Source organism: Natrialba aegyptia DSM 13077 (assembly GCF_000337535.1).
GTDB lineage: Archaea > Halobacteriota > Halobacteria > Halobacteriales > Natrialbaceae > Natrialba > Natrialba aegyptia.
Genome location: NZ_AOIP01000009.1, coordinates 1 through 57,671, shown reverse-complemented (window position 1 = coordinate 57,671; position 57,671 = coordinate 1). Strand labels below are relative to the sequence as shown.

The window sequence follows — 57,671 nt, the reverse complement described above, 5'->3', positions numbered from 1 at the left end:
CTTTTCTTCTCTCTCACCACAACCTTTCTTTTCCTCTCGCCACACCCGTCGTCGGTCCGGAAAACGGTCCACGGACGGACTGTCGTTCGTCTGCACGACCGGTCCCGTCAGTCGGCGGCACTATCTGTCTCGGTAGACTCCGAATTCGGGACCGACCCGCGTCTCGAAACCGTCGGTCAATCATCCGACCACAAGAACCAGAAGTTCGGGAGTCACTCCGGTAACGGTGGCCACGTCGAGCCGACGGTCGTCTCGATAAGCCGGGTCTGTGCACGTCGAAGGCGCTCGGAGAGCGACGACGCCGTAATCCCGAGTTCAGCGGCGACATCGTCGAGCGATGCCGACTGCGGGATTTCGTAGTGGCCCATCTCGTACGCGGTTCGAAGCGCCTCCCGCTGGGGATCGGTCAGTCCGTCTCCAGGCGCTTCGGGGTCACCGTCACGGGTAAGCCGTCTGAGAGTGAATCCAGCGTTTTGCTGCCAAAATTCGCTGAACTCGGCGAACGCGTTTCGATCGGCAAACCAGCCACGCTGTATCCATCCGGTCGGCGTGACGCGGATGCGCTCGATGATGGCGTCGGTGGTGGCCAGCGCACGGAGTCCCGAGAGGTCCGCCACGTGGTCACCGAGCCGCGCCTCGAGTCCAACGGCCGGGAGTACCTGATATCGAGACGTGTTCCCTGCCCGCCCGATCAGTGCGTATTCGGCGACGAACGAGGACGTGTCGAAGGCGTCTTCGACGGCATCGGCAGGGTCGCGTGTTACGTGAACGATGAACGGCGGCCGGTTCCCGTGATAAAGATACGAGCGCATACCCCCGTCTTTAGGCGGGGGTCAAGCGGACAATAGCCTACACACCCACTGACGACGCCACGGCTGGATTTCTCACCGTTCTATCGGTAGTATTAAGATGCCGACGGACCATAGTGTGCAACACGGATGAGGACCACACGGCACGCGACCTACAACCTCAACTACCACATAGTGTGGTTGCCGAAGTCTCGCAGAACCGACGGTTCTGCGGACATCGCGGAACAGAGTTCCGCTCAGTACCGTCAATCGGTACTCGTCAACGAGGTCGCCAGCCGTGTCCGGTCCATCCTCCACGAAATAGCCGACGACAAAGGCGTCGAAATACTCGACCTCACCGTACAGCCCGACCACGTTCACCTGTTCGTCAGTAGCCCGCCCAAGAACGAACCGGCGCTACTCGCCAACTGGTTCAAGGGTATCTCCTCGCGCAAGTACAACCACCGATACGCCGACCACAAAGGCGAGAAAATAGGATGGGCGCGAGGATACTACGCAGGGACCGCCGGGCACGTTTCGAGTGAAACGGTCGAGAACTACATTCAAGAACACAAGAAGGGCGATTCGTGACCGAACTCACGAAGACGCTCGAACTCAAACTTGTGGACCCGAACGCCCACAAGCGGAGGAAACTCCGAGAGACACGAGAGGCGTACCAGAACGCCCTCCAAGACGCCTTCGACGCCCGATGCACCACGCAGACCGAAGCGAACGACGTGGTGGTCAACTACGACCTGAGCGGGTACGCGAAGAACGCGCTCAAAAAGTACGTCCCGCAACTCACGACGACCTACAACGCGGGCGAACTTCACGACGACCACCCTGTGCGCTTCACCAACGAGGGGCTACGGCTCGACCACAAGCCCGAGAACGCTATCGAGTGGTACGTCAAAATCCCGCACCACGAGGACTACCACCTCTGGCTACCGGCCCAACCGAATCCCGAACAACGGGGTTGGCTGGAAGCGTTGAACGCGGGAGACGCCACGATGGGCGAGAGTCGGCTGTTCGAGCGGGATGGGACGTGGTATCTCCACGTCACCGCCACCCGCGACGTGGAGGAACGCCCCGAGGTGTCCGCCAAAGAACGGACACCCATCGGAGTGGACATAGGGGAAGCGTCACTCGTCACGGTTCTCCGACCGCGCCCGAACTGTGGGCTGACGAGGGCAAGACCGTTCGTCGGCTCCGCAAGACCTACTTCACCGCCAAACGCCGACTCCAGACGCGTGGAAGCAAGCGTATCGCGGAGTCCTTCGGGGATGACGTGTGGAAACAGATAGATGACGTGTTCCACCGCGTCACCCGCGAAGTCGTGGAGTACGCCGAGTCCGTCGAGAATCCCGTTCTTGTTCTGGAAGACCTGACGTACATACGGGAGTCAATGGACTACGGCGACTTCATGAACCGGCGTCTCCACGGATGGGGATTCGCCAAACTCCACGCGCAGATACGTTACAAGGCCGTCGAGAAGGGTATCCCCGTCGAGACGGTGAACCCACGCAACACGTCGAAGGAGTGCCACGCTTGCGGTGAGGTAGGATACCGTCCGCGACAGGCGACGTTCAAGTGTACGAACGACGCTTGCTGGATGGGCGAGTACCAAGCGGACGTGAACGGCGCGATAAATATCGCAGACCGCTACCTCAGTGGAGAGAGCCATTCAAGAGAACACACGGATGGCAATGACTCGGCTGAGGATGGGGGGCGTTTGACCGCCCCACAAGACACCCAAGCCGATGCTACCAAGCAAGAGACGCTTGGGACGTATGCGTCTTGAAACCATAGGGCCACGACCGGCCTGAAATCCCGTGGTGGGATTCCCGCGTCTTTAGGCGCGGGAGGAGGTCAATGAACTGAATGTCGACCTCCATCGTCGCCGCTGGCACGGCTGTTGCAACCTCGACGAGCGGCAGCGCCTCGCAGGTGATTTCGAATTCGGCGACGAGTCCCATGTGAGACCAAGCGGTTCCGCCATCCTTCTGTATGGTGGTGTCGATCCCGTCAGTGATCGGTCGAAGCACTGACGGGTACCGGGTTGACGGAACGCATCGCTTGATGGCTCGCGCTGTGGACTCTGCCATGGTCGTGTCCGTTCGTACTGCCCGCTCGGACCCGGCGGAACGGGGAGACAACGACAAGGCCAGTCCTGAAGTCAAGCCTAGTCACTCAGTCACTCGGGGGCCAGAACCAGGAGAACAGCACCGACTCGGGTCACTCGATATCGACTATCGATACAAAATCGCAGCGGCGTTACTCGACGGTGACACTCTTTGCGAGGTTCCGTGGCTTATCGATCGGTCGACCGAGCATGTCCGCCGCGTGATAAGAGACGAGCTGGAGTTGGACGTTCGCGAGCAGCCCCGCCCAGACGGGGTGGGTGTCCGGAACCGACAGGGTCGCATCGGCCACGTCGACGAGCCCGTGATCGTCCGGCCCGACCGCGACGATCGGCGCACCGCGGGACTGGGCTTCGATCGCGTTCGTCTTCGTCTTCTCGTCACCGTCTCCCGTCACGACGGCGAAGATCGGCGACGCCTCGGTGACGAGCGCGAGCGGCCCGTGCTTGAGCTGTCCCGACGCGAAGCCCTCCGCGTGCTCGTAGGTGATCTCCTTGAACTTCAGCGCCCCCTCGAGCGCGACGGAGCGGCTCAGCCCGTTCCCGATGAAGAAGTACGACTCGCTGTCGAGCAGGTCGTCCGCGAGTTCAGCCGCCTCGGTGAACTCGAGCACTTGCTCGACGTATTCGGGGAGGTGTTCGAGTTCGGCGAGCATCTCCTCGCGATCCGCGGCGGGGGTCGCCTCGGGAACGTCGGCCGCGATGCGCTGGGTGAGCAGCGCGAGGGTGACGGCCTGCGAGGAGTAGGTCTTCGTCGCGGCGACGCCGACCTCGGGGCCGGCGCGGATGTAGACGGCGTCGTCGGCCTCGCGAGCGGCGGTCGAACCGACGACGTTGGTGACGGCGAGCGACCGTGCGCCGCGGTCGGTTGCGGTGCGGACCGCATCGAGCGTGTCCGCGGTCTCGCCGCTCTGGGTGACCGCGACGACGAGGGTGTTCTCGTCGACAGGGCCGGCCGTCGAGTCGTACTCGCTCGCGCGGACGACTTCCGTCCGGAGACCGGCCTCTCGGAGGAGCTGTGCGCCGTACATCGCGGCGTGATAGGAGGTCCCACAGGCGACGAACTGAACCGTTTCAGTTTCTGCAAACGAGCCTGCGGGGAGGGCGTCGAACGCTACGTCACCGTTCTCGACCCGGCCCTCGATCGTGTTCGAGAGCGCGGTCGGCTGGTTGTGGATCTCCTTTAGCATGTAATGGTCGTACTCGCCCTTCCCGGCGTCCTCCGGGTCCCAGTCGACGGTGTCGACCGATCGTTCGACCGGTTGCCCGTCGAGGTCGGTAATACGGTAAGTGTCGGGATCGAGCGTGACCAGATCGCCGTCCTCGAGGTAGATGACCTCGTCCGTGTGATCGAGGAACGCCGGGACGTCGCTCGCGAGGAACCACTCGTCGTTGTCGAGTCCGAGGACGAGCGGCGACCCCTTTCGAGCCGCGTAGACGCGCTCTTCGCCGTCGACGATCGCGGCGATGGCGTAACTGCCTTCGAGCGTCTCGACGGCTCGACGGACTGCGACTTCCGTATCCTCGGCCGAATCCCGGTACTCGTCGATGAGGTGCGGGATGACCTCCGTGTCCGTGTCGCTCTCGAACTCGTGGCCTTTCGCCTGGAGATCAGCCTTGAGCTCGTCGTAGTTGTCGATGACGCCGTTGTGCACGACCGCAATGTCGCCGACGGTGTCGGTGTGGGGATGGGCGTTCTCGTCGGTCGGCGGGCCGTGCGTACTCCAACGGGTATGCCCGATTCCCATGTTTCCGTGGGGCTGGCCGTCGAGTTGCGACTTGAGTTCGGATACCTCCCCCGAACACTTGTGCACCTTGACGCCGGAGCCGTTCTGGACGGCGATCCCTGCGGAGTCGTAGCCGCGGTACTCCAGGTTTTCGAGACCCGTAAGTAGCGTTTCCGCGGCCTCACCGTGTCCAATCCGCGCGATAATTCCACACATCAGCCGCTCACCTCCGTTCGATCGCTCGGGACGTTCCACGTCAACGCCAGCGTTCCCGCCACACCGCACGACTGAACCGGCGTATCGGCTTCAGTTCCGGCACCGATACCGGCATCGACTGCGACAGTCGTATCCTTAGTAACTCGGCTCGAGACAGCTGCCCGGGATTCGGTGCTATTCTGAATCATAGTACGTTGAACTCGATATATGTGCTCGTACCCGCCCCGTCCAATGTCGGACGTCTCGGGTATCTACTCGAATCGAATAGTCCTGCAGGGATTACTATAGAGCGAATAAGACGGTCGCCGTTACATGTACTGCACCACAGTTACGGGACATTCTCCGGATAGAGGCGCTGGCGAGCAGCTATACGAGATAGACGAACTCGAACGGGTAGTATCGAGTCAGGCGTTTCCTGTATCGAGAGGGACCGTCTTCGCAACACGATGGCGACTCTCCGCTCGACTGTTGTGCACAGCACAGGTTCCGTTTAGCAGGCCGCTAAGGGTAGTGTCCGGATGGATCTCTACGAGTTCAGACGCGGCAGGACTATCGAACGCGACGCGTGTCGTTGTGACCGATCAACCTCTGTGGTGACCCGACCAGTCGTCTCGATGGACGCTCGTAGTATCTGTCTGCCGAGACGATTGCACTCACGCTGGTATTCTCGGCTGTACATCGTGGACACGAACGAGCTGGCAAGGGACAGACGACGCGGCATGCGGCATGCAGCGTCCGACCTCGAAAACGAGCGCGTCGTGAACTCGGTTCGCCGGTGGGCTGTCGTGCAGTTGTGTCTCGAGTTCGAAGTGGGGCAGTCGGGAAGAACCAGTCGAAGCGCATTGCTACTAGATCGTCTTGGCGGGTCGACTCGCTGCTTGCGATAACGAACGCGAGCGTGTTTGTGATCGGATCGGTACCGATCGGTTCGAGCCAGTTTTGATGCTGACCGGAATCCGGGTCAGTTTTGATGCCGATCGGGAGTCCGAGCCGATTCGAAAACCGAGCGAGCGACGACAACGGAACCCATCGGGTGTGACCGACCGCTGAGAGAACTGAGACGGCACTACTGACGCGTTGGTTTCGAGAAGGTGGTAGGGGTAGGGGTGGTGGTGTGGCTGTAGGTGTGCCGTGTCTGCTGTAACAGAGGGTTGCTTACGGGACCGGGTTATTGGGATTGTCGGTCGTCGTCCCGGTGTCGGTGCCGGTGCCCGTCGGCTCGCCATCCGATCGCTCCGGGAGCGAGATGACGTTCTCGCGTCCAACGGAAGTTTTCTCGATCGTACCGTCATCGTACATACTCGAGAGAATTCGGCTGACTTTTGACTTCGACCAGCCCGTTTCGTCGGCGATCTGGTGCTGTCGAATCTGGCCGCCGTGTTTCACGAGTAGTCGAACGACGCGCCCTTCGTCGCTGAGCAGCTCCGGGGGCGTCTCTGCCGACACGACATCTTCGTACGAGCGTGGTTGCTCGGCTGATTGTGCTCCCGCCGCTGGGGCTGCACTTGGGTTCGGATTCGCATTGGAGCGTGTCGATCCAACCGCACCGGGAGCGGGTGTGTCAGCGCTCGGCGACTGGGTAGCGCCGGGCTCGCGCGTGGAGAAAGCCTGAAGCATGCGGATGCCGACCAGCGCGGCGATCAGCAGGAACAGGACCACGATCAGTGACACCTCCCAGATCGACGCGCCACGGATCGCCGACGGCCAGTACGACGATCCACCTGCCATTTCGCCCAACCCAGGAAGGGGTATCGTCGCGACAACCGTGTCTACGTCGGGTGTGGCAACCGAGACCGTATCGATGGAGTGATCGCTTCCCTCCATCGGTGCGTGCGGTCCGGTATCGAACCAGATTCTGGGTGTTGGTGCCATGGATTTCGCGGTTCTGATCTACGTTGTGTCTGTGACTGCGATTGCGTTCGTCCGCAACGTCTGCCTCTTTGGTGTGTCGATCCACTGCGGCCGATTCGCGACTGATGGGTGATCGTGAGTGATCTCGGCGACTCACTGCAGTCACGACGACCGCACTGAGAGTCCAACCTAGGGGACCTTCATTATGGGTCGATACAAACACGTTTAGTAGGCTGCTAAGCCGCTCGCTGTCCAGTTACCTCGAAATTGCCCATATCGCCACCGAGCACTGCCGAGCAGTCGGATTCCGAATCAGTGTTCTCGCTGCAACAGTTTATCAGCGCTATAGTAAACCGGTCATCCATGCTTGTCTGAATCGAGAGCGATCCCGCCCCAGCGGGACTCGGGGTACCGGACACAAACTGAACCGAACCGCCGCCGCACGAGTTGTGCGCCGGTCAGCGACGACCCACCCACACGATACACCATGACGCCGACAATAAGCGACACCGAGAACCGAACGGACGAGCGAACGCATGGCCGTCAGGTAGTCGACCAGACTGAGTCTGGAACGACCCTCGAGCACGTCGAAGACGACCAGCGAACGCGCGAAGCGACGATCTGCGTTGTCGGGCTCGGCTACGTCGGCCTGCCACTTGCAGTCGGCTTCGCCCAGTCGAACTATCAGGTTATCGGCTACGATGTCGACGAGACCACCGTCGAGCGATTGCAGGACGGCGAGGATACGACCGGCGACCTCTCGGATGCGGCCGTCCAGAACGACGACATCTCCTACACGACGAACGCGACGGCGATCAGCGACGCCGAATACGTCGTCATCGCCGTCCCGACGCCGATTCAGGACGACGACCGCCCGGACCTGAGCTATGTCGAGAGCGCCGGCACGACGGTCGGCTCGAAGATGAGCGCCGGCACGACCGTCATCCTCGAATCGACGGTCTATCCCGGCTCGACCCGCGAAGTGCTCATTCCGAAACTCGAGGACGCATCCGGCATGACCGCCGGCGAGGATTTCTTCGTCGGCTACTCGCCCGAGCGGGCGACACCGGGTGACGAAGAGCACGGACTCTCGGATGTCGTGAAGGTCGTCAGCGGCCAGACCGAAGCCGTTCTCGACGACATCGCCGAACTCTACGAGTCCGTCGTCGACGTCGGCGTCCACCGCGCTCCGTCGATCGAGGTCGCCGAAGCGTCGAAGGTCGTCGAAAACACGCAGCGCGATCTGAACATCGCCTTCGTCAACGAACTCTCGGTCGCGCTGGAGCACATGGACGTCGACACGCATGATGTACTCGATGCTGCCGGCACGAAGTGGAACTTCCACGACTACCAACCCGGACTGGTCGGCGGCCACTGTATCCCGGTCGACCCGTACTTCCTCTCCTACCGCTCCGAACAGGAAGGATTCGACCCCGAACTGATGCAGACCGGCCGAAAAGTCAACGAAGCGATGCCCGGCCACGTCGCCGACCTGACGATCAAGGCCCTCAACCAGTGTCACAAGACGCTCCGCGACAGCCGCGTGCTCGTCCTCGGTCTCTCGTACAAACCGGGCGTCGGCGACCTCCGCAGTTCGAAGGTATCCAAAGTCGTCGACACGCTCAACGAGTACGACATCCACCTCGAAGGGTTCGACCCGATCGCAAACCCCGACGCCGCAAGCGAAACGTTCGATCTCCAGGTCCAAGAGAACCTCTCGTTCGAGGACTTCGATGCAATCGTCCTCGCGACGCCCCACGACGAGTTCACCACGCTCGACCTGCCAGCAGTCGCGAGCGAACTCGCCGACGATCCGGCGTTGATCGACGTTGCGGGCGCGATCGACGAGGACGAAGCCGTCGACGCCGGATTCACCTACCGACGAGTATGATGGGGCGGGGGGATGGGATCGTGACCGATCTCGAGCGGTCGGTTGCGGCGACGGGTACAGCGGTTGTGACGCGAGTCGCCGCGACGGACGGGAGCCGACACGCGCCACACGCGCCGCACCCGTCTCGCAGTCCGCGCAGGACGAACGCATCACACACGTCACACACGGAGGCACCCCACTGATCACCGATGCGCGTTATCGTCACGATCCAACACCCCGGACACGTCCACTTCTTCCGGAACGCGATCGACGAACTCGAGGCCGACGGCCACGAGGTTCACGTCTTCGCCCGGGAGAGCGGCGTCGCGATCGACTTGCTCGAGGCCGCCGGTATCGACCACGAGGTCCTCGCTGGCGATGCGAACTCGTTACCCTCCCTGGCGGCCGTCCAAGCGACCTACGAGGCGCGACTGTTGCGCCGAGCACGAGCGATCGATCCCGATGTCATCACCGCGATCGGCGGCGTCGCCGCCGCCCACGTCGCGACGGCACTCCGGACCGAGAGCGTCGTCTTCTACGACACCGAACACGCGACGCTCATCACGTCCCTCGGCTACCCCTTCGCGGACGTGATCTGTACCCCGACGTGTTACCGCGACGAGATCGGTTCGAAACAGGTTTCGTACCCGGGCTACCACGAACTGGCGTATCTCCACCCCGACCGGTTCGAACCGGACCCGTCCGTCCTCGAGCTGGCCGGCGTCGAGCGTGACGAGCAGTTCGCCGTCGTCCGCCTCAGCAGTTGGGAGGCCTCGCACGACGTCGGTCACGGCGGCTTCGACGACCCACACGAGGTCGTCGACCGACTGGAGGACGCCGGCGCGACCGTCCTGCTCACGGCGGAGGGCGAGCCGCCCGCCGAGCTCGAATCCTACCAGCTGGAGACGCCCCCCGAGAAGATGCACGACCTGCTCGCCTACGCCGACGTCGTCGTCGGCGAGGGCGCGACGACCGCCGCCGAAGCCGCCGTCCTCGGCACACCGTCGGTCTACGTGAACTCGCTCTCGCTCGGCTACACGGCCGAACTCGACTCGGAATACGGGCTCTTGTTCGAGTTCAGCGACGAGAACCGCCACGTGGAGGCACTCGAGAAAGCGGTGTCGATCGTCGAGCGCGAGGACGACCCGTGGGCAACGCGGCGCGAACGGTTGCTCGCGGAGCGCGTCGACGTGACGGACGTGATCGTCCGGACGCTCGAGACGACCGCCCGCGGTGGGCGTCCGACACAGGCAAAACACGCAGCGAATCTCGGCTAGGTGAGCAAACGATGAAGGTACTTCAGGTAGTGACCACGCCACGGCCGTTTTTCGACCAGCAGGTGTCGGTACTCGAAGATCGCGGCGTCGACTGTACGGTAGTTGGCGTCCCCGGCGAACACCACGGCGATTCGGGACGGACGCCGCTCGACTACGCCCGATTCTATCCGCGGATTCTCGCCGAACTTCGGTCCGACGACTACGACCTGGTCCACGCGAACTACGGGCTCGTCGCTCCGTTCGCGCTCGCTCAGCCGACCCGACCGGTCGTCCTGACGCTGTGGGGAACCGACCTCATGGCCGACCAGGAGTGGCTCCGGGCGATCAGTCGGTTCGGAGCACGCCACGCAAGCGCCGCCGTCGTTCCGAGTCCGGTCATGGCGCGCGAACTCGAGACCGACCACGAACTGATCCCCTTCGGCGTGGACACTGAACTCTTCAGACCGATCCCACGGGAGAGGGCGCGCGAACGGGTCGGCTGGCAGACCGACGGCGAGCGGAAGATTGCGCTCTTTCCCTACGATCAGTCGCGGTCGGTCAAGGACTTCTCACGGGCGAAGCGACTCGTCGAGCGGGCCGATGCGGAGATCGAACTGCGGACGGTAAGCGGCGTCGACCACACGGAGATTCCCTATTACATGAACGCAAGCGACGTACTGCTGGTGACCTCGAAGCGCGAGAGCGGGCCGATGGTGGTCAAGGAGGCCGCCGCCTGCAACCTGCCGATCGTCTCGACGGACGTTGGTTTCGTCGGCGACACGATCGAGCACCTCTCGAACTGCGTCGTCAGCGACGACGACGAGGAACTGGCCGCCGGACTCGCGGCCACGCTCGAGGACGGCAGCCCCTCGGACGGACGCGAGCGAATCGACGGGTTGAGCCTCGACGCGATGGGCGACCGGCTAGTCACCCTCTACGAAGGGTTGCTCGGGACGACGGAGTCGAACGAGACCGCCGTTTCCCAACGAGGTGTTTCTCGTGGGGTATAGCTCGCTGTCGGAGCTGCGCCCGCTCCGACTGGACAGCGTCGCGGCGATCGGCGGACTGCTACTCGCACTGGCAATGCTCCCGCTCCAACTGTTCGTCTCGCAGGTCTACCTCGATACGGTCCCGTTCGTCCTGGCCATCGCGTGCGGGCTCTACCTCGTCGCGCTGTATCAGCAGGACCGCGAAACGACGATGCCGCGGCTGCCGACGAGCGTATCGATGGCGCTTCCGAGCGTCGTTCTGGTCGGACTCGGCGGGCTGATCGTCCTGACCAGTCTTCAGGGCGAACGGACGCCGGTATTCTTCGGACTCGCCGGCGTGCTCGCGACGCTGATCCTCGTCCAGATCCTCTTTACGAGTTCACGAGACTTCAACCAGCGGCTGTTACTGGCACAGATCGTTCTCTTCGCGCTCGTCTTCCGGTTCACGGCGCTGTACGCCACACCCGGTTACATCGGAATCGACATTTGGACCCACATGGGATTCGTCGATTCGATACACGCCCAGGAGTCCCTGAGCGCGATCTCTCACGACAAGCACTACGCCTCGCCGTTCTACCACCTGCTCGTCGTCGCGTCGTCGCTCCTCCTCGACGTGCCGCTTCGACTCGCGCTGTATCTGTCGGTCGGAGTCGTGATGCCGCTGTCGGTGCTGCTCGTCTACGCGACGACGAACTTGCTCGTCTCGGCGCGCTGGGCGGTTCTGGCGACGGCGCTGTTCGCGTTCGCGGGCCACGTCGCCAACTGGGGCATGCACCTCATTCCGACGAGCCTCGGGCTGGTGTTCTTCCTCGGCGTCCTGTACGCCCTCATCCGCGTGATGCGTATCGAGTACACGATACGCGATTTCTCGCTGTTGCTCCTCTCGAGCGTCGCCGTCATTCTCACCCACCAAGTGTCGACGTTCATCATGCTCGTCCTGTTGCTCGCGGCCTTCGTCGCCCAGGTCGTCTTCGTCGTCGGCCCCTTCGGGATCACGCGGCTCGATACGAGCGTCTTCCGCGCGAAGAAGCCGGTCAACCTCATCGGCCTCGTCGTCTTCAACTTCGGCATGACGATCTTCGTCTGGTCGCTTACGCCCTACCGCGATCAATCGTTCCTCGCAACCGTCCTGAGCTACTTCAGGCAAACGCTCGAGGAAAGTGCCGGCTTCCTCAACATCGCAAGCGGCGGCTCGAGCGGCGCTGAAGCCGGTGCCGAAGCCGCCGCACCGACGCTTCTCGAACAGCTCGTCCCCTATATCGACGTGCTCGGCTTCCTGTTCCTGCTCGGTGCGACGTTCGTCGGCTGCCTCTACGTCGTCCACCGCCGCCGGGCCGAACAGTCGGTGTTCACCCTCCTGCTCGCCGCCGCGATCATGCTCGTGTTCGTCCTCGTCCTGCCGATGTTCGGCATCCGGAACTTCATTCCGACGCGCTGGTTCGCGTTCCTCTACGCGCCGATGGCCATCCTCGGTGCGATCGGGCTACGCACGTTCGCTCGGAACCTCTCACCCGGCATCGTCGTCACCTGCCTCGTGCTGTTCGCGCTCATCTACCCCGGCGCGATGTTCCTCGCCGCCGAAAGCAACACCGAGAATCCGGTCTTCTCCGAGCAGCACGAACAACTCGCCTACAGCGAAGCTGAACTCGCCGCCGTCGACAGCATCGGAGAGCTCACGGGGAGCCCTGACGGGGACAATATCAGACCCGATCAACAACTCCACACGGACCATCCGTATCAAACGGTCTTCAGTCGGACGGGAGCCTATCCGTCGACGACGACGGCGACGGTCCCCGACGGCGGGTCCGCCGACCACGACTACGTCGTCTACCGGACCGAGCAATCGACCGATGCGACGTACTTCGGTACCGCCGACGGCCCGGGTCGCATCGAACAGGTCAGTCAGGATCGGCTCTGTAGTCCGGACCAGGCGACGGTCTACACGAACGGCGAGGTAACCATGTGTACGCCCTCGCCGGCGAGTTAGTCGGTCGGTTTCGTCGCCGCGCTATTTTTCCCGTTCACACCCGGCCCCGATCGAGAGTTCACTGCCCCCGATTGTATCCACTGTCACAATTACTGATCGTCCCGGACGACGTGGGTAGCCAGCTCGAGGTCCAATGCTTCGACCCCGTCTAGTACTAGGTCGGCCATCTGGCGGGCTCCGGACTCACTGAAGTGCGTGTTGTCGGCCACCCCGTCGGGATAGTTGGGATGTTCACCCGGCGGCAGATGGTTGTAGAGGGATTTTGATCGCTCCGGCCCCAGTTCTCCCAAGAGTGACTGACTCCGCTCGTCCGCGTCGATGAGCGGCACGTCACGCGCCCGTGCGACGTCTCGTATCAGCTCCGAGTAGACTCGATGGGTGTTTTTCAGTTCCCCATCCTCGTCGAAGTGACGGCGCGCGATGGGCGTGAGAAAGACCGCCGTTGCTCCGCGCTCGCGTGTCTCTTCGGCGAACTTTTCGAGGTTGGTGACGAACTGCTCCTCAGTCGTGTGCTGTTCTTTCGAGGGCACCTCGTCGTTGTGGCCGAACTGGACGAACACGTAGTGGTTCTCACCCAAGCGACGCACCACGGGCTTCCAGCGACCCTCCTCCAAGAACGTACGAGTACTGCGCCCGTTGCAGGCGTGGTTTTCCACCGTCACCGAATCGTCCAGACGGTGGGTGAATGGCGTTCCCCAACCGGTCTCAGGACGTTCGCTCGCCGCTTTCTCAGCCATCGTAGAATCCCCGATCAGGTGAACGGTGATCGACTCGGTCATTTTGGGAGCCGTAGTCAAGGTGAAGGATATATGCATCGGTACCGGTCAGTCTACACGCTCGTTCTCACAGCCGTTTCAGACGAGCAAATCGAGAATATACGAGCGTTCATCGATCGAGATATCCGCTATAGTCAGCACGCTGTTCTTGACAGGCACCGGTGGGATCGATCGTTGCTCCGGTAATCACTCGACCCTCCACGCGGTCAGCCGGAGACCACAGGATATATTTCAAATCGGTGAACAGAACAGAGCAGACGACTTGCCCGAACCGCCGCACTGACGAAACGGTCCTCGCCTCCGCAGCCCGCTCATCGACGACCGTCGGCGGGTGGCGCTCGCAGCCGCCCGCAACGCTTGTAGCAGGACGGCCGCTCGTTCCGGACAACGGTAGACATCGACTGCGGGTCGCACAGCTAGTCCCGCGACCGGATCTGCTCGGGCAGCCGTGTATCGAGACGGGGCTTATCATCGACTTCCCCGAGTAGCCGGCCACCGTGTCTGGTTGATGGTGGCAGCGGAGTTTCCACAGCAAAGAACAGCAAAGAGCAGGGAGAACGCTGCGGTGATGTGAGTTCGACCAACGGTGAATCGATCGCGGACTACGACTCGGGGACAAACCCGTCGAAGCCCGGTCTTCGGAGAACTCGAGAGCGACCAGACCGGAGCGGACGACTGGAACAACTGATAGAACTGACCGGGCCGTAATCCGGCGAGCGACGGTTCTATTCGACGACGATCGGTAGCTGGATCTCCCGGTAGGCGGACTCCGAACTCGGATCTGCCGGCGGCTCACCCTTGTACAGCAAGAGCGTCAGCCGAAGGGACTCACCCTGCATCGACGGCGTGAACTCGAGTGTCGGTTCACTCGTCTCGCCATCGGCGATCGTCGTCGAGGTAGTGGTGAGTTGCGTTTCCTCCGCGACGGTCACGGAATCACCGCCGTCGGTTTCGTTCACCCGCTGTAACAGCATCACCGTCGTATACGTCTGCTCCGTGTCCTCTTCGTTCGTGATCGATACCGTCAGCTCCTGCGTTTCACCAGCCGTGTACGTGTCATTGTACATCGTCTGCATATCGCCGTCGACTTCCTGGGTTTGGACCGCGAACTCGGTGTAGCCGTCGTGCTGTGCGGGATTGGCGACGGCAAACCCCGCGCTCAAGAGCAACACGGCGATACCGAGTGCGATTCCGAGATTGTACGGGCGCGGATTCGTGCCGGAGTACGCTCGATTCTGGACTTGGGTGAAAAACAGCGAGTTCTCGGTCGGAGTCATCGCGAATCGTCGATCCGGCGGACACCGGTAGCGAGAGACGATTCCGAGTAGGGACAGCACGATGGTCACCAGCGTAATCCCGTAAAGCACTGGTTCGAAGGTAATACCCCAAGGGGTTACGCTGGCAAGAAGGGTGATTCCCGGGACGAGCGCAACACTGAAAACAACTGACAAGATTCCCCGCTCAGTGAGTTCGAGACCACGGGTGTGCAATAAGGGATTCCCAAGACCCGTTTTTTCCTCGTCGAACGCCTGATCGTCGTCGGCGGCTTCGTCCGGAAACAGCACGGAGACGAGCGCATACCCGGGAAGGAAGAGTAACAGCGGGAGTGCCAGTCCGATGCGAACAGGACCTGGAAGCGGGAGGAAAAGCCCGAGTGAGAGGGCACCAGTACTCGCGATGACGATCGCCAGGTCGAGAAACCACCAGTCGGTGTCGCTCATGGTGTCGACGACGGGTCCTAGGTGGTTTATTATCGCCCCGGTAAGGGCCGCTCACCCGGTGAAATCACCCCCGAACTCAACCCATTATACCACAAACCAGACATATGTTCTGGACTAATGTCTTTCGCTGGTTCTTGATAGTCATACTGAACAGAACTATCGAAAATTCAGCGATAGTGTTTTGAAGTATTCACTCTTCAATAGCTGTAATTAATAGGGAGTGGTATTTTGAGACCGGCGTTATATAGCCCAAATGAGCGTATTACTGGAGTTATAAAATGGCATAAAATCGAATCCCGGTCGATGAAATATCGTGAAGTCGATTCAATTGGAATGTCCGGTTTCTACACTTTATTACCCACACCTGATTAGGGAAGACTGGTTCGATGACAGCGACACATATCAGCTCGGAAGAACAGAACGGGCACGAAACTGCAGACGACGCAGTTGATGATGCAGCCGACGTTTCAGACGCGGAGTCGTTCACCGAAGACGAAATATTTCACCTGCTGCAAAATGAACGCCGGCGGCTGGTTCTGCGGTACCTCCGCGGTACTGACGAAGCCGTCCGCATGCGTGACGTTGCAGAGCAGGTAGCTGCGTGGGAACACGATACGACGGTTGCAGAGCTCACTTCGACAGAGCGCCAGCGCGTCTACATCCCACTGTATCAGTCCCACCTCTCGAAACTGGACGAAGCCGGCGTCATCGACTATCAGCAAAACCGTGGAATCGTCGAACGCAAGCCGCTCGCGGACGAAGTCGATCAGTACCTGCAGGTCAACGAGCAGACGGACGAATCAACTGAAAGCGACGAGACGACGATCTCCGTCAGCGACGACTACTACATCGGTGCGACCGCCGTCTGTTACGTCGCGCTGCTGGGTGCTGTCCTCGAACTCCCAGTTCTCTCGATCGTTTCAGGAATCGGGCTGAGCGCACTGATCTTGCTGCTGTTCACACTGGTCACTGCCAGTCGGTTCATCAATTGACCCGGACGACCCCGATCAACGAAACTCCTTATACTAGCCCGTAAACCGGGAACATCCACACTGCAAACGTCGTTGCAGCCACTGTAAGCGTTACTGCCGTCAGTACTGATGCCGATGCGAGTGCAACGAATAGAAACAGGAGTCCGACCAGAACCGGACCAAGGAGCGGCGGCGAAAATGACTGTTCGTCTGCAGTCGTCTCGGGAAGTTCCACAAGACCACGTTCCGGATCGAACGTGATCGAACCAGCCTCGTTGAGCGCAGGAAGGCGCTTCTGATGGAGGTGTTCGTGAATAGTCGCCCACGTTTCGATCGGGACGGAAGACGGCGGGGTCGGCGGGGTCGACGAGAATGTTAATGTCGACTGTGATTGCTGTACCGCTGATGGATTTGACGGAGTTCGAGTGCGTGTCGACTGTACCACGGACGCATGTGCTGTCTCCTGCTGGTCAACATTATGTACCAGTCGGTCGACGAGTTCATCGACGGTAACTGGGGTTCGCATGTCTGCAAGGAGCGCGAGGAGTTCTTCATCGGAGTCGGGAACCGCAGCAGGAGTGGAGTCGGCAGTGTGGTTGCCGTTGGTGTCAGTGTCCGTGTCACGGTCTGTCGGTGGTCTCGACCCTGAACCTGAGCTTGAACTCGCGCTTGTGCTTGTACTTGTACTTGTACTCGGGCTTGCGGAGGTCCTAGCGGTGGCAGTATTGGTCCTGGGACGTGGACTGGAACCAGCCACGCCGGCGATATTGCGCAGTGAGGCCCCCGGTGAATCGCCATCTACTGATTGCTCTTCGACCGTGTGGGCTGACGAAGAGCGCAACCAAGACGGCGTCAGACGCATATTCCAGCCTAAATCTTCGTGGTATATAAGTATTCTCACGATTCAAATCCGGTAAACGATCTAAATGATTGTTAGCGGCTGTTTGAGGAACCGTTAGGATTCGTTCCCGATGTCAAGAAACAGGTCGTTCGGGTGCTGTACTAGGACATAATCCGTGGTGGTGATTGCAACCATGGGATTGTGTCACTAGCAACTGCATCCCAGGAGTCGAGCCACGTTTGCAGGTCGGCCACGCGGAGTTTGTGTCTGGGTGCTATCGGGTGGATGTTCTCGTACTCGCCGAGCAGTCGGTCATTGAACCCGTGTTTCTCGAAGAGCGTTCGCCGGTCGGGCCACGGGGGCTCGAACGAGGTTAGAAGCGGCGTCTTGCGCCTGACGAACCCCTCAACTTCGTTTAGCAACATGCCGTCGTGCGGGCGATCCGGCGGCCGGTGACGGAGGATATCGTCATCGAGCTGTTTGCAAGCCTGTAAGAAGGTCTCAGTCGTCCGGAGGCGCGGGGGCGTTCGGAGGTGCCACTCGAGTAGTTCGCGATCGGTTGCCAGAAACGGGGCAAAGAACTGGTCGGCAAGGTGGTTGTGGAACGGAACCGACGGCTGATTGGCGATGCCACAGCAGGTCAGGGCGTTTTGAATGCAATCTGCGCGCGAGCGATTGGCGGCGAATTCGGCGGCGATCGCCTCCTCGACGAACTGTTCCGGATCGTTGTCGATCCCCGTCCGCTCGGTCAGTTCGATGCTCTGCTCGCGGCTGTACCCGTACTTGTCGAGGAAGACCGCAACCGGATCGGGATCGGGATCGAGTCGCTGAAACGGTACCCATGTCCCGAGTACGTCGACCCCGTCTTGTGCGGTAAAGTGCCCGCGGAAGAACGTATCACAGAGCAGGCCGTGGTACATCGTCTCGACTTCGTCCGCGAGTTCGTCGGTATAGCCGGCGTGATGAATATGAAGCGACTCTTTGATCCCCTGTGAGTACTGCACCTTGGACTCGTCGGCGAGCAGATAGCGTTCGTCCGGTTGGAACGCGGTGTGTGTTGCACCGTACTGGTTCGCAACCCGTTTTGCACCCTGCACTTCCTGTGCATCCGGCGAGCCGACGGTATAGCAGTGGTCGATGTCGTCGACCTGTGAGAGCACGATGCGGGAATCGTACCCCGCAGAGAGCAAGAGCCCCTTCGGCCCGGGGTTCGGGGAGCGCCGTCGCAGCGCCCGTTCGAGTCGGGACGCGAGTTCGTCTACGTAGTCGAAGGCGTCGGGGTCGGCCGGTCGGTAGACGAACCGGGAAAGTGAGTCGACGCCGTGCGGTGTCAGCCGGCTATCGATCGGAAGCCGCGAGAGTTCGTCTATCCACGTCTTCTCTCCGAGCGCGAGGCCCATGTGGAGGAACTCGAGGATACCGTTCCGGTCGAGTGAGGGGTCCGGAATTGTCCGTCCGACTTCGGCGGCGTCGGTGCCGAAGACGAGCGGACCGGGGTCGTCGGTGTAGAAACACTCCCGTGAGCGCACGAGATCGGTTGCGACGAACGGCGTTTCACCGTCGATATCGAGGACGGCCAGGTACGAACCGTTGAGCGTGTCCAGTGCATCGAGGCCGTTCGCGTCGTACTGGTCGAGCAGCCAGCGTGCGGCGTTTTGTTCGTCACCGGGAACGTAGGCCTCGCCCCAGATCACACAGCAGCCGGTTTCGTCCGCAGACGTTGCGCTCCAGCCCGGATAGTCGAGACCGGGATCTCTGATCGCAACTGTAAGCGACGGTCCCGAGAGGACCTCGTCGAACTCGTCGCGCGATCGAAACCGCTCGAACGTCTCGCTACCACCGAATACACCAAACAGTTCCTTGTTCATCGTTAATATTAGTACTCTCCGCTGTGGTGGGAGTAGACGGCGTTTCGTCGCGGGGATGCCGGAACGGTCCGGCCGTCCCCGCGGGTCTGTCTCTCCTCTGATCTGGGGTCGAGTTCCCATTAACTATGCCGTTGCTAAGGCCCGAGACGGTCGAAATAGAGGGGTTTAGTCGAGCCGCACGAACACCGCGCAGGTGCCTATCAGAGCCATAATAATGCCGTCACTATCGATACGGTTGAGCACCATGACAGATGGACGCGCGACGCGACGCCGATTCCTCGCCGGATCGGGCGTTGCTGCGGTCGCCGGATTGGCGGGTTGTACCGACCGGCTCAAGTCACTGCGCGGCGGACCGGTCGACGACGGATCGTCGGGAAACGAATCCGCCGAGAACGGGGCGTCGGATGTCGCCGCACTCGCCGACGGCGTTCCGCCCCTCGAAACCGAGTATAATAGCCGTACTGAGTACGGCCAACCGGGCGACTCCCTCGACGACTTCGAGGATATCGACGCCTGGGAGATCACGCGCGGATCGGGTAAGGCCGACCAAGACGTTTCTTTCGACGGCTCTCAAAGCCTCCGTCTGACGAGCGAGAACGGCCAGACTATCGTCGCACAACGCGATATCTCGGAAACGGATCTGACCGGCAACGACTACTCCTTTGCTGTTCGGACCACGACGCCCCAGAACATCACAGTTAACCTGCGCGTCGTCGACTCCTACGGGAGCGACCGGGTCTACTCGCTTCGCGAGATCACGTATCGCACTCCCGATGTCGGCTGGTTCCGCGCGAGTCCCGGCGTCTTCGAAGAGAGCGATATCGCGCCGACGCTGGACGATGCCGACCGACTCGAAATCCGGGTTCTCCACTCCATGGACGAGGCCGAGATTTGGATCGACGACCTTCGGACCCACCAGAAACCAGAGACGGGCTACGTCGTGCTGACCTGGGACGACGGCACGCGCGATTTCTACGACACTGCCGCGCCGCTGCACGACGAGTTCGGCTTCACGGCGGTCCAGGCGGTCGTCCCGCGGTGGGTGGTAGAAGGGCGCAACGGCATCATGTCCGTTTCGGAACTCGAGGATCGACAGGCAGCGGGCGATCAAATCGTCGTCCACGGAACGCACACGTCACTGCACGAGTACGACGACGAAGCTGAACTCGAGAACCGTATCCGGAGCGACAAAAACTGGTTTATCGAGAACGAGTTCGAGGGTGCAGATTATATCGTCTATCCGAACAACAGTTACGACAAGACGAGTCTCGAGTACCTCACGGACTACCACTACTGCGGCGGGTTCAATCAGTCGGGGAACGTCAACACGACGACCGTCTACGGATTCGATCCGATGGCGTTGCCGCGGACGATCGGACACGACCTCAGCACGGCGAAACGGTGTGTCGACCTCGCCGAGGCGCACAACCAGTGTACGATCCTGAACTTCCACGAGTTCGACGCGAACAATACGATGCCCGAGGGCGATTACAAGACGTTCCTCGAGTACGTCGATACTGCGGATGTCGAGGTTATTACTTTCGATGACCTGTGGAAGCTACGAACGGACCCGTTCTGAGCGGGGCACGGGTCGCGGGCAGTACTGAACGCAACTCGGACCGAGAGACGGGCTGTTTCTCGAGTGCTATCGGGCAGCACGTCGATCAGTACGACTGCTGTCGTCGTCGCTCGGTGCTCAGTGAGAGTGAGAGAAGCCGATAGCCATACTCACGCGGTCGGTTGAAGCAGTTGGTCTCCCAGTCGCGTCGGTGGGTATACTGTCGGACAGAAGTCAGTGAGAAGTCGGTCGCGACGGTCCGGCTGTCGCCGTTGGAGACAGCCGAGTTCGAGCGACCGGTCTTCAAGCAGTACTGTCTAACAGTATTAGTTGACGGTGAGCGTCAGTTCGGTCGTATCGTGTGCGCCGGCGTTGTCGGTGACGCGCAAGAGGACGCGGTGTTCGCCGGTGGCACTGACCGTGACGTCGACCGTTTGACCGGATTCGTCGTAGGTGCCGTCGTTCTGGATGCTCCACTCGTAGCTGACGAGTTCACCGTCGGGAGCAGAGGAACAGGTGGCATCGAGGGTGATGGTTTCGTCGGGAGCGAAGGTTCGGTCGGCAGCGTTCGCTGGCTCGGTGCGAATTGTTGCGGTCGGGGCGGTGTGATCCGCTGGGATGTCGCTGTCGCTGTCGTCACTGCCGTCGTTGTCGCCGGAACCCGCACCGTTTTCGCTGTTTTTACCGTTTTCGCCGTTGTCGCCGTTGTCGCCGTCGCCGTCACTACTGTTGTCGTCGTTCTCGCCGTCACCGCCGTTCTCACCGCTACTATCGTCACCATCGTCGGGTTCGGTCTCGTCCGGATCGTTCTCGTTCGCCGGCGGGTCGTCCGGTTCTTCCTCTTCGTCGAGTGGTTCGTCTGGCTCGTGGCCGTTGTCGGGTTCATCCGCCGGGAACAGCGCGTCGGTGGCCAGGTGTTCGACGATCGCCGAGTGCCAAGTGACTCGGGTTTCGAGTTCGTTCTGGGTCGAGACGGTTTCGACGAGGAAGGTATCGGCGTTCAGCTCGCGAGACGCCTTGTGGACGAGGAGCCCGCTCGGATCGTTGCCGGGAGCGGAGTGGTACCCGGTCTGGAACGCGCGGTTCGAATCGTCAATGTAGGTGTCGTTGACCGCGTTGGCGGTGTCCGCTGCCAGTTGGGCGACATCGTCCCGGCGAGAGTGGAAGATCGCCTGTCCGACGCCGTCGACGGGGTCGCCCGCGTAGATCCCGCGCGATTCGTGCAGGTCGATCACGATGTCGGGATCGAACTCGGAGAAGACATCCCAGATCGCGGTGGCGAGTTCAGTTCCGGGGTCGCTTCCCTCGGGGAACTGTCGGTTGAGGTCGACGCCCTCGTCGTCGACGCGAGTCGTGCGTTCGATGGCGACGGGGTTCGCTCGTGGGAGCGTGACCAGCGTCCCGGCGTCGATCGTCCACTCGGTAATCTCTTCGGCGGCGATGTAGCCGGCGGTCTCGTTGCCGTGGATGCCGCCGATGACGAAAACCGTTGGACCGTCGGTTGGAGCCTCCGTGACGTTGACGGTCGTTTCGTCGTCCGTTCCCTCCAGAATCGTAAACGAAGAACGAGAGAGGTCAGCCTCGTCGGTCGATCCCGGATCGGATTGATCTTGGGTCTGTGTCTGCACTTGTGTACCGGTTGCAATACCTGCGCCAGTGACTGCCAGTCCAGAAAGGGACAATACTGTTCGTCGTGATATCGAATCCCGCTGCATACCACTGCCTCCTTTTGAAGGAGGGGGTGATCACTATAGCGCATCTAAGACTATTGTGCGACTATGTTCCGCTCGCGAAATGGTTGGGACGAGTAGAGTTCCGGTATCAGTCGAACTGTTCCAGGCCCACAACTGTCCGATCTGATCGGTATAAGCGGGTGAGTATGCGAATACTGCTCCCGTGTGTAGGTTGTGTTTCGGTGATATATCTATGGCCACAGAGTAAATCTTGTTAGCATACGTCGTGGCGTTCGTAGAACCGCCGTACCCGGTCGTCGGCCAGCAGTGGGCCGTGGACCTGGATCGACTTGAGCCCCGGATAGCTGTTGGCTTCGATAACCGAGAACGATCCGTCGTCGTCGGTGACGATCACGTCCCAGCCGATGTACGGGAGGAACGAGGCCGTCGACGCCATTTCGAGCACCGAATCGCGGATCTGCTGCCAGCCGGGAACCTGCCTGCCCTCGATCTGCGTCCCGGTGTCCGGATGGGTTTCGTGCCACGACACGCGCCTACCGCCGTGTGCCGGCGGCCGCGCACCGGCCCCGAGTTCACCCGTCTCGGGATCGATGGCCGCGGAGAGCCCGCCCTGCGTGAAGTTGTCGAGCGGCTCCGAGTCACTGGTGCCGATTCGATGGATCACCGCCGCGATAAACGGCTCGTGATCGGCCTCGTCGTACATCGTGATGAATCGGAGCGTGTTCGGCGTCTCCGGATACAGCTCGGCCGGGAAATCCCCCTGCTCGACGTACTCACAAACGAGGTACTCGTCCAGGTTCGCGACGAGCGAGCGAAACTCGGTCTCCGTGTGGTGCTCGCCGTTCACCCGGTAGCCGTCCGAGGACCGGGAACACAGCAAGACGTTGTTCCCGCCGCCGCCGTGGACCCACTTGAGCACCAGTTCGCCCTCGGTTTCGAGGCGTTCGACGACCCGTTGAGCGGCGTTATGCGTCCGGTCTCCTGCTCGACTGAACTCGTCGCCCGCGTCACTCTTCCCCGTCACGCCTCCATCACCCGCGGACTCGGCGACGACGCGTCCACCGTCGGTCAGTTCCGACTGCTCGGCCATCGCATCGACAGAGTGGAACGAGCCATCAGTGACCATCCCGTAGACGGTCATCCGCTGCTCGTCGAAGGGCTGCATCACCCGATGAAACAGGAGTTTGTTCGACAGCGCGACCGACCAGGTGCCGTTAATGCGCTTCGTTCGAACGAACCGCTGATAGTCGTTGACGTAGTCCTGCGCTGACTCCTCGTCCAGATCGTAGATCGCATCGGAGCGACTCAGGAAGCCGCGCCGCCAGAGCCACAGCCGACGCCGAAGCGGTGGGGAAACGTCGCTCTCGTACTCGGTCCCCGCGAGTCCCTGCAGCCCTCGAGCCGTATGATACAGCGTTCGGACGTTCATGGCTGCCGCTGGGAGCGCGACGGTATTAGTTACCGAGCGGAAAAGATCGTTTCACGGCCGCGAGTTCAGTTGGTCCAGGTGGAACGTTGGTTACTCGTCTGCCGACTCCGAGTCGGCGAGCGTCGAACCGGCGTCCGTCGAGAACTCGTCGACATCGGGGCTGTTTGCGGTCGCACTACACAGCGGGATTCGAGAGGCGGCGGTGACGAGGCCGACAGTGAGCAGCGCAAAGAGGAACGCGGTCGCGACGACTGTCTTCGGACGCCGTCGAACGCCGGTTCCAGCAGCCCAGCACAGCCCCGGATAGCGGCGTCGGGAGGGAGTTGCGGATCGGAGATGCCACGCGCCGCGCAGGAACCGTCCCTCGGCGAGGTATCGCTTTGCGAGGAGGAGGTTGTGACGCGCACGAATGTCGTATCCGTCATCCTCGAAGCGATCGACCTCGTCTTCGTACCGCGAGAGATACTGCTGATCGGCAGCTTTGATGACGGCTGCTGGCGGATGGCCCGTTTCCTCGCGAACGACGAGTTCGTCGTCGACGTAGGCGAGTTTTCCTTCCTTGAGGATACGCAGACAGAACTCCGGATCCTGAAATCGGTCGAGTTCTTCGTCGAAGCCGCCGATATCGCGGGCAACCTCGGTTTCGACGAGGAGGGTCGAGCCAGCCCCCGGCTGGACGTTGTCCGCCAGGATTTCGCCGATCAGTTCCTCGCCGCCCTCCCGGGTCGGCTCTGCGTCCGACCGGGAGAGGACGGCTGCGGCGAGACCGCGGAGTTTGTCGCTCGTCTCGGGAAGTTCCAGCGCGGTGTCACAGTAGGCGGCGACCCATTCTTCCGAGCGCGTTTCGAGCGTCTCCAGCTGGCGGTCGAGTTTCTCGGGACGCCACTCGTCGTCGGAATCGAGGAATGCGATGTACTCGCCGCGGGCGTGGTCGATACCGGTATTTCGGGCGACGTTTGCCCCCTGATTGTCCGCGTGGACGACCGGCTGTACTCGCGGGTCGTCGTAGCTCGCGAGCACCGCTGGCGTGTCGTCCGTCGATCCGTCGTCGACGACGATGACTTCGATTTCCTCGACCGTCTGCTCGAGCGCGCTATCGATCGCCGTCGGCAGGGTCCTGGCTCTGTTGTACGTCGGAATCACGACGCTGACGCGCGGCTCTGACTGTTCGTGTACCATTTCGGAACGCTACCCGGCCCCAGGCCATTATTATCGAGCGCATAAGCACCGCTGCCAGTGGATTCTGTATCCACCCACAGATTGGGTCCCCGGCAACGATCCGGGTTGCTGTGGGCGCTAAGAGGTGTATAAGAAAGACCCAACCAGTTCTCGATGGAGTCAATGACGAACAGTAATCGACGATCGTTCGTGGCGGCGACCGCGGCGGTCGGCACACTCGGCGTCGCCGGCTGCCTCTCGAGCATCGAAGAGTGGGGTGGCGGGAACGGTGACGACGATTCCGACACCGACTCAAACGGCGACGCGGACGACTCCGGCGACGGGACGACGTTCCACTACGCCGACCCCGCCGACTTGCCGGGCGAAACCATCAACTCCTTCGATACCCTCGACGACTGGGTCACGTTGCTCGACGAGGGCGATTTCGAAGCCAATGAGGAAGACCCATACAGCGGCTCCCAGTCCGCTCGCCTCACCGTGCCCGAGGGGACCGAATACGCCGGCATCTATCGGACCATCTCCGGCGGAACGGACCTGAGCGACTCGAACCTCTCACTGGCGGTCAAATTCGCCGAACAGGACCAACTCACGCTGACGCTCGAACTCTTCGCGCCGAACTCGAACATCGTTCACCGGCTCCGGCGCACCCTCGTCGGGCCAAACGACAGCTGGACCCGCGTCGACTTCGGTACGACGGACGTCGACGGCAACCCCGACCTCTCGTCCGTTCGCGAGATCCGCCTCTCGGCCCGCCGACGCGGTAGCGACTCCGGCCCGATCGAGTGCTCGATCGACGACCTTCGCACCGCCCCCCGCCCCGACACGGGCAAGGTCATGCTCCTGTTCAACGGAACGCTTCAGAGCCATCACGAAATCGCACTCGAGCACCTCTCGACGTACGACTTCGCCGGCGTCGAAGCCGTAATCCCCGAAGCCGTCGGCAACGACAGCAACGGCCGACTCTCGCTCAGTGAACTCGACGAGCTAGCCGAGGCCGGCTGGGATCTCGCCGCCCGTCCGCGAACGGGCTCTCAGAACATCACCGACTTCTCCGCCGACGAGCAGGAACGAATAATCGAGCAGACGGCCGGCTGGCTCGAGACCCGCGGCTTCGAAGACGGTGCGGGGACCTTCATCACCCCACGAAACGTCCTCGGCTCGACGACGCGTGAACTCGTCCAGGAGTATCACGACCGAGCGCTCCGATATGGTGGATCTCCGAACGCACTGCCGATTTCGGACCCCTACAACCTCGGGTTCTTCTCCGGGGAGGCGGGTGCGACGACGAGAACGTACGTCGATCACGCCGAAGCGTACGGGCAACTCGCAGTCTTGCACTTCGAAGAAATCGGTCCCGACGGCATGGCCGAAACCGCGTTCGCGGACCTCCTCGAGTACATCGATGCCGCGGATGTCGATGTCGTCACCGCATCCGAACTCTCCGATGCCTAACACAGTCACAGGAGGCACTACCTAGATGTACCGAGACTCCAGCGTCGGCGTCGTGATCCCCGCCTACAACGAGGAAGGATTCGTCGGCGACGTGATCCGCGAGATGCCGGCGTACGTCGACCGATTGTACCTCATCGACGACCAGTCGACCGATGGCACCTGGGAGGAAATCCACGACGCAGCTCGGGCGGATCGAAACGAACGCACGGCCGAGACCGACTCGAACCGTGCAGCCGCGACCCACCGAGCTGAACTCGCACCCGACGGCGGCACCTCTGCCCTGTCGAACCGAGCCGTCGTCCACGATCCGATCGGGCGCGTCATCCCGATCCAGCACCGTGAAAACCGCGGTGCGGGCGGCGCGATCAAAACCGGCTACCTCGCCGCTCGTGCGGACGGCGTCGACGCGACCGTCACCGTCGACGCGGACGGCCAGATGGACCTCTCCCAGATGTCGCGGTTGCTCGATCCGATCGTCGATGGCACCGCCGACTACACCAAGGGGAATCGACTCCTCGTCGCCGAATATCGGGACGCCATGCCCCGCTTTCGGTTCATCGGCAATACCATGCTTACCTTCCTCACCAAGGTCGCCTCCGGCTACTGGAAGACGATGGACCCCCAGAACGGGTACACGGCCATCTCCCGAGACGCTCTAGAAGCGATTGAACTCGAAGCACTCTACGAGTACTACGGCTACTGCAACGACCTGCTGGTGAAGCTAAACGTCAACAATGTGGCCGTAGCAGACGTGTCGATGCCCGCCGTCTACGGCGACGAGGAGTCGAGCATCACCTACTCGGAGTACATTCCGAAAGTCTCGACGATGCTCCTCACGAACTTCTTCTGGCGGCTCAAGACGAAATACCTCGCCCTCGATTTCCACCCGCTCGCACTCTTTTACCTACTCGGGGCGGGAACCACCGCAGTCGGGGTGGGCGGTGGACTCTGGACGCTGTTCATCGCTCTCTCGCAGTTGACGCTTCCGTTCCTCCAGGGCATGGCGAGTTTCCTGGTCTTCATCTTCGGCGTCGCGCTCTTGCTCTTCGCGATGGTGTTCGATATGGCCCAGAGCGAGCACCTCGAGACGCAAGTGTACTAGCGCTCGCTCACTTGCCTCCGGTCACGGATCGATCCCGAACGCATCTCCCGCACGAGTTCGCTCACGCGCGGATCGATCTCAGCGGCGTCTTCCTTACTGCTCACTCCGCACTCCGCACTCCGCTCTCCGCTCTGGTGTCACTGCCACACTCGTCGCTCCGTCGGACACGGACTCCACAATTAGCCGCCGCGTTGTACGGGCTGAGAACCCAACCCGATCCGGTGAATCCCAAGCGAGAGCCGACTCCCCTCGCTCCTCGTTCTTCGTTCCTCCCGTCACCGGCGAAGCGATTTCGTGAACTCGCCTGCGACCGTTCTCGCGTGCCACGTCTCGTGGCGGGTGAGCGGTGCCGATCGAGTAGTGAAGATTAAATTGTGATTGTAACCCATGCGGGTGCGCGCGAAGCACCTGACGCGCGCTCGTGTACTCGCTTGTTCACCGCACTCCTCGGAAACGAGTTCAGTGACAGTCTGGCTGTCCCCGAAGTGAGAAACTGAACTCGGGGTACCAGTTCATAGTAGGGAATTGAGTGCCGGGCCGAGCAGTCCGAGTGCGAGCCCGGATGCGAGCAGCGAGAGGCCGACGATAAAGAGGATGCGCTGGAACCAGCCGCGTGAGGGGCTATCAGTACTACTGACTCGCCGATCGATTCGGTTGTTCATCGCATCCGCTTTCGAACCGACCGGATCGGGGAGCATCCCGAGGATTTCGAACGGCTCCGTCGGGTCCAGCGCGCCGACGAGGAGCGCGAAGCCGACGAAGATCAGGAAGCCGACCGGCGGGACGACCACGAGCGCGAGCAGCGGGTTCGTAATCGCCATCGAGAGCGAGAGGATGGGTGCACCGGCGAGCAGCGCTGCAACCACACCACGTCCGAGTCGGGCGTCAGCGAGGGGATCGAATCCGATAACGCGGGCGCTCAGGCAGTGAAACGCGAACATCGAACCGTACCCGATGCTCGTCGCGACTGCCGCGCCGTGCATCCCGAAGCGGGGGATCAACAGCGCGTTGAGAACGAGGTTGATGCCGGCTGCAGCCCCGGTCGCTGCGACCGGATACCGGAGTTTGCCGTTCCCCTGCGAGATGGCGAGGATCGGCCTTGCAAGCGCGAATCCGAGCGCGCCGGGGAGCAGGAGGAGGAGGGGCTCGATCGCCGGCTTCGCTTCGGAACCGAAGTAGAGGGGGATGGCGACGTCGGCGAGTGACGCGAGGCCGACGGCCATGATCGCCGTCAGGAGAAACGTGTAGCGGGTCGTCCGAGAGGCGAGTTCAGTAATCTGTCGGTGGCGGTTCTGTGACCAGAGTTCCGACGTCGAGTGGACGTACACGGTCTGGAGGGCGATGCCGACGAACCAGAGGAACTCGGCGATAGCGAGGGCGGCGCGATAGTTCCCGACGTCGGCACTCGCGCGGAACTGCTGGAGCATGATGATGTCGATGTGATAGAGCGACATCAGGAGGAAGACGAGTGCGATGCTCATCGAGTTAAAGGTGAGCATCGTCTTCCGGGGGAAGGTATCGCCGGGTCGGTCGAACACCGACGAAAGCGAAACGCGACGGTGAACGAGGGCGAGGCCGACGGCCGCGACGAGGGTGCTCGCGACGAGGTGGCCGACGAGTGCACCGAAAACACCAGCACCGAAGTAGGCAAGCGGGATGGCGACGATGACGAAGCCGATCTTGTCGAGGACTTTCAGCGGCTCGGAGTACCGTTCGAGGCCGAATCCCATGAGCGTCTTGCGTGCGTAATCGCGAAACTGGGCGGTGATGACGAGCAGTGCGAGCGCGTAGAAGTACTGCGACAACCCGCCGCCGAAGGCGCTTCCGACGAGGTCGAAATAGGCGGCAAGAAGCATGAGCACTGCACCACTGACCGAAAGGACGAGTGCGAGACGAAAGTAGTAGCCGACGACGTGTTTACTCCAGTTTGCTTTCGGTCGATCCTCGGCGAGGAACTTCCTGACGCCGTCGGTGATGCCGGAGCTGACGAAGATCATGTAGATCGCGAACACCGACATCAGGAACGAGTAGTCACCGAATCCCGACGCACCGAGAAACCGATACAAAAGCGGCGTCGAAAGTGCCGTGACGACGAGAACGATGACTTTTGTACTGACGACCGAAAAGATGCCACTAGCGAGGCTTCTATTCATTGCTTGTCCTCCAGCGATCGCCGTCCAGTGATTGCGTTTTGCAATCGAACCCCCAACAACTCGCGAGCGAAAGCCACAGTGGTGAAACGATGCTGCTGTGGCGGCCTTATTATACCGCGATTAAACGAGGCGTGCAACGTGATTGCCCGTCGACGGCGCGATTACCGGACCGATAAGTATAGGACTGTACTCACAACCGTGACACTAACCGATGGAGAGAGATTCGACAGGTCGCCGACTGACGCGACGCCACCTCATCGCCACGGCTGGTGTCAGCTGTCTTGGACTGGGTGCTGGCTGTAGCGCGATTCAACCGGGCGGCGAGAACGGAAACGAATCCGGAAACGGAAACGAAACCGACGGAAACGGCGACGAGACCGATGGAGAAGACGTACCGACGATCGACGGCGGAGCCGTCGTGTTCGTCTACGACGACGGACCGATGTCAGACTACGAGACCGCGTTCCCGGTCCATCAAGAGTTCGACGCGCCCGCGAGCACCGCCGTCGTCACCGAGTGGATGGGCCGTCAAGACTTCGACGGCTCCGACTGGATGACCATCGAGCAGCTCGACGAACTCGAATCTGCCGGCTGGGAGATCATGTCCCACACGACCTCCCATACTGCACTCGGCGAGTTCGAACTCGTCGAGGACGCCGCGGCGGACGACACCCGCATCTATCCCGAAGAGCGCAGCCACGGCTTCAACCACGGGAACGATATCGAGATCACGGACGGCGACACGAGCGTTCGCCGAACGATCGTCAACTCGAACACGGACGACACCGGCGGCTATCTCGAACTCGGCGAGGCCCTGGGCGAGTCCTTCAGTGCAGGAGAAGCCGTCGAGCGATACCCCGACGACGTCATGAACGACTTCCTCGAAACGTCGAAGAACACGCTCGAGGACCACGGCCTGACGATCGACACGCTGCTCGCACCCTACGACGTCGTCGACGAATGGGCGATCGAGCACGCAAAGCAGTACTACGACGGAATCGCGAACGTGAACCCGGGTTCGATGCACAACGACCGCGACGCGTTCGACCCGTTCGATACCCACCGGACCTACTTCATCGAGTTCACCGATCAAGAGACGATCGAGACTGAACTCGACCGAGCGGCGAGACAGGAGAATATCGCGATCCTGGGCGCGCACTCGTTCAAGGAAGAAGTCACGGAAGATCGCATCCGCGAGACCCTCGAATGGGTCGACGAACTCGATCTCGAGGTCGTGACGTTCCGTGACGCGATCCGAGCGACAAGCGAGTAGCAGTCACTCGTTGTCTTCTCGGTTGTGGACAGTCGCCAGTGTGGTTTGAGCCGGACTGCTGTACCGATTTCCCGGCACAACCCCAGTTGATAGATCGCGGGTGCGTCGGAGGTGAGTTCCAGCGGCCCGGCGGAGTGTGACTCGAACTCGGCTCAAACGAGACTGAAACCGAAAACGAGGGTGCACGGTTACGAGTCACACCCGTTCGCGTTGCACTTTCGTTACGCGATGGTATTGTTCCAGGAAACGACGTCGTTCGCACCGAGGTCGTCGATTCCGTTGACGATTTCGTTCACTTTGAACTGGGGGTTATCGATGCCCGGATAGAGCCGGATCCCCTCCTGGCCCTCGTAGGATTCGACCGTCGAGTTCCGGAGCAGGTTCCCGTCGCCGTTGTCGATGTACGGATACTGGTTCGCACGGAAGGTGCACTTGTAGAAGGTCGCATCGTTTCCGTTGAGGAAGACGGCGTTCCGGTCGGCACCGTGGCGACCCGGTTGGTCGACGGAGACATGACTGAACCGACAGTTATCCCGGCTACACCGGATTCCGTCGCGGAAACCGGCCGAGGTAACGCCGGCCTCGCCGTGGATATCGAGCAGTTCGACGAGTACCCGTTCGTCCCGGTCGCTGTCTCGAATCCACAGCGGATAGCCACCCGCGGCGTTGTAATCGATCTCGCCGTCGTAGATGTAGGTGTAGCCCGCTTCCGGCGAGACGACGATCCCGTGGTTCACCCGATCGCCGCTGATCTCGATGGTCGCGTCTTTGATCTTCGATGACTCGCACGTGTTCATCACCGAAAGCGCGTGGTTGGTCGGCTGGGGCGACGTGATCGAGATATCGACATCGTCGATCTGGAGGTTCTTCCCGTTCTCGAGTCGAACGCCCCGCTGTCCACGGTCGTACGACCGCGTCCGATCGATTTCGACGGTCGCGTTCCTGACGACGCTTCCCTCACCGCCGACGCGAACGTTCGCGCCGTTGCTGTTTCTGAACTCGCCGCCGTCGACGACGATCGTCCCCTCATCGTTGATCGCGTACAGCCCGTTATCCGGGAAACCGCCGAGTTCACAATCGCTGAACTCGAGGTGGCCGACGTTCGTGTTCGCTTCGATTCCGATCGGGCCGCGCCAGATATTCCCCGCGTTGGGCGTCTGATCCGCGTGGACGCCGCCGTCGGGCGCACGGAATCGTTCGATGATGCCGTAGCCGTCCGGGTCGGCCATGGCGAACATACCAGGACCCCACGTCCCGCTGTCGTGTTCGCCGTGGATCGTCACGTCCCGTACTTCGAGGTGGTCTTCGGCTGTCGCCTCGATGACCCGAATCCCCGTATCCGGTGCCGTCTGGTCGACATCGAACCCTGCGAACAGCAGGTGGCCACCCGGTCTATAGGAGACGCCGAGACGGAATAACCGAAACTGCGGGCCATCGAACTCGTGATAGTTCGCCGGCACGAGCGTCGCTCCATCCCCGACCATACCGAACTTCTCGAATCCGGTAAACCGGAACTGTTCGTCGATGTAGTATTCGCCCTCGGGGAAGATCAGCAACGTGTTGTCCGCACGGAGATCTTCGAGTACAGGCGTGATCGAGCGTCGCCCGGTGTTGTCCATCCCCGCGTCGACGACGTTCACGACGGTATCGAACTCTTCGCCGTACTCGTGTACGGCTGCGCCGTTCGTCGTTGCCGCTCCGAGGCCAAGTACTGTTGCGCCGGCAACCGAGACACCTTGCAAGAACGTCCGTCGCGATCGGCCGGACCCACCACTCGAGCCCGATTCCCCCGTCGCTGTCGCAGCAGTGTCGTCAGACGCTGTCGCCGAATCGTTCCATCCATCCCCACTTCCCTGAATCGCGTTCCGCATACCACTTCGTTTCGACATTGATAGCCAAGTTACTTGAGTAATCTTTGGACCGAGTATCTATGGATTAGGATAGCAAGTCTTTAAGTTTGATATCTCAATATTCTGAACACACAGCCATCACTGGCGTGAGAATTGCAACGATTGTACGTGTTGCAATTCTACGAGTATCGCCTTTGATAGCCCGTAACAAGCGTGATTGATACCTGGGCCTATGACGCGTATAATACCCAAATAATCCGTCATTGACTTTACGAAACAGCAGATCTTATCGGGAATCAACACCGACGAACTCCCGGTTAAACGCAAGCTGACCTATCGAACGAACGGATAGTCGCCAAATCCTGAACAAACACTACCCGGATACGAGTCGCCCCGAGTGGTCACTACGGTCACCGATTACAGCCATACTCCCTTCCGTTCGTCCGGACCAGTCGATCACACGTGTACTCAAATACGCGCCTGATCGACACCGGAGCCGACAACTACCCAGTATACCACTCCTCAATCGTTACTCGGACTGGACTCGTCCGGCGTCCGATCGTCATCAAGCGTCGCACCGATTAACTCCGCGACAGCCCGCCGCAACCGCTGTGATACCGCCGAATCAGTAATATCAAGCTGCTCCGCCAGATCGTCCTGTGTCGCCTCTCGCGGAATGTCGTAGTAGCCCGCATAGTACGCAAGCGACAGAATCTCGTGTTGCTGCTCGGTCAGAAAGTACGTTTCATCGTCCGAAGCCGACGACTCGTATAACTGGTCCACCCGAAAAGCGATGTCCTGCTCACGACAGTACTCTCGAAACTCCATCAACGCCTCCCGGTCCGGAAAGTGAACGCGGGCGTTCCAGCCGCCCGAACCGCTCGTGATCGTAAAGACGAACAGCCCGCGCTTGGCACAGCGCTCCGGCACGAGTTCACGCTCGGTCTCGAGTTGGACGCGGTAGATCACTCGGTTGTCGAACGTCGCAACACGGATTGGGTTAGAGACGGTCGGATCGGCCTCCATCGAGGCTTCGAGCCGCTCGTACTCGTCGGTGAACAGCGAGACGAAGTACGTTACCGCACCGTCGGTTTCAACCTCATACTCGTATCTGATCATGACGTTCGGATGTCGCTCGATAGTCGGTACCAATACGAGTTCGTCGTGAGCGACATTGATCTCTGCAATAAACCCCATGTAACCGTTTGCCTGACACTCAGTCTGACTAACCCATACTTATCGTGTCACTAAGCGCCGTTGTACTGACTGTAACCGGTGAAACGGTCGTACGGGAGAACTGAGTGAACGGGAATCCCTCATCCGGCCGTGCGTACAACTACGGCACGAGGGTCACGCTGGGACGGCTGTCCCGGTGAGTCAATTGAGGTAGCCGAGATCGGCAAGTCGTTCCGTCACGTCGTCGTCGGCATTGGGTCCGGTCTGGTCTTGGTCCTGATCCTGGTCTTGGCCTCGTACCGTCTCCCGTGTCACACCACCGCTCGCCCGACCCTCGTGCTCCGGATACTCGATCGCGTCGGTTGGTTCGACGACCGAAACGACCTCGCCGTCCATTCGATCACTGTAGGGAATCCCCATCGCAGCCATGACCGTGGGCGCAACGTCGAACAGATGTGCTCGCTCGAGGGAGGCCGTCTCGTCGATTCCCTCTCCCAGAGCGACGAACACCCCATCGAGCTTGTGATTCCACGGCTCGACCGGGCCGAAGTAGGTCGTTGCGTTCTCGCGGAACTGTTCCGAAATCGTGTGCTCGAAGTCCGTCGGAATCGTGACGATATCGACCGTCTCCTCGACGTGCTCGCCGTGGAAGTACTCCTCGCGCGGCTCGACCGTCTCGAAGAACGGTTCACCGTCCGGCGTCTCGACACCGCGAAGCAGTTCGATCAACTCCTCGCGAACGGTCTCGTACTCCGACGGCGGCACGACACCCATCGGCTCACGCCCCGCGAGGTTGATCCGAACGCCGAGTTCGGTGCGAGCGCGAACGTAAGCCTTCGACGAACTGAAATCGACCTGCTCGTTCGCCGTCCGCGACACGCCGCTCGGCGCGTACTTGATGGCCAGATCGGCGAGTCCGACGCGCTCGAGTGCCGTCCGAATCCGACTGGCAGTAATCCCAAACTGCGCGGCGACCGACGCTGCCCGAGCGACCGTCCCCGGCTCCCAGGTATCGTACTCCTCACCCTCGCGGAGCCGCCGCCGCATCGGCGTCCACGACGGCATCCCCTTCCCGCTCGTCGTCGTCTCCAGGAATCCCTCGTCGCGCAAGAACTCGTTCAGCCTGAACTCGTAGCCCTCGTACGGCCCCATGCCGTGATCGCTCACGAGGAAGACCCGGTCCGGATCACAGGCCTCGAGAACGCGCGCAATCTCCTCGTCCGTCGCCTCGTATATCGTCTCGACCTTCTCTTCGTCTCCCGCGAACTCGTGGAAAACCGTATCCGTCTTCTGGAACTGCAAGAACCCGAAATCCGGGTCGTACTCGTCGACCAGATAGCGAAAGGCCGCTCCGCGCATCCGAGCCAGCCGCTGGTACTCCGCCATCTTCACCGACTCCGGAACCGACTCGTCATCACGCGTGTAGTTCGGATAGACCCGATACTCGCCGATCGCCTCCCGAACCTCCGCTAGCAGTCCCGCCGGATGACACTGCGGATCTTCGGGACCGAGGAATCCGGGGATGATCGCACCATCGAACTCGTCCGGCGGATGCGTCACCGGCGCGTTGACGACGACGCTCGACCGATCTTGTTGGTCCAGCAACGTCCACAACGGCTGTGCGGCGACGTCGTCGTTACTCGTTACGTGCCAGTCGTATCCGTCGTAGCCGACGAATCCGATCGCCCCGTGTTTTCCCGGATTGACGCCGGTATACACCGACGGCCAGGCGCTCGGCGTCCACGGCGGGATCTGCGACTCGAGTGGCGCAGTGACGCCGTCGGAACACAACCGTTCGATCGTCGGAATCCGATCGTCTTCGAACAACCGCTCGAACACCGGCAAACAACCCGCATCGATGCCGATCACCAAGGTCTCGAGTGAACTCGACTCGCCGTCCGTACTGTTCTCGTTCGATACCATCTCGTCGCGGTTAGACGTCCGACTCATCGTATCATGCCTCTGGTATGTAGTACTGCTGTGCTAGCTCGACCGGTACTGCGTCCAATCTGCGACGGACCACAGCCACTCGCCGGTCGATACGAGCACGCGTCTTAGCTCAATCCAACGGAGACGGTGCCCTTCATTATCTGTTCGTTAAACCCTTCAAAACCGCGATTTTGTAATGAGCCCCGATTAGCGAACGCTCCGTTCGCCAACTGCAGTATCGGTTCCCGCTCTATCTTACTCGGTCAATTCGTCGTCGTTCTCGCCACTGAACGATGGCGACCGAGGGTGGCCCGTCTGTCGACTGTATAACCATTCCGCCCAGGAGAGTTTGAGCTGACTCGCATCTCGATCCGGGTATTGCCGCTCGGCCGTCTGGCTGTAGTTGAGCAGTGCAACCAGTAGGACCCCGCCGACGATGTTGCCGAGCGTAACCGGGACGAAGAATTCCACAACGGCAGCCCAGAGCGTTTCTTGCCCGCGGAAGGCGAAGTAAAGCACCTCACACATGCCGGTAATACAGTGGAACAGATCGGTCGCCGGGATCAAGAACATGAGAAAAACGATGATCAGAAACCGCGCCGTCGTATCCTGACTCGCGTGCACCAGCCAGACCATCGCTGCAACGATATTCCCCGCGAACACCGCCTTGAAAAAGAGATCCCACCAGCCGGTCGCAAACGCGTGTTCGCCGAAGCCCCGTGCGACCGCGGCGGCTTCGGGCGTGAACACACCCGTGGTCGCAAGGACGAACGCGCCGAGAGCCGCCCCGAGAACGTTCGCAACGATAACAACCGCCCACAGTCGAAGTAGGTTTCGGACGCTCGCGATGCGCGTCAACACGAGCGTGACCGGCGTGAGCGTGTTCTCGGTGAAGAGTTGATACCGCCCCATGACGATGAGCACGAAGCCGACCGGATAGAACAGATTCCCGATCAACTCCCCCGAATCGGTCGGAACCGCCGCAGTAACCGCTGATCGCGCAAGAAACGTCAGCGTCACCGCGAACCCGGCAGCCAACCCGCTCATGAATAACAGCCGATTGCTCCGACTGAACTCCTCGTCGGCGGTGGCGACGATCCGCTGGAAGATCTCGTCCGCCGAGAAGTAATCGCGAATGGCCGCACCCGCGGCCGGGGCCCCACTTTGTGAACGGTCGATCGTATCGCGCAACGCCCTCCCGCGATGCCGGATCGACGCCTGGATAGCGGTGATGTCTCCCGTCCGTACGATCGCCTCGTACAGCGCGTCGAGTTCATACTGCCGGACAAAAGTCAGTGAACACTCGATCGCGTCTCACGGATCGTCGCTTGTGGCGACGACCGTTCGAATGCGACCGACGTGTGAATAGTTTTGTCCGGCAGTATCAGCAGGACCATCGTACCGACGGCCGTTAATGAAGACCGTCGGCGTCCCGTCGACGCCACTCTGGGCACCGCTCGAAACGTCTTCCTCGATGCGTTCCTGGTGAGTGCCGTTCTCTAACTCGCGGACGAACTGATCCGTATCAAGCCCGATTTCGGCGGCGTAGCGGACCAGATCGTCCGTTTCGAGCGCCCCCTGATTCTCGTAGAGAACGTCGTGCATCTCCCAAAACTTTCCCTGGGCGGCGGCCGCCTCGGCCGCTTCCGCAGCGCGCAGCGCATGCGGATGGACCGATGTGAGCGGAAAGTGGCGAAAGACGACTCGAAACTGATCGCCGAGTTGGTTCTGTAGCCGCTCGAGGGCGTCGTAGAGGTTCCCGCAGGACGGACATTCGAAGTCGGCGTACTGTACGAGCGTCAACGGCGCATCGTCCGGCCCGCGACTATGATCGCGCTCCGTGACCGACGTCGTAAGCGTCGAGACTGTCGATCGACTCATTTGGTCTTCTGGATGAGACGACACCGTTGACGGACTTAGCCTTCCCCGGCCCACTCGCTGCCAGGTCGGCCGCCGGTGAACTCGCGCTAGAACGGCCGGCGAATCGACTGGAGGTGCAAGACTGATAGAGAACGTCTCCAAGCACACCCAGCAGATCAACGCATGGATTGCGCTCTGCCAGATTGACCGCACGTTCCCCAACGATCTCCGCGAGCTGGGCTACACCGTCGACATCCACGATCCCAAGTTCGTCCACGACGGGGAGAAGATGAACCCCGACTTGATCCTCACCAGCCGTGGCCACAACCACTCCATCGTCATCGACTGCAAGTCGAAGACCCTCTCGGAACACCAGAACGAGAGATACGAGGCCATCCACGAGTCACCGGGTGTCCTCCTTACTCGCGGTATCGTCTCGTCGGCTGAGGCCACGGCGGACTACGACGCCGAGTTCGCCTACTCGTCATTTGCAGACCTGAGCGTGAACCCCTTCCTCCCCGACAACGGCTTCGCCGTCATCCACTTCGACGAGGACGCAAACCAGTACATCATCGACACACTCGACGACTACGAGTTCAATCTTGACGAACTCGAAGACAAGTACCCCATCTACACCGGAACGCGCCGGCTCCCGACCGACTACTTCCCCTTCGACGTAGGAACGGGAGAGGACGACTACCGGCAATTCACCATCTCTATCCTCCAGTCGACCGTTCACGTCGCGTTGGAAAAGGACGAGTTCGACGCCGACGATCTACTCGAGGACGCCCACCCGCTCTGGGTTGACCTCGATGCGGACATGAAGAAGGAACTCCGCGCTCACACGGAAACCATCCTCTCGGAGTACCAGCGGGAGGGACTCGACGAACATATCGAGAAGCTACAGTCCGGGAGCAAGGATAAGTGGCGGGTGGTCTCCAAGTCGCTGCAGGCACTCCAGCGCAAGGTTGACGAGTTCGTCGACGACGTTCAGATCAAGCTGGAGCAGACGAAGATCACTGACGACTGGGATACGTAACCGCACTACTACCGGTCGCGAAGAACTGAATCTATGGTACACGTCCAACGGGGCCAAAATCCGGATCCGACTTCGGCGGCAGGCGTCATCTTCGGGTTCGTCGAGGGCATCGCACTCGCCTTCATCAACTGGTACGTCGCCCTCCTGTTCAGCACCCTCGCCGACATCCAGCAGCAACTCAACCCCGAGACCGTCGTGTTCGATCTCGACCTCGTCTTCAGCGCGTGGGGCGTCGCCTACTTCTTGATCGCGTACGTTGCGCCCGTCATCGCCGCCTACGCGTGGGCCGACAAGGCCGGACTCGCCGTGTACGCGGTCGGCTGGTTCGGCACCTCGCTGTTCCTCAACGGCGCGTTCACGGTTGGGATGGTTCTCCTCTTCATCGCCATCCTACTCGTCCTCGTCGTCGACGTCATCAAGAACTCGGGCGGGCACAACAGGCGCGCCGGGCGGCGACGGCCGCCGGTGTAGGCTTCACTGCGCTAGCAGCGTGTAGCGGCGCTACCAGACCTCCAAGAACTCCTCCACTACGTCGACGTCGCCGTCGTTGAACCCGTAGACCTCGCGGAGAACCACGTCGTCCAACTCGGCCTGCAACCGCTCGAACTCCTCTTGAAGCTCGTCGATCCGGTCGACGTCCTCTCCGAGCTGATCCATTAGCTCGATCACGTCGTCACGCGACGGCACGTCCATGTTCATCACTTCCGAGCGAGTCAACCGCTTGTCCTGCGCCGTCAGCATCTCGTACACGAAGTCGCGAACGCGCTCGTCGTGGAAGTCGATCTCGTGCCCGCGCTTCATCACCACCTGATACACCTCCTCGACGGCCTCCACGTTCATCTTCGCATCCTTCCGGATCGGCCCCTGCCGGTAGTCGTCATCGTCGAGGCTGATCGACTGGGCGAGATCAAGAACCGTCCACGAGCGGTCGTACTCGGGGAGGTAGTTGCGGACGTCGTCGGTCTTGTACTCCAAGTCCGTGATCTCCTCGCGCGCCTGCTTGATGTCGTTCGCCAACTCCTCAACCGCGTCCTCGGGCGCGTTCTCGGGGAGTACGATGGGATGCGGCTCCAAGTACCGCTTATTGTACGAGTAGTACTTACCCCCGAAAATCGGCGCGATGTGCTTGTGGTAGTACTCCAGCACCGCGGAGTTGAGTAACGCTACGAAGTAGAGGTGATCCTCCGACCGGGGCGCGTACTCGTCCATCAGATCGATGCCGTACCCGCCGGCGTTCCCGCCGCCGATGAAGTAGTACTCGCCCTCGGTGTCGACGGCGAACCGGTTGTAGTCGCTCATGATGTTGAGCATGATCTTGTCCGGCTCCATCTTGGCGAGGTTCTGCGAACGGCCGAACGCCCACCACTGCTCGACGTCCTCCCACTTGCCGCCCTCGCGGCCTTTCAGATCGTCCTCGTGGTTCTTGAAGAAGTCCCACAGGTGCGGGTACTCCTCCTCTAACGTAACCTGCGGCAACAGGCTTGCCTCGCCGTCGCGGACTTCGTACGGCCAGATCAACCAGAACCCCTCCCAGTCGGCGCCCCAGTGGTCAATCTCGCTTCCCTTCAACAGGCGCCGAAGGCGCGACTTCTCCACCGGCTCCGGCTCATCGCCGCCCTCGCGGACGAACTGCACGACACCATCCTCTTCGGCCTCGCCGACAATCTCGCCGACGAACACCTTGTTCCAGCCCGTGATGAGTCCCTGAAACACGGAGTCGGTGATCTCGCCGAGACGGAAGTCGCCGTTCTCGATGATCTTGTCGTACACGCGTCGCTCGTCCGCCGGCATCAGCGGCCAGCTCGACAAGTGGCCGTTCCGGTTGTCGGCGTCCAGCCGGTCGCGGGGGTAGGTGAACAAGTCGTACTCGTCCACCCCCGACGGCGTCTCCCACTCGTCATTTCGGAAGATCTCTTCGAGGATGCCGTCACGGGATTCGGCGAATCTCGCACACCGAACCTCGTCGGGACTCCAGACGTTCTCCCGGTTGACCGTGACGATGCACGGATACGGTGTCGCGGCATCGAACACCTCCACGTCCTTGAAGTCCACAACCACGTCCAGCGGCTCCTCGGCAATCCGTTCCCGGATGTCCTCCGCATACTCGTTCGTGAGCAGCCGATTCGGGCAAATGTACGACAGTCTCCCGTCGTCCGCCAGCCACTCGATACCCCGCTCGATGAACGGGACGTAGATGTCGAACGACTTGCTGTCGACGGACGCGTACCGCTCCGCGTACTCCTCCTTCGGCCCGTTGATGTTCTGTGTACGCACGTACGGCGGGTTCGCCACCACAACGTCGAACTCCACCTCGTCCTTGATGCGGTCAACCTCGTTCCGGTCGTCGAGGAACGCCTGCGCGCGCCCGTTGTAGTTGGCGAACTGCTGAATCTGCGCCTGCTGACTCTCGCTGTCCGTACTCCCTTCCTGCTTCTCGAGGAGGGTCGGCGTCAGAGTGTCGGCGACGTGAATCTGGAACCCGTCCATCGTGTACGACGGGTCTTGCTCCGTCACCTTGTCGTACAAGTCGATGGTGCGGAACAGCAGGTTGATTTGGGTGATGTGAACGGCGAACGGGTTGATGTCGATGCCGTAGAGGTTCTCTTGGGCTCGCTCCAAGATCGTCCGAGCCTCCTCCGAATCAAGTCGATGCACGCTCGTCTTCCCGAACTTCTGTCGGTAGTGCTGGATCAGGCGGTCGCACGCCTCCGTCAGGAAGCCACCACTCCCACACGCCGGGTCAAGGACGTTCTCCCGGCCGATGCCTTCGCCCGGGCGGTAGTCAGCCTCGTCCAGCATGTACCGGATCACCTCTATCGGGGTGTAGTACTCGCCGAGTTCCTTGCGCTCCTCCTTCGGCAGGTAGTCCTCGTAGACGTGGCCGAGGATGTCGCGGTTGACGTACTCGAAGTCAAAGCGGTTCAGCCGCTTGAACACCTCTCCGAGGCGGTAGTCCAAGTCGTCCTCGAGATCCTCCTGCCGACTCTCCTCGTCGGAGTCGAACCGCTGGCGCTTGTCGCGGCTCACCCACCACCAGTCGAAGATTCCCAATTCGTACAGGTCAGCGTAGTGATCGTCGATCCGGTCGTACGTGTCGATCAGCGCGTCAAGGTACGGGCGGTCGTCCCCGCGCTCAACGGCCTCCGCCATCCCGCGCCCCGAGAGACGCGTCTGGCCGACGATCTCCTTGTCCTCGGCAATCCGGGCGAACATCGCCCGGTTCATCAGGATGTACGCCGTCTCCCTGCAAAACGTCTTCTTCGCATCCTCGCTCTTTCCCGTGTACTCGCGCCAGTCCCTCCAGTCCGGAAACGTCGTTTCGAGGAACTCACGGGGGTACGAGTCCTCCGGTCGCTCCTTGTAGTCGTCGAAGAACCGGCTCATCACGTTCGACAGCTCGTCCAGCGACTTCTTCACCGCGTCGAGGAACAGCTCGTACCCCTCGTCTTCCGTTCCGGGCTGGTGCTGGACAGGAACTTCGCGCGCCCGCCGTCGGAAGTACTCCGCGTCGCCGACGTTCGTGAACCGGTCTTGTCGGAGGTACTCGAACTCCTCCAGCACCTCGCGCTGCTCCGCCGTCAACCCGCTCGGTTCCACGCCCACCACCTCGTCGAGCGCGAAACCGTCGATGGAACGGATGGTGCGCTCGTCCGGCTCGTACTCGTATAGGCGGAACTCGTGGCCGTTCGTCAGGATGCCGTACTCCGCGCTCCCGACGCCCACCATGTACGTCTCCAACTGCTCGACGTCGGGTAGTTCGAGTTCGTGGGACGGACGCTTCGTCTCGCACACGACAACGGGGAACGGCGGGTCATCGTCGTCGAAGCAGAGGACGTCCTTGCGGTCGTCCTCGAAGTTGACGTGGCCCTCTCCCTCGGTGCGTGACCAACCGAGCGCGTCCGTGAAGAGGTGGTCAACCAGACTGAATCGGAAGTCGAACTCGCTCCCCTCCTCGCGGATCTCGTCGTGAATCTCGCAGAGGGAAGAATGGAGTTCGGTGACGAACTCGTCAGACATTAACCAACCATTTCATATTCTCATGACTTAAATGCGACTAAGAGATGGAGGACGTCCCCCAACCAGCCGACGAGCCCTACCAACCCGACGACCGGGTGCGGGTGTACCTCGCCGAGGACGATCCCGACGCAGAGCATCATGGACACGTGTGCGTCGTCGAGGAACGCATCAGCGACTCCCTCGGCGACGAGACCGTCGCGCCACCGACGGCCACCCCTACCGACTGAAGGACGCCGACACCGACGAGACCCTCGACGTCGACTTCCGCCACCGAGACCTCGTGCCAGCGGCCTACAACCGCGTGGCTTACTAACGTGGGAGTGAATGTGACGGATATGCGACAATCTGGATCGGCGACCGCGCGCACCGCCGTGGAAGGGTTACTCGGTTGATGTTTCTGCGGGGATTCGTAACAGTTTATGGATAGTCCCGGGCGGATTCGAACCGCCGTCCTGAGCTCCAAAGGCTCAGATGATTGGCCACTACACCACGGGACTGCGGATCCACCTCTGGATTAGCGACAGACTGGCTTATGAGTTATTGTTTCGCTCTCCCAACTCGCCAGCGTTTCGTTCACCGGTTGGCCCACGACTCACCACCGTTCGCGGCCGACCGCATCACCGATTCGCTTCGAACCAGTCGACGGCGAAGTCGACGAGTTCCGGCTGGGACACGAGTCTGGCCGTCGCGACACCGACGGTCCCCGTCGTCACTGCCGATCCCGCCTGCTGTTCGAACGCCGCCCCGACTTCGGGAAAGTCATCGGTCGACTGGTCGATATCCACGTACTCTCGCTGCACTCGGTCGCCGTCCTCGAGCACCGGAACGGCGTTTCTCGTCGTCTCCTGCTCGAGTGCAGCGCGATACTCCGCGAGGTGCAACGACGTGTTGGAGTCGTGACCGACGCCGAGGAGCAAGACCGTTCCGCCGAGTTCATCGACGGTCGCCAGCGGGGAGTCCTCGCCGAGTCCGTAATCGAGCCCGTGCTCGGAGACGACCGCCTCGGCGTCCGCGCCCCACGCGGCGAACGAGTAGACCGGGTGCGAACTCCGGACGACGTCGTCGTAGGTTCGGAAGCACTCCGGAATCGCACCCATTCCTCGCGACGGAGTGGCGGCGGGCCGGAACGGTGGTCGCGACGAACGGATGGTGTCGACCCAGTCGTCCGGGACGGGTGGGTTCGACCAGACCGCAGGGTCGGAGTACTGGGTCGTGTGCGTCGGCATGACGAGCGTCCCACTGGGCGTGACAGCATTTCGAAGGGCCTCCACGACGGCTTGGGCATCGCCTGCCACCCAGCCGAGCGACGACAGCGACGAGTGGACGAGCACCACCTCGCCGGCCTCGACGCCGAGTGCACGAAACTCCTCGGTAAGTGTGGAGACGGTAGCCGGCTCCGCAACGCGATCGACAGCGTCGGCTTCGCTCATAGCCGTTCGTTTCGGCCAGATACTGTAATACCACCGATTAGCGTCGACACCACCACTCTAGAACCACTTTCTGAATATAGAACATATATGAAGACAAGAAATCACCTGGAAATAGCGAGAGCGTTCACAACGACACGTCACTCACCGTCCGTCGATTCGTGGTCCGCCGTCAATTTGAATTTCTGGATCTTTCCCGAGACCGTCCGCGGGAGTTCGTCGATGAACTCGACCTCTCGGGGATGCTTGTAGGCCGCGACGGTGTCGAGAAAATACTCCGTGATGTCCGCCTCGGTGATATCGACACCGGGCTCGGCGTTCGGTGTCGGGACGACGAATGCTTTGGGGACTTCGTTGCGCCGTTCGTCCGGAATGCCGACGACGGCCCCCTCCGCAATAGCGTCGTGTTCGGCGAGGAGTTCTTCGAGTTCACTCGGGTAGACATTGTAGCCGGCGGTGACGATGACGTGCTTTTTCCGGTCGACGATCTCGTAGTAGTTGTCGTCGTCCCGGCGGGCGATATCGCCGGTCCGGAAGTAGCCGTCGTCGGTGAACGCGGCCGCGGTTGCGTCCGGCCGATCGTGATAGCCCGACATCACGTGCGGGCCGCGGACGAGGAGTTCGCCCGCCTCACCCGGCGGGACTTCTGCACCGCTGTCGTCGACGATCTTGCAGTCGGTCATCCGTAACGGTTGTCCGATCGTCCCGTGGCGCGGCCCGAACGTCGAGTTCGACTGACTGTGGGTCGCGCCGTGCGTTTCCGTGAGGCCGTACCCCTCTTGAATGTCGACGCCAGCCGTCTCCTCGAACTGCCGCTGGACGGCGACGGAGAGCTTCGCCCCACCCTCGCTCGCCGTTTCGAGGCTCGAGAGATCGAACGAGCTGAACTCGTCGCTCGCGACCATGTCGACGTACATGGCGGTGACGCCGATGAAGTGAGTGATCGCCTCGGTTTCGATCAGCGACATCGCTGCGTCGGCGTCCCAGTTTGCGGCGCTGCGCAGGAACACCCGGCCGCCGCGGACGAGGGGCTGCCACGCGGTGTGCGTAAAGCCGGTGATGTGATACAGCGGGAGCCAGGCGAGACTGCGAACCGCCTCGGGTTCGAGAGACTGTTCCTGAGAGAGGGTCGAGAACAGCTGGGTTCGAAAATTCCGATGGGTCAAGTGGACGCCCTTCGGCTTGCCGGTCGTCCCGGAGGTGTACGGGAGCAGTGCAGTATCATCGGCGGCCCGCTCGACGAGCCGTTCCTCGCCACGAACGGACTCGAAGGAGTGACCGTCGTCGTCGGTGCTTGCGACGCTGATAACGACCGGATCGGCGTCGACGGCCGCGAGTCCTTCCCGCAGATGGGGGACCAGGGAAGCGTGGGTCAAGACCGCCGCCGCGCCGGTATCTTCGAGCTGGTAGGCGAGTTCACGGCGGCGATACTGCGGGTTGACCGGGGAGACGGCGACGCCGGCTTTGAGCGCGCCGAGCGAGCCGATCAGGGCTGCGGGACAGTTCGGTACGTACTGGAGGAGGACCGAGCCGGGTTCGATACCCAGGTCGGCCAGTCCGCCGGCGAACCGAGCGCTCTCCTCGCGGAGTTCGTCGTGCGTGAGCTCAGTGCCGTGGTACTCGACGGCAACCGCGTCGCCGTGATGGCGAGCCGTTTCGTCGTGTATCCGTGCAGCATTGCCCTTCCTTGCGGTAGTACTCGTCTCGTCCAGTTCCATGTCCCTGTATATCATATACCAATATTAAAACGTACCCCGGGCCGACACGTTGGGTGGCGGCAGAACGACGACAGGGCCGAAGTGCGGTGTGACGGGGAGCTAACCGCCAGTCAGGGCCGAGTTCGCCCGGGTTGGTCGTATTTACAATGGTGTCTGGACAGGGCGCGTACATTTACAATGGAGTATGGGAATGACTGGGTATGGAATACCACGATTCCGATACGGCAAAAGCCGTCGCGGACCGGGTCGCATCGTTCATGGACGAGGTCGTCATCCCGCGCGAGCGAGAGGCGCTTGCGACCCAGGAGCCGATTCCGATGGCCGAAATCGAGGATCTCTGGGAGCAAGCGAAAGACCGCGAACTATTCGCGCCGCAGGTTTCGACGGAGTACGGCGGGCAGGGGCTCGACTTCAGTGACATGCTTCCCTCGTTCGAACAGGTCGGCCGGTCGCTCATCGGCGCGCTCGCGATCCGAGCCAACGCGCCCCAGGAGGGGAACATGCACACGCTCGAGATGGTCGGCACCGACGAGCAGAAAGAGCGGTGGCTTCGCCCGCTCGTGCAGGGCGATATCAGTTCCGCGTTCGCGATGACCGAACCGAGACAGGGCGGGGGCTCCGACCCGAAAATGCTCCAGAGTACGGCCACCCGAGACGGCGACGAGTGGGTCATCAACGCACACAAGTGGTGGACCTCCGACGGGCTGAACGCCGACTTCTACCTGGTCATGGCCCGGACGGACCTCGACGCCCATCCCTACGAGGGCACTTCGATCATCCTCGTTCCCGCCGACGCTGCCGGGGTCGAAGTCGTTCGAAACGTTCCACACCTCGGCGGCCACGGCATCACGGAACGCGAGGGCGGCCACGCCGAAGTGAAGTTCGAGAACGTCCGCGTTCCCGTCGAGAACACCGTCGGCGACGCCGGCCAGGGCTTCCAGATCGCCCAGATGCGACTCGGCGGCGGCCGACTCACCCACTGCATGCGCTACTCCGGCATGGCCGAGCGCTCGCTCGACATCGCGAAGGCCTACCTCAGCGAACGCGAGGCCTTCGGCACGACGCTCGACGAAAAGCAGGCGCTTCGCCACCGAATCGCGGACGCCGAAACCCGACTCCACGCCGCGCGAACGATGGTCCGCCACGCCGCCCGCGAACTCGACCGCAGCGACGCCCGCATCGAGGTCGCGATGGCGAAGCTGTTCACCGCGAACGTCACGCAGGAGACGATCGACCTCGCGCTGCAGTGCTGTGGCGGCAACGGCATCGGGAAGGATCTCCCGATCGCGCACTTCTACGAGAACGTCCGCGCGTTCCGCATCGTCGACGGCGCAGACGAAGTCCACCGCCGCTCGATCGCTCGCTGGGCATTCGAAGACGTCGACGAAGCCGAGATCGAGAACACCCTCCAGTTCGACGAGAATCTGCGGATCGACGAACTCGACGAGTAAGCGAACGGCGAGGGGACCCCTCAGACCCGCTCGATGATCGTCGCGATCCCCTGTCCGAACCCGATACACATCGTCGACAGGGCCGTGTCCTGCCCGGTTCGCTCGAGTTCGTGTGCCAGTTTCGTCAGCAGCATGGCACCGGTCGCCCCGAGCGGGTGGCCGTGAGCGATGGCACCGCCGTTGACGTTGACTCGCTCCCAGGAGACGCCGGTTTCCGCGAGCCAGGCTGCGACGACTGATGCGAAGGCCTCGTTGACCTCGAAGAGGTCGATATCTTCGAGTTCCATGTCGGCTTTCTCCAGAACCCGCTCCGTCGCGGGAATCGGGCCGGTAAGCATCGTGATCGGATCGACGCCGACGACCTCCGTCTGGACGATGCGAGCCATCGGCTCCCAGCCGTGGCGCTCGGCGGCCTCGGCGCTCGCGAGCAACAGGGCCGACGAACCGTCGACGATACCGGACGAGTTCCCCGGATGGAGGACGCCGGTCCCTTCCTCGCGGAACGAGAGCGGCAGTTCCGCGAGCGTCTCGAGATCGGTCTCCGGTCGCGGGTGCTCGTCCTGCTCGACGCGGACCGGTTTACCGTCGAGTTCAGTGTCGACGGGAACGACCTGGTCGTCGTAGCGGCCGGCATCCCAGGCTTCGGCCCAGCGGCGCTGGGAGTCGACGGCGAGTTCGTCGAGTTCCTCGCGGCTGCACTCGTAGTCTTCGGCGATCCGTTCTGCACCCTCGCCCTGGGTGGTGACCTCGTCGAAGTAGTCGAAGTAGGTGTCCGTGACGCCGTCGCCGTCCGAGCCCATCGGTTCGCGGGTCATGTGTTCGACGCCGCCGGCGACCAGCACGTCGTGTTGGCCGGCCATGATGTTCGTCGCGGCGAAGTTGACCGCCTGTTGGCCCGACCCGCACATGCGGTTGAGTTGGACGCCGGGGACCCCGTCGCCCCAGCCGGCGACCATCGGAGCCAGGCGGCCGATGTTCGCCCCCTGCTCACCGATCGGCGTCACGCAGCCGTAGATGACGTCTTCGATCGTCTCCGGATCGAACTCGTTTCGACGTTCGAGCGCTTCGAGCGGCTTCGCCGCCAGATCCTGCGGGTGCGTGTCGCGGAACGAGCCGTCCCGGTTGCCGAACGGAGTGCGGACGGCATCGACGATAACTGCATCGTGCATGTGTCAGGAATACTCTAGCGACCACTATAGACGTTCCGCAGGGCCCGCAGAAAGCGGCTACCGAGACTGACCGTGAGTGCCATCAGCCACCCGACAGAACCCGCTAGCCACCGGTTGGCGTACGCTTATGGGTTCGTCGAACGAACCCTGCTGGCAATGCCCACCACAGGACGCGACGGAGGTGACGGCGATGCCGACGAAACCGCTCGCTGAACTCGAGGCGATGGTCGGCGACTCGCACCGAACGGTCGAGGGCTTTCGCGTCGAAGCCGGGAAAGTCGCCGAGTTCGCCCGCGCGATCACGGACCCGAACCCGGTGTTCCGGGACGAGTCCGTCGCCCGAGAACGGGGCTTCGACGCCGTCCCGGCACCGCTTACCTATCCGCGCGTCAAGCGTTTTCCGCGGTATCGAGCGGACGATGGGGCCGCTATCGACGAGGGACACTACGGGTTCGACCTCGGCTTTCGCCCCGAGTACGTCCTCCACGGCGAACAGGCCTACGAGTACGCCCGCCCGCTGCTCGTCGGCGACGAACTGACCGGGACGACGACGCTCACCGACGTCTACCAGCGTGACGGCGGCCGCGCCGGCACGATGACCTTCGCCGTGCTCGAAACCGAGTATCGCGACCAGTCGGGTGAACTCGTTCTCACCGACCGCGCGACGGCGATCGAAACGGAAGGAGCCGTCGACGACGACAGCGAGAGCGAGAGCGAGCACAGCAAGTCCACCGGCGATACGTCGCCAGCGCCGCCGGAACCAGAATCCGTCGCACCGCCGCGGTCAGCGGACGACCTCGACCCCGGACAACCCGGCCCGACGGTCGTCGTCACTGAACTCGAACGACGCCATTTCGTCGCGTACGCCGGCGCGAGCGGCGATTTCAATCCGATCCACTACGACGAACCTTACGCTCGGGAGGCGGGCAACGAGAGCGTCTTCGGCCAGGGAATGTTCACGGCCGGCGTCGCCTCGCGAGTCGTCACCGACTGGTTCGGCCGCGCTGCCGTCTCCTCGTTCGGCGTTCGATTCCAGTCGCGGGTCTTCCCCGGCGAGACGATCGTCGCAACCGGCGAGGTGACCGATGTGACAGGAGACGGGACCGTCGAGACAGCTGTCGAGGCGACGACTGCGGGCGGGACGACGCTCCTTACCGGGACGGCGACGGCGACGCTTCCGGAACGGAAGCCGTAGGCGGCCGAAAAACGGGACGCCACCGTCCGATTCTCTGCGGTGGAGGTTGCTCAACGCGAGGCCGGCCGACTCTCCGTCACGATCGGTAATCGGCCTCGTGAAGAGCGCTTTCGGCGCATACTGGGTCGGGAAGGCCGATGAGCGACAACTCGGCGTAGAGTTCAGCGACTCGCATTCGCTCGAAGTCCCCACGCGAAGGCACAGCCGCGACGACATATCCGATACCACATATACGGTTCTTTCCGAGAAGTCCTGAACTCGGGACGGTTTGCTGAGAGGTGGGTGTTCGTGAGAACTCGCTGCGCCCGGTAAACGAGTTCATCAATCGTATTCAGTACCATCGAATCCGGAATATGAGATTGGATAGCGAGCCGAAATCGGCCGCGTCTGCCGCGTCGCCAAGGCACTTTTGTACCCCCGAACTAGGCCGAGACGGTTCTTGTGAGTCGTCGCGTTCCCAATCCGATCCGGGTGTGTATCTACTGGGTCGGACTCGCGCTCGCCCGTCTCGGCGTTCTGGACGCCGATCGAGCGCGCCGTACCGCCGATCTGGCCTGGCCCCGCGTCGTCACCGGTCTCGCCCGCATGTCGAAAAACGCGGTCGACGTGGCGATGGTCGGCGTCGCAGTCGGGTCACCGGCGATCGCCGGCGTCGGGTTTGCCTCGCCGTTCTGGGGCCTCGCGTTCGCGGTCGGCGGCGGTGTCGCAGGGGGGACTATCGCGCTCGTCTCACAGCGATACAGCGCCGAATCGTTCGCCTCGCTCGGCCAGGCGGTGCGATCGAGTTCGCTCCTCGTGGTCCTGTTGACGCTGCCGCTGACGGTCCTGTTCTGGACGTACCCGACCGAATTGATCTCGGTGATCGGAAACGAGCCGGAGTCGATCGAACTGGGGGCGGAGTACCTGAAGATCGTCGGCCTCGGCATTCCCTTCGCCGGGCTCAACCTCATCGGGAGCCGTGCCTTCGTCGGCATGGACGACGCGTGGACGCCGATGATCGTCCGTGCGGGCGGGGCGATTTCTAACATCGTTCTCAATGCCGTCCTTATTTTCGGGCTCGACCTCGGTGTCGAAGGGGCGGCGCTGGGAACCGTCCTCGCGAACGTCGTCGTCACCGCTGCGTTTACCGGGGCGCTCGTCGCTGGCCGGCTCCCGGGCGTGGGGTCGTTCCCGGTCAGTATCGATCCCTTCGGGAGTTACGTCCACGAGGAGTCCATCCGGGACCTGGCGAAAATCGGGCTTCCCGTTCTCGGGAGCAAGTCCGTCTGGACGGTCGCCGAGTTCCCGATGCTCGCGATCGTCGGGTTGTTCGGACAACAGACCGTTTCCGCCTACGTCATCGCCCGTCGCATCTGGGGGCTGATGAACACGCCCGGCTGGGGCTTCGGGCTGGCCGCCTCGAGTCTCGTCGGACAGAAACTCGGCCTCGGCGACGAGGGGCGCGCCGAACGCTACGGTCACGAGATCATCCTGTACGCCGTCGCGATCTACGTCGTCGCCGCCGCGGTCGTCTTCGTGTTTGCCGAGCCGATCGTCCTGCTGTTTACCGATAATCCGGCCGATCTCTCGGTTCCGACTGCGGTCTCGCTCATCTATGCGGCCTGTCTTGCGATTATCTTGAAGGGCGTCTCGACCGGAGCCGCGGGAGCGCTCAAGGCGAGTGGCGATACGCTCTGGCCGTTCCTCAGCCAGTTTATCGGTATGTTCGTCCTCGCGATTCCGCTCGCGTATCTGGGTGCTGAAGGACTGGTCATCCCCGCGGTCGGACCGCTTCCAGGACTCAACATCGCACCGATCGGATTGGTGGGACTTTACCTCTCGTTTATCGCGGAGACGGCCGCGCCAGCAGCGATCAACTACCACCGGTTTTCGACCGGCCGCTGGAAGGCGATCAGCCGCGGCTACCGTCCTGAAACGGCACCGAGTGACGATTGATACGGACGACTGGCAGCCAGTGCCGGCGCACCCGCAACCGTCTTGGATCGCGCCGGGTAATCGATATAGCACACCGTCTGATCACCCCTCTCGAGACGTCAGTTTCCTCGTCTACGCACCAGCGGCTGTGCTCTCGGCCAGTACCGCGCTCGCCCTCCATCGCTAGTACTCGCTCTCAATGCGCGACCGAAATCGCTCTCCCATCCGGCGTTTTCCGACTCAGAAAATACTCGCCCGACACTAATACGATACAGTCGAACGAACAATGTGGGGGACATAACGGATCGAATCCCGCACCTCGTTGGTCCCCCTCGCCCGAATTAATTCGAACGGAGCCCCTAGCCCGGCACGGCCACCCCCACACCGCCGTGTTCCCGTTCGAACCCCACCCACCCTCACCTCCACTTCCCTCGACAGTGGGTCCACACTGTCTGTGTCGCGCCCCCCGCCTGCTTCGGCCCTGCCAACTGAACCTGGTTCCGATTCGCAAACTGAACTCGATTCGCCAGCCCCGTCTGTACCGGTCAGAAGGGGTGTAAGTCCTGCAAGAGCACAAAGAAGGGGATACAACCGACCGATCGGGTGTACAGTGACTCGCAGCGGCTACTACCTGTAAACGGCGAGGAGAATGTCACCCCGGTGAATCAATGCTGGCCGTACAGCGAGTACATGATCGCGACGAGACCGAGGAGGCGACTCAGGTTCTCGGCAAAGACCGTCACGATCCGTGCCATATCGGTCGCCGTATTGATGACGATGTTGACGAGGAACGGACAAAGCGTCAACAAGAGTAATCCGATGGCAAGGTAGAGCATTGACCCGGCATCGTTCCGACGGTAGCCGCGATAGGCCTGGTAGGCGATAACCGTCCCGAAGAGGGCGACGAGAAAGAGACTCACGACGGTGAATACTTCGAACAGCGTCGCATCGGTGAGCGGGACGGCTTCGTCGCTCATCGCATTCCCTCCCACATCCGGGTGAACTTGTCGGCGACGTCTTCTTCGTGATAGGACAATTCGAGATCGAACGCCCCGTCCTCGAGTGAGAGTTCAAGTCGGTCGAGGTTCGCACTGTAGACGCTGTAGTGGTTACCATCCGGGGCGAGTTCAGTTTCCTCGGTGACGAGCCGGCACTCCTCGAGACGATCGAGTCGCCGATAGATCGTCGGGAGGGACGCGTCACATCGGTCACTCAGTGTACTGGCAGACATGGATTCGACGCTCGTATGCGTGAGGATCTCTCGCGCGTACTCGTCGTCGAGTACCGAGAGAACGGTCGATAAATCGGTATCCTCACTCACTGGTAGCTGATCGTTTCGGCATCGCTATGAAAAACGGTCCGGTTTTTCTGACCGAGAAAACGCTGTGTGGGCAGGCGTCATCGACGACGGGTGGGCGGAAGTCGGCGTCCACAGTCGGTGACGAAACCGCTGGCACAGCGGGTTATCAGCTGCATAACTAACGGGTCGAGGTGGCTGACGTACACTGATGTGGCCATGGGAACACGCAATCGTCGGCTATCTGGCCTACTCACTGTGCAGCCACCTCGTGTATCGGCGCTCGCCGGGCGGACTCGAGGCATTCGCCGTCGTGTTCGCGTCGGTGCTCCCCGATATCATCGATAAGCCGTTGGCTTGGGAGTTCGGAGTCTTCGATGCGGGCTACGCGCTGGGCCATTCGGTTTTCATGGCGGTTCCGCTCGCACTCATCGCCGGCGCGATCGCGCAGTCGGCCGGTCGGCCGCGCGTCGGCCTCGCGTTCGGCCTCGGGTATCTGTTGCACTTGCCGGGTGACGTGCTCGACACCTACTTCCGGGGCGGGCAGATTCGATTCGACATTCTGTTGTGGCCCGTCAAAACCGTTGAATCCGCCGGTACGAGCCCGGGCTTCGTCAACGAGTTCAGACGCTTGTTCGGGCAGTATCTGGCGCGCCTGCTCGCGGGCGAGTTGCCGGCGTATCGGTGGGCGCAGCTCGGGCTCGTCGGGATCGCGGCGCTGGTGTGGCTTTACGACGGCGCACCGGTCGTCCGAGAGTGTCTACGCGGCTGCGTTCGAGTCGTCACCGGCGGTCGCTGACGACCGGGTATGGTCTCGGTACCGATCGTTCGGGAGCGCCGCACGATCACTGCGAGCGTAATGTTGTCATTTACTATCATATCGGCTCCGATGCGTGTTAGACAGCATGAGCGATACGACTGGTTGCCATCGCTCACCGGCCCAGCGCGAGTGCGCCCGTGAGCAAACGGCTACTACCGACCATCGTCCCCGCGTCAGGACCCTCCCCGACGACGCCGAGTTCGCCCTCTGTCTCACTCACGACGTAGACCGCCCGTACAAGGGGGTTCGGTCGCTGTACTACGCAACGCAGGAGCGACCGCGCTATCACCTGCAAACGGCACTCTCCTCGAAGAATCCCTACTGGCAGTTCGAGGAGATCATGGCGCTCGAGGACGACCTCGGCGTCCGATCGGCGTTTTACTTCCTGAACGAACAACACCTGCTTGCGGCGCGGCCACCACGCGAGTGGCTCTCCCCGGCACACTGGGTGCAACACCTCGGCCGATACCGACTCGACGCCGACGACATCGCAACCGTCATCCGCGACCTCGATAGCGGGGACTGGGAGGTCGGCCTCCACGGCTCCTATCACACGCGCGACGACCGCGACCGACTCGACGTCGAGCAAACTGAACTCGAAAGCATCCTCGGGCAGTCGATCACGGGCGGCCGCCAACACCACCTTCGGCTCTCCGTTCCCGAGACGTGGGAACACTATCGGGACCTCGGACTCGCGTACGATACGAGTCTGGGGTCGACGACCGAGTGCGGGTTCCACAACGGGTATCATCCGATCCGGCCCTTCGACGACGAGTTCGTCGTCTTCCCGCTGACGATCATGGACCAGGCGCTTCCCGATCCGGACGCGAATCCGGCGGCCGCCCGACGGACCTGCGAACGGTTGTTGCTCGATGCCGTCCGCAACGACGCGGTGATGACGGTGCTCTGGCACCCCCGGTTCTTCAACGACCGCGAGTTCCCCGGCTACCGCGACTGCTACCGGTGGCTGGTCGAACGCGCGCTCGAACTCGGCGGCTGGGTCGGAACGCCGGCAGAACTCTATACTCGAATCGAAGACGAACGGATGGCTCGGCTCTCGAACGCCGACGGACCGAGTTCAGAACCGGCAGCGATCCGGGAGAACGATGGGACGGAGTACGATCCGCAAGCACCGGCGAGGGAGCACGAGCGGACGACGCCACGGCCGTGCTCGCCGACAACGCGGGGTGAGTCCCACTCATGAGCGCGCGAGTGCTCCCGGTACTCGCGGTCATCGCGCTTCTCGTGTGCGCCAGCGTCGGCGGGGTCGCCCAGCGGGGAGGCCAATCCAGCGTCGCCCCACAGGTGAACGCGCCGACCGACACGTACGTCGTCGAGCAGGGCGATCGCTGCCAGCAGATCGAGCCGCTCTCGACCGACGAGACGGTCGAATCGTTCTACGACTACCGCAATCACGAGACGCATTCCAACGGTACCGATCGAATGTACAGCTCCTACGGGACACAAGACTTACAGGAGGATAACACCAGCCTGCTCTTCCTTCACGAAGGGACCGACGGACTGAGTCTCGTCACCGTCAATGACCGCGTCGACGGCAATACCACCGGTGGCATCGCCACGTTCGAGTTCGTCGGCGTTCCCCACAAGAGCGCGTGGGCGGTCCAGGACGACAACTACACCGGCGAGACGAACATGGCCGAATGGTACGGCGGCGACGGCTGGCTCGGAGCCTCGCTCATCTGGGCCGAGGGCAGAACCGACGGGGGTGCGATCAACGGCGGTCTCAACGGGCCGTTCAGCCTCACCGTCCAGCCGGCGTTCAACGACGATGCCGAGTTCGCCGACGCGGACGACCTGTACGATCCGGACTTCCACGAGGACGGCGAGATCGAGGACTGGGTCGTGCTCTCGGGCGACGCCGACGATCCGGACCGCGCGACGCTTCCCTCGCTCGACGAGCCGGTGACGATCCGAACCGGGACCTGCGACGGACCGTCCATCACGTACGAGCGCCACGGCAATACGAGCGGTCCCGATACCGAAGGGGACGGCATCACCGCTACGGTCGACGGCGCGAGCGAGGACGATACCGTCTACCTCCAGCCGACGGCGGGAACGACGGACGGCGTCCGGTTCGACGGGATCGAGGCGACCGGCCTCCCATCGAACAGCACGGTTCAGTTCGAAAGCAACCAGCCCGACGGCCTGCCGGAGTCACCCGACGACGTGCAATCGCTCGGTCATCTCTCCGTCACCAGCGACGACGACCTCGGCGATGTCTCCGGGACGGTCACGTTCAGCGTCGCCGCCGATCTGCTGAACGAACGGGGCATCGAACCCGATGAACTCGCCCTCTACGAGCGTGGCGGCGACGGCTGGGCCGAATCGGAGACGACCGTCCGGGACGCGACCGGCGACAGCTACGAGTTCACCGCGTCGGTGTCGTCGCTCGGCGGGTTCACCGTTGCGCCACAGCAGCCGTCGAGCATCACCGAATCGCCGATGCCAGGCTTCGGTCCGGTCGTCGCGCTGAGCGTGATCGTCGCCCTCATCGGGGCCGCGGCGATCCGAACTCGGCGTCGAGAATAGCGCCGCAGCCTCTTTTAGCCGCCGTAGAACTCGCGAATAACGTCGGTGACTCGCCGCTGGGCTGGCGGCGACAGGATGTGTTTCTCGCCGGAGAGACAGTGGACCTGCGAGAGCGAGGGAAGTCGTTTCCGAGCACGAGGAACGATTTCGTCGGGCGGGAAGAACGGATCGTTTTCGGCGACGACCAGCGTAACGGGCGCAGTGAACCGCTCGAGTTCAGCCGCGGTCGCCTGCGGGAACGTTCGCTCGAGGTCGACGTGTCGCAGTGAGGCGGCAATGGTGTCTCGGACGACGGGATTCGAATTCGGCCGTGTGACCATCGCCGAACAGACGCGGTCTAACAGCCGGTCGCGAGGAACCAGCCGATAGAGTACGGCGGGCAGACCGACTTGTAGCATCGAGACGAGCGACCCCGTACCGAACCCCGCGGGCACGACCAGCGCGGCGCGGTCGATCCGCTCGGGAGCGACCGCGGCCGTCCGGAGGATGATTCCGCCGCCGTAGGACGTGCCGATCATCGACGCCGACGCGATGTCGAGCGCATCGAGAATATCGACGACCCACTCGCCGTAGCCGCTTCCGTTCGGGTCGACGCGCGTCTCCGCGCTCTTTCCCGGCTGCCCGATCGTATCCGGTGCGATCAGCCGATAGTCGTCGGCCAGTCCCGTATACCACGCGAGCGTCATCGGATTGGTCGCGTTGCCGCCGTGGAAGACGACGACGGGCTGACCGTCCGACGGCCCCGTAACGAGAAGGTGCGTCGATCCGTATCGCGTCTCGATCCGGCGCTCGTCGACCTCGACGTCGAGACGGTCGACGGCGTCGTCGTAGGCCGCCAGCAGCTTCGCTTTTCCCGCTCGTGAACGGTAAATAGACATGTATCGTGCTACCAATACGCTCGGATAGGGTGACGAAAAACACGTCGGTCGCAGTCGAAGAATCCGTGCTCAGTCGCTGCCGACGCCCACTGAACTCGCCGGTTCCTGTCGCCGGTGATTGCCGAACTGGCGGACCGACTCGAGTCCGTCGACGTGGCCGTCCACCGTCGCGACATCGACGATCACGTCGGTGAGGTTCACCGTCTCCGCGAGGAACTCGTCGCGTCGTGTGCGCCACGTCTCGTCGGTGTCGGTCCCGAGGTAGGTGTCGATCTCGGCGCGGATTCCGTCCGCCGAAGAGACGTTGCGGATCAGCCCCTGGTTTTCAAGTTCGACGAAGTTGCCCATGTCGTCGTCGCCGACGAAGGAGTTCGACCGGATCGCGGGCGTGCCGAGCATCGCGGCCTCGGTGACCATCGTCTGGGTGTCGGCGACCAGCAACTCGGCCTCCGCGAGCACGTCGTGAAGCAGGGCTGGATGGAGGTCGAAGGGGCGGGCGGGGAGGCCCTCCAGATTCGTCGTCCCGCCCTCGTCGGAGAC

43 protein-coding genes, 1 tRNA gene and 2 pseudogenes are annotated in these 57,671 nt (G+C 62.0%); 21 read left to right on the top strand and 25 right to left on the bottom strand.

The genetic code is table 11. From position 1 onward, the window contains the following. Positions 1 to 212: 212 nt before the first annotated feature. Positions 213 to 812 carry a helix-turn-helix domain-containing protein gene (locus C480_RS01730; protein WP_006663897.1) on the bottom strand — a complete coding sequence of 200 codons (600 nt, stop codon included), beginning with the start codon at positions 810 to 812 and terminating at the stop codon, positions 213 to 215. A gap of 126 nt (positions 813 to 938) precedes the next feature. Between C480_RS01730 and tnpA the strand changes: the two genes are divergently transcribed. Together tnpA and C480_RS01720 are read left to right on the top strand one after the other, a co-directional pair. Then, positions 939 to 1,379, top strand: a complete 441-nt coding sequence (gene tnpA / locus C480_RS01725; RefSeq protein WP_049903060.1) for an IS200/IS605 family transposase — start codon at positions 939 to 941, stop codon at positions 1,377 to 1,379. Next, positions 1,376 to 2,589, top strand: a pseudogene (locus C480_RS01720) (RNA-guided endonuclease InsQ/TnpB family protein). Before tnpA ends, C480_RS01720 begins: the two are co-directional and overlap by 4 nt. Here the strand turns inward: C480_RS01720 and C480_RS24740 are convergent. From C480_RS24740 to C480_RS01700, 3 genes are all read right to left on the bottom strand, one after another. Beyond that, positions 2,552 to 2,893 carry a hypothetical protein gene (locus C480_RS24740; RefSeq protein WP_049903058.1) on the bottom strand — a complete coding sequence of 114 codons (342 nt, stop codon included), beginning with the start codon at positions 2,891 to 2,893 and terminating at the stop codon, positions 2,552 to 2,554. The pseudogene C480_RS01720 and the gene C480_RS24740 sit on opposite strands and share 38 nt — an antisense overlap. A 169-nt stretch (positions 2,894 to 3,062) precedes the next feature. Continuing rightward, positions 3,063 to 4,871 (bottom strand): glutamine--fructose-6-phosphate transaminase (isomerizing), encoded by a 1,809-nt coding sequence (glmS, locus tag C480_RS01710; protein WP_006663894.1) that lies wholly within the window; start codon positions 4,869 to 4,871, stop codon positions 3,063 to 3,065. A gap of 1,155 nt (positions 4,872 to 6,026) precedes the next feature. Further along, positions 6,027 to 6,695: a helix-turn-helix transcriptional regulator gene (locus C480_RS01700; protein WP_006663892.1), complete on the bottom strand. Its 669-nt coding sequence runs from the start codon at positions 6,693 to 6,695 to the stop codon at positions 6,027 to 6,029. Positions 6,696 to 7,209: 514 nt separating this feature from the next. On the opposite strand from C480_RS01700, the gene C480_RS01695 reads away from it, so the two are divergent. The 4 genes from C480_RS01695 (at position 7,210) to C480_RS01680 (ending at position 12,824) form a co-directional block, all read left to right on the top strand. Then, a complete protein-coding gene (locus C480_RS01695; RefSeq protein ID WP_006663891.1) occupies positions 7,210 to 8,613 on the top strand; it encodes a nucleotide sugar dehydrogenase in 1,404 nt (467 codons plus the stop codon). A 188-nt stretch (positions 8,614 to 8,801) separates the two neighbouring features. Then, positions 8,802 to 9,869 (top strand): DUF354 domain-containing protein, encoded by a 1,068-nt coding sequence (locus C480_RS01690; RefSeq protein WP_006663890.1) that lies wholly within the window; start codon positions 8,802 to 8,804, stop codon positions 9,867 to 9,869. 11 nt (positions 9,870 to 9,880) lie between these two features. Further along, entirely contained in the window at positions 9,881 to 10,858 is a 978-nt protein-coding gene (locus tag C480_RS01685) for a glycosyltransferase (RefSeq protein ID WP_049903055.1), read from the top strand. Then, entirely contained in the window at positions 10,848 to 12,824 is a 1,977-nt protein-coding gene (locus tag C480_RS01680) for a hypothetical protein (RefSeq protein ID WP_049903053.1), read from the top strand. Before C480_RS01685 ends, C480_RS01680 begins: the two co-directional genes overlap by 11 nt. Before the next feature lie 89 nt (positions 12,825 to 12,913). On the opposite strand, the gene C480_RS01675 is transcribed toward C480_RS01680, so the two are convergent. Continuing rightward, the gene (locus C480_RS01675; RefSeq protein ID WP_006663887.1) at positions 12,914 to 13,603 is read right to left on the bottom strand and encodes a rhamnogalacturonan acetylesterase; all 690 of its coding nucleotides are present in this window, start codon (positions 13,601 to 13,603) and stop codon (positions 12,914 to 12,916) included. 236 nt (positions 13,604 to 13,839) lie between these two features. Between C480_RS01675 and C480_RS23615 the strand changes: the two genes are divergently transcribed. Then, a complete protein-coding gene (locus C480_RS23615; RefSeq protein ID WP_083873326.1) occupies positions 13,840 to 14,088 on the top strand; it encodes a hypothetical protein in 249 nt (82 codons plus the stop codon). 237 nt (positions 14,089 to 14,325) lie between these two features. Here the strand turns inward: C480_RS23615 and C480_RS01670 are convergent, their stop codons facing one another. Then, positions 14,326 to 15,321: a DUF1616 domain-containing protein gene (locus C480_RS01670; RefSeq protein WP_006663886.1), complete on the bottom strand. Its 996-nt coding sequence runs from the start codon at positions 15,319 to 15,321 to the stop codon at positions 14,326 to 14,328. 386 nt (positions 15,322 to 15,707) lie between these two features. Between C480_RS01670 and C480_RS01665 the strand changes: the two genes are divergently transcribed. After that, a complete protein-coding gene (locus C480_RS01665) occupies positions 15,708 to 16,313 on the top strand; it encodes a DUF7344 domain-containing protein (RefSeq protein ID WP_006663885.1) in 606 nt (201 codons plus the stop codon). Positions 16,314 to 17,294: 981 nt separating this feature from the next. Here C480_RS01665 and C480_RS01655 read toward each other — a convergent pair. Continuing rightward, entirely contained in the window at positions 17,295 to 19,001 is a 1,707-nt protein-coding gene (locus tag C480_RS01655) for an asparagine synthase-related protein (RefSeq protein ID WP_006663883.1), read from the bottom strand. 244 nt (positions 19,002 to 19,245) lie between these two features. On the opposite strand from C480_RS01655, the gene C480_RS01650 reads away from it, so the two are divergent. Then, positions 19,246 to 20,580, top strand: a complete 1,335-nt coding sequence (locus C480_RS01650) for a polysaccharide deacetylase family protein (RefSeq protein ID WP_006663882.1) — start codon at positions 19,246 to 19,248, stop codon at positions 20,578 to 20,580. 305 nt (positions 20,581 to 20,885) lie between these two features. Here C480_RS01650 and C480_RS01645 read toward each other — a convergent pair whose 3' ends face one another. From C480_RS01645 to C480_RS01635, 3 genes are all read right to left on the bottom strand, one after another. Next, positions 20,886 to 22,187, bottom strand: coding sequence for a PKD domain-containing protein (locus C480_RS01645; protein WP_006663881.1), 1,302 nt, complete (start codon positions 22,185 to 22,187; stop codon positions 20,886 to 20,888). A 319-nt stretch (positions 22,188 to 22,506) separates the two neighbouring features. Beyond that, entirely contained in the window at positions 22,507 to 23,682 is a 1,176-nt protein-coding gene (locus tag C480_RS01640; protein WP_006663880.1) for a sugar-transfer associated ATP-grasp domain-containing protein, read from the bottom strand. Between the two features lie 90 nt (positions 23,683 to 23,772). Continuing rightward, on the bottom strand, positions 23,773 to 24,861 hold the full coding sequence (locus tag C480_RS01635) for a glycosyltransferase family 2 protein (protein ID WP_006663879.1): 1,089 nt from the start codon (positions 24,859 to 24,861) through the stop codon (positions 23,773 to 23,775). A gap of 162 nt (positions 24,862 to 25,023) precedes the next feature. Between C480_RS01635 and C480_RS01630 the strand changes: the two genes are divergently transcribed. Further along, complete coding sequence (locus C480_RS01630) at positions 25,024 to 26,313, top strand: polysaccharide deacetylase family protein (protein WP_006663878.1); 1,290 nt, start codon at positions 25,024 to 25,026, stop codon at positions 26,311 to 26,313. Between the two features lie 25 nt (positions 26,314 to 26,338). Then, on the top strand, positions 26,339 to 27,415 hold the full coding sequence (locus tag C480_RS01625; RefSeq protein WP_006663877.1) for a glycosyltransferase family 2 protein: 1,077 nt from the start codon (positions 26,339 to 26,341) through the stop codon (positions 27,413 to 27,415). A gap of 512 nt (positions 27,416 to 27,927) precedes the next feature. Here the strand turns inward: C480_RS01625 and C480_RS01620 are convergent. Continuing rightward, complete coding sequence (locus tag C480_RS01620) at positions 27,928 to 29,568, bottom strand: flippase (protein ID WP_006663876.1); 1,641 nt, start codon at positions 29,566 to 29,568, stop codon at positions 27,928 to 27,930. 211 nt (positions 29,569 to 29,779) lie between these two features. Here C480_RS01620 and C480_RS01615 point away from each other — a divergent pair, with 211 nt between their 5' ends. Then, positions 29,780 to 30,841 carry a polysaccharide deacetylase family protein gene (locus C480_RS01615; protein ID WP_006663875.1) on the top strand — a complete coding sequence of 354 codons (1,062 nt, stop codon included), beginning with the start codon at positions 29,780 to 29,782 and terminating at the stop codon, positions 30,839 to 30,841. 221 nt (positions 30,842 to 31,062) lie between these two features. On the opposite strand, the gene C480_RS01610 is transcribed toward C480_RS01615, so the two are convergent. From C480_RS01610 to C480_RS24135, 5 genes are all read right to left on the bottom strand, one after another. Further along, positions 31,063 to 32,712 carry a right-handed parallel beta-helix repeat-containing protein gene (locus tag C480_RS01610; protein WP_006663874.1) on the bottom strand — a complete coding sequence of 550 codons (1,650 nt, stop codon included), beginning with the start codon at positions 32,710 to 32,712 and terminating at the stop codon, positions 31,063 to 31,065. A 501-nt stretch (positions 32,713 to 33,213) separates the two neighbouring features. Beyond that, positions 33,214 to 33,888, bottom strand: coding sequence for a helix-turn-helix domain-containing protein (locus tag C480_RS01605; protein ID WP_006663873.1), 675 nt, complete (start codon positions 33,886 to 33,888; stop codon positions 33,214 to 33,216). 180 nt (positions 33,889 to 34,068) lie between these two features. Further along, positions 34,069 to 35,817: an alkaline phosphatase family protein gene (locus C480_RS01600; protein WP_049903047.1), complete on the bottom strand. Its 1,749-nt coding sequence runs from the start codon at positions 35,815 to 35,817 to the stop codon at positions 34,069 to 34,071. Between the two features lie 234 nt (positions 35,818 to 36,051). Next, complete coding sequence (locus C480_RS24140; protein WP_006663871.1) at positions 36,052 to 36,987, bottom strand: formate/nitrite transporter family protein; 936 nt, start codon at positions 36,985 to 36,987, stop codon at positions 36,052 to 36,054. Between the two features lie 123 nt (positions 36,988 to 37,110). Then, positions 37,111 to 37,677 carry a DsbA family protein gene (locus tag C480_RS24135; protein ID WP_006663870.1) on the bottom strand — a complete coding sequence of 189 codons (567 nt, stop codon included), beginning with the start codon at positions 37,675 to 37,677 and terminating at the stop codon, positions 37,111 to 37,113. Between the two features lie 268 nt (positions 37,678 to 37,945). On the opposite strand from C480_RS24135, the gene C480_RS01585 reads away from it, so the two are divergent. Together C480_RS01585 and C480_RS01580 are read left to right on the top strand one after the other, a co-directional pair. Further along, positions 37,946 to 38,695 carry a hypothetical protein gene (locus C480_RS01585; protein WP_006663869.1) on the top strand — a complete coding sequence of 250 codons (750 nt, stop codon included), beginning with the start codon at positions 37,946 to 37,948 and terminating at the stop codon, positions 38,693 to 38,695. Between the two features lie 33 nt (positions 38,696 to 38,728). Next, positions 38,729 to 39,166, top strand: a complete 438-nt coding sequence (locus C480_RS01580) for a hypothetical protein (RefSeq protein WP_006663868.1) — start codon at positions 38,729 to 38,731, stop codon at positions 39,164 to 39,166. A 30-nt stretch (positions 39,167 to 39,196) separates the two neighbouring features. Here the strand turns inward: C480_RS01580 and C480_RS01575 are convergent, their stop codons facing one another. Then, entirely contained in the window at positions 39,197 to 42,712 is a 3,516-nt protein-coding gene (locus tag C480_RS01575) for an Eco57I restriction-modification methylase domain-containing protein (RefSeq protein ID WP_006663867.1), read from the bottom strand. Between the two features lie 44 nt (positions 42,713 to 42,756). Between C480_RS01575 and C480_RS01570 the strand changes: the two genes are divergently transcribed. After that, positions 42,757 to 42,939 (top strand): hypothetical protein, encoded by a 183-nt coding sequence (locus tag C480_RS01570; RefSeq protein ID WP_006663866.1) that lies wholly within the window; start codon positions 42,757 to 42,759, stop codon positions 42,937 to 42,939. Between the two features lie 197 nt (positions 42,940 to 43,136). Here the strand turns inward: C480_RS01570 and C480_RS01565 are convergent. The 3 genes from C480_RS01565 to C480_RS01555 form a co-directional block, all read right to left on the bottom strand. After that, positions 43,137 to 43,209 (bottom strand) — tRNA-Gln (locus tag C480_RS01565). A 120-nt stretch (positions 43,210 to 43,329) separates the two neighbouring features. Further along, a complete protein-coding gene (locus tag C480_RS01560) occupies positions 43,330 to 44,142 on the bottom strand; it encodes an aminoglycoside N(3)-acetyltransferase (protein WP_006663865.1) in 813 nt (270 codons plus the stop codon). A 137-nt stretch (positions 44,143 to 44,279) separates the two neighbouring features. After that, positions 44,280 to 45,857 (bottom strand): class I adenylate-forming enzyme family protein, encoded by a 1,578-nt coding sequence (locus C480_RS01555; protein WP_006663864.1) that lies wholly within the window; start codon positions 45,855 to 45,857, stop codon positions 44,280 to 44,282. A 200-nt stretch (positions 45,858 to 46,057) separates the two neighbouring features. Here C480_RS01555 and C480_RS01550 point away from each other — a divergent pair, with 200 nt between their 5' ends. Then, positions 46,058 to 47,308, top strand: coding sequence for an acyl-CoA dehydrogenase family protein (locus C480_RS01550; RefSeq protein ID WP_006663863.1), 1,251 nt, complete (start codon positions 46,058 to 46,060; stop codon positions 47,306 to 47,308). A 20-nt stretch (positions 47,309 to 47,328) separates the two neighbouring features. Here C480_RS01550 and C480_RS01545 read toward each other — a convergent pair whose 3' ends face one another. After that, positions 47,329 to 48,477 carry a thiolase family protein gene (locus C480_RS01545; protein ID WP_006663862.1) on the bottom strand — a complete coding sequence of 383 codons (1,149 nt, stop codon included), beginning with the start codon at positions 48,475 to 48,477 and terminating at the stop codon, positions 47,329 to 47,331. Positions 48,478 to 48,667: 190 nt separating this feature from the next. Between C480_RS01545 and C480_RS01540 the strand changes: the two genes are divergently transcribed. Beyond that, positions 48,668 to 49,672, top strand: a complete 1,005-nt coding sequence (locus C480_RS01540) for an FAS1-like dehydratase domain-containing protein (RefSeq protein WP_006663861.1) — start codon at positions 48,668 to 48,670, stop codon at positions 49,670 to 49,672. Between the two features lie 441 nt (positions 49,673 to 50,113). Continuing rightward, complete coding sequence (locus tag C480_RS01535; RefSeq protein WP_049903042.1) at positions 50,114 to 51,607, top strand: MATE family efflux transporter; 1,494 nt, start codon at positions 50,114 to 50,116, stop codon at positions 51,605 to 51,607. 644 nt (positions 51,608 to 52,251) lie between these two features. Here C480_RS01535 and C480_RS01530 read toward each other — a convergent pair. Both C480_RS01530 and C480_RS01525 read right to left on the bottom strand, forming a co-directional pair. Beyond that, entirely contained in the window at positions 52,252 to 52,563 is a 312-nt protein-coding gene (locus C480_RS01530; RefSeq protein ID WP_006663859.1) for a DUF7521 family protein, read from the bottom strand. Next, complete coding sequence (locus tag C480_RS01525; protein ID WP_006109318.1) at positions 52,560 to 52,907, bottom strand: ArsR/SmtB family transcription factor; 348 nt, start codon at positions 52,905 to 52,907, stop codon at positions 52,560 to 52,562. The genes C480_RS01530 and C480_RS01525 overlap by 4 nt, the downstream gene beginning before the upstream one ends. A gap of 187 nt (positions 52,908 to 53,094) precedes the next feature. Between C480_RS01525 and C480_RS01520 the strand changes: the two genes are divergently transcribed. From C480_RS01520 to C480_RS01510, 3 genes are all read left to right on the top strand, one after another. Further along, a complete protein-coding gene (locus tag C480_RS01520; protein ID WP_006663858.1) occupies positions 53,095 to 53,682 on the top strand; it encodes a metal-dependent hydrolase in 588 nt (195 codons plus the stop codon). A 106-nt stretch (positions 53,683 to 53,788) separates the two neighbouring features. Then, on the top strand, positions 53,789 to 54,907 hold the full coding sequence (locus tag C480_RS01515; protein ID WP_006663857.1) for a polysaccharide deacetylase family protein: 1,119 nt from the start codon (positions 53,789 to 53,791) through the stop codon (positions 54,905 to 54,907). Beyond that, a complete protein-coding gene (locus tag C480_RS01510; protein WP_006663856.1) occupies positions 54,904 to 56,253 on the top strand; it encodes a hypothetical protein in 1,350 nt (449 codons plus the stop codon). The genes C480_RS01515 and C480_RS01510 overlap by 4 nt, the downstream gene beginning before the upstream one ends. A 14-nt stretch (positions 56,254 to 56,267) precedes the next feature. Here the strand turns inward: C480_RS01510 and C480_RS01505 are convergent, their stop codons facing one another. After that, positions 56,268 to 57,131 (bottom strand): alpha/beta fold hydrolase, encoded by an 864-nt coding sequence (locus C480_RS01505; RefSeq protein WP_006663855.1) that lies wholly within the window; start codon positions 57,129 to 57,131, stop codon positions 56,268 to 56,270. A gap of 69 nt (positions 57,132 to 57,200) precedes the next feature. Then, a pseudogene (locus tag C480_RS01500) lies at positions 57,201 to 57,671 on the bottom strand (hypothetical protein); the annotation flags it as partial.

Bases quoted from the DNA above. Each gene is read 5' to 3' on its own strand.
- C480_RS01600 (WP_049903047.1), bottom strand. From the start codon at position 35,817: ATGAGTCGGACGTCTAACCGCGACGAGATGGTATCGAACGAGAACAGT.
- C480_RS01575 (WP_006663867.1), bottom strand. From the start codon at position 42,712: ATGTCTGACGAGTTCGTCACCGAACTCCATTCTTCCCTCTGCGAGATT.
- C480_RS01675 (WP_006663887.1), bottom strand. From the start codon at position 13,603: ATGACCGAGTCGATCACCGTTCACCTGATCGGGGATTCTACGATGGCT.
- C480_RS01690 (WP_006663890.1), top strand. From the start codon at position 8,802: ATGCGCGTTATCGTCACGATCCAACACCCCGGACACGTCCACTTCTTC.
- C480_RS01625 (WP_006663877.1), top strand. From the start codon at position 26,339: ATGTACCGAGACTCCAGCGTCGGCGTCGTGATCCCCGCCTACAACGAG.
- C480_RS01700 (WP_006663892.1), bottom strand. From the start codon at position 6,695: ATGGAGGGAAGCGATCACTCCATCGATACGGTCTCGGTTGCCACACCC.
- C480_RS01520 (WP_006663858.1), top strand. From the start codon at position 53,095: ATGTGGCCATGGGAACACGCAATCGTCGGCTATCTGGCCTACTCACTG.
- C480_RS01555 (WP_006663864.1), bottom strand. From the start codon at position 45,857: ATGGAACTGGACGAGACGAGTACTACCGCAAGGAAGGGCAATGCTGCA.
- C480_RS01650 (WP_006663882.1), top strand. From the start codon at position 19,246: ATGACAGATGGACGCGCGACGCGACGCCGATTCCTCGCCGGATCGGGC.
- C480_RS01615 (WP_006663875.1), top strand. From the start codon at position 29,780: ATGGAGAGAGATTCGACAGGTCGCCGACTGACGCGACGCCACCTCATC.
- C480_RS01545 (WP_006663862.1), bottom strand. From the start codon at position 48,477: ATGCACGATGCAGTTATCGTCGATGCCGTCCGCACTCCGTTCGGCAAC.
- C480_RS01560 (WP_006663865.1), bottom strand. From the start codon at position 44,142: ATGAGCGAAGCCGACGCTGTCGATCGCGTTGCGGAGCCGGCTACCGTC.
- tnpA (WP_049903060.1), top strand. From the start codon at position 939: ATGAGGACCACACGGCACGCGACCTACAACCTCAACTACCACATAGTG.
- C480_RS01635 (WP_006663879.1), bottom strand. From the start codon at position 24,861: ATGGTACACGAACAGTCAGAGCCGCGCGTCAGCGTCGTGATTCCGACG.
- C480_RS01685 (WP_049903055.1), top strand. From the start codon at position 9,881: ATGAAGGTACTTCAGGTAGTGACCACGCCACGGCCGTTTTTCGACCAG.
- C480_RS01505 (WP_006663855.1), bottom strand. From the start codon at position 57,131: ATGTCTATTTACCGTTCACGAGCGGGAAAAGCGAAGCTGCTGGCGGCC.
- C480_RS01655 (WP_006663883.1), bottom strand. From the start codon at position 19,001: ATGAACAAGGAACTGTTTGGTGTATTCGGTGGTAGCGAGACGTTCGAG.
- C480_RS01670 (WP_006663886.1), bottom strand. From the start codon at position 15,321: ATGAGCGACACCGACTGGTGGTTTCTCGACCTGGCGATCGTCATCGCG.
- C480_RS01550 (WP_006663863.1), top strand. From the start codon at position 46,058: ATGGAATACCACGATTCCGATACGGCAAAAGCCGTCGCGGACCGGGTC.
- C480_RS01510 (WP_006663856.1), top strand. From the start codon at position 54,904: ATGAGCGCGCGAGTGCTCCCGGTACTCGCGGTCATCGCGCTTCTCGTG.
- C480_RS01585 (WP_006663869.1), top strand. From the start codon at position 37,946: ATGAACCCCGACTTGATCCTCACCAGCCGTGGCCACAACCACTCCATC.
- C480_RS01605 (WP_006663873.1), bottom strand. From the start codon at position 33,888: ATGGGGTTTATTGCAGAGATCAATGTCGCTCACGACGAACTCGTATTG.
- C480_RS01630 (WP_006663878.1), top strand. From the start codon at position 25,024: ATGACGAACAGTAATCGACGATCGTTCGTGGCGGCGACCGCGGCGGTC.
- C480_RS24135 (WP_006663870.1), bottom strand. From the start codon at position 37,677: ATGAGTCGATCGACAGTCTCGACGCTTACGACGTCGGTCACGGAGCGC.
- glmS (WP_006663894.1), bottom strand. From the start codon at position 4,871: ATGTGTGGAATTATCGCGCGGATTGGACACGGTGAGGCCGCGGAAACG.
- C480_RS01570 (WP_006663866.1), top strand. From the start codon at position 42,757: ATGGAGGACGTCCCCCAACCAGCCGACGAGCCCTACCAACCCGACGAC.
- C480_RS01695 (WP_006663891.1), top strand. From the start codon at position 7,210: ATGACGCCGACAATAAGCGACACCGAGAACCGAACGGACGAGCGAACG.
- C480_RS01730 (WP_006663897.1), bottom strand. From the start codon at position 812: ATGCGCTCGTATCTTTATCACGGGAACCGGCCGCCGTTCATCGTTCAC.
- C480_RS01665 (WP_006663885.1), top strand. From the start codon at position 15,708: ATGACAGCGACACATATCAGCTCGGAAGAACAGAACGGGCACGAAACT.
- C480_RS01620 (WP_006663876.1), bottom strand. From the start codon at position 29,568: ATGAATAGAAGCCTCGCTAGTGGCATCTTTTCGGTCGTCAGTACAAAA.
- C480_RS01540 (WP_006663861.1), top strand. From the start codon at position 48,668: ATGCCGACGAAACCGCTCGCTGAACTCGAGGCGATGGTCGGCGACTCG.
- C480_RS01610 (WP_006663874.1), bottom strand. From the start codon at position 32,712: ATGCGGAACGCGATTCAGGGAAGTGGGGATGGATGGAACGATTCGGCG.
- C480_RS01640 (WP_006663880.1), bottom strand. From the start codon at position 23,682: ATGAACGTCCGAACGCTGTATCATACGGCTCGAGGGCTGCAGGGACTC.
- C480_RS01580 (WP_006663868.1), top strand. From the start codon at position 38,729: ATGGTACACGTCCAACGGGGCCAAAATCCGGATCCGACTTCGGCGGCA.
- C480_RS01515 (WP_006663857.1), top strand. From the start codon at position 53,789: ATGAGCGATACGACTGGTTGCCATCGCTCACCGGCCCAGCGCGAGTGC.
- C480_RS24740 (WP_049903058.1), bottom strand. From the start codon at position 2,893: ATGGCAGAGTCCACAGCGCGAGCCATCAAGCGATGCGTTCCGTCAACC.
- C480_RS01530 (WP_006663859.1), bottom strand. From the start codon at position 52,563: ATGAGCGACGAAGCCGTCCCGCTCACCGATGCGACGCTGTTCGAAGTA.